Consider the following 57,671-nt stretch of genomic DNA (forward strand, 5'->3'; position numbering starts at 1 on the left):
GAAGCAATATGGGCTAAGCACTTATATACGTGTTACGATAGGCACGGAAGAGGAGAACAGGAAATTCGTCGGTATTTTAAATAAGGTTATGCGGGCAAAGGAGAATCAGCATGATAATCGTCTTAAGGCCGGACGCTACTAAAAGACAGACAGACCACATAGTTGAGCGGGTGAAGAAGCTGGGATTGACCCCTCATCTTTCCAAGGGCACAGAGCGCACCATTATCGGTGTCATAGGCCCGGAGGATATCCTGCGGGTTACGCCGCTTGAAGTATTCCCCGGAGTTGAGAGGGTGATGTCTGTGCTCGCTCCGTATAAGCTGGTTTCGCGCGAATTCAGGCAGCAGGATTCCGTGCTGGATCTGGGAAAGGGCGTTAAGGTGGGAGGCAAGGAAATAATAATTATGGCCGGGCCTTGCGCGATAGAGAGCTTGAAGTGCTTGAAAGATACAGCCAGGAAGGTAAAGGCGGCAGGCGCTAAAGTATTAAGAGGCGGCGCGTTCAAGCCGCGGACATCGCCTTACAGCTTCCAGGGATTGGGAGAGAAGGGGTTGAGATACCTTAAAGAGGTAGGCGATGAGTTCGGCCTTGTTACGGTAACCGAAGTGATGGACCCCAGGGACGTTGGGCTCGTGGCTGAGTTCTCTGATATGCTGCAGATAGGCGCCCGCAATATGCAGAATTTTAATCTCCTTAAAGAGGTCGGCGGCACACAAAAGCCGATACTGCTTAAAAGGGGTATGTCTTCTACCATAAAGGAATGGCTTATGTCTGCTGAGTATGTGCTTTCCGGGGGGAATTTTAACGTAGTCCTTTGCGAACGCGGCATACGCACCTTTGAGGATTTTACGCGCAACACCCTTGATATAAGCGCCATACCCGCGGTAAAACAGCTTTCGCATCTGCCGATAGTGGTTGACCCCAGTCATGCCGCTGGCAGATGGGGCATGGTCCCCAGTTTGTCAAAGGCAGCCATCGCGGCCGGCGCGGACGGCTTGATCATAGAGGTCCACCCTGATCCCGAAGAGGCCTTGTCAGACGGAGTGCAGTCCTTGCTTCCGGAAAGATTTAAGCAACTCATACAGGAATTAAAGGCGGTTGCCGCGGCAGTGGGAAGAAAGTTATGAGATTATTCAGGAAAGTAGCGATAGTAGGGGTTGGCTTGATCGGCGGCTCAATAGGCCTTGAAATAAAAAAGAGGTCTTTGGCAGGAGAGGTCATTGGCATGGCGCGCCATAGGCGCACCCTCAGCATCGCCAGGAAAAGAGGCGCTATTGACAGGGGCGTATCCGGCCTTGAAGAAATTAAGGACGCCGACCTTGTTATTCTCGCCGCGCCTGTCGGCACTATCATAAATATGGCCCCGCGATTATCCAAGGTCTTGAAGCGGGGTTGTATCGTAAGCGACGTGGGCAGCACCAAGGCATCCATCGTAGAGAAGATGGAACGGCTCCTGCCGCGGGGCATTGATTTTGTGGGAGCGCATCCTCTGGCGGGAATGGAGAAGCGGGGAATATCCAACGCGCGGCTGGGGCTTTTTAAGGGCTCTATATGCGTTTTATGCCGGGCAAAGAATACAAGACAAGGGTCGGTTTTGAAAATAGGCAGGTTATGGCGCCTTTTGGGAAGCAGGGTTTGGGTCACATCGCCGAAAAACCACGACAGGACTCTCGCGTTTGCCAGCCATCTGCCCCATATAGCGGCCTTTAGTCTGGTTAACGCGGTACCTGCCGCCTGCCTGAGATTTTCCTCCGGCGGATTCAAGGATACCACGCGCATAGCCTTATCTGACGAGGAGATCTGGAAAGACATCTTTATCAGCAATAAGAAATATGTTACGGAATCCATTGAGTCGTATCAGGAAAAGATCGCGCAATTCAAGTCGGCTCTGCGTTCCAGCGATAGATCGCGCTTATCGCGCCTCATAAAGCAGGCCAGGAGTAAGAGAAGTTTAATATAAACATTAATTACCAATTCACCAATGACCAAATCCCAATAAATGTCCAATTATCCAATTCCCAATTTTTCTCATTGGACATTGGTAATTGGTAATTTATTTGTCATTGGTAATTGGTCATTGGAAATTTAATTTACTAGGTATGATAATCGCCATAGACGGACCGGCGGGGGCAGGCAAGAGTACCGTCGCCAAAAAATTAGCCCAGAGATTGGGCTTTATTTATATTGATACCGGAGCGATGTACCGAGCAGTCACTCTGAAGCTGCTGGAGGGCCGCGTAGACATAAAAGACGAGAAGGCGGTTGTTGAGGCGGCAAGGAGCTGCAAGATCGGACTGAAGAATCCGCCCGGAGGCGGCCTCCAGGTATTTCTTGATTCAGCGGATGTTTCTCAGCAGATAAGGCAGCCGCGCATAACGGAATTCGTCTCCGATGTGGCCAGGATAAAAGAGGTAAGGTCTGTAATGCTGGGTTTGCAAAGGAAGGCGGGCGAGGGCAAAGACGCTGTTATTGACGGCAGGGATATCGGGACCGTGGTCTTTCCCGGCGCCGAGAAGAAATTTTATATTGACGCGGATTTTCAGGAGAGGGTAGAGCGGCGTTTCAAAGAGCTGGCGGCGGCAGGGCAGGATGTGAGCCGCGGCAGCGTGGAGAAAGATCTGCGTAACAGAGATAGTATAGATTCAAACCGCGAGGTAGCGCCGTTGAAAAAGGCCGATGACGCGGTTCGTATTGACACGACGAATATGACGATAGAGGAAGTCGTCAATACTCTATTTAACCAAGTTTTAGCGTAAAACGTAAAGCGAAAAGCGCAAAACTAAAGTGTAAAACTTAAAACTATATAACAAAAACTTTAAACTTTACGTTTTGGTTTTACGCTTTGCGCTTTACACTTTTCACTTTCATTATGGATAAATCACTTATTCGCAACTTCAGCATAATTGCCCACATTGACCACGGTAAATCAACGCTTGCCGACAGGATCCTTGAGTTTACCGGAGCCGTGGACATGGGGCATACCAACGACCAGCTGTTGGACGATATGGACCTGGAGCGTGAGCGCGGTATCACCATTAAGGCGTCTATGGTGAGGATAGATTACCATTCAAAGGGCGGCAGCGATTTTATATTGAATCTTATAGATACGCCCGGGCACGTTGATTTCAGCTATGAGGTCTCAAAGTCGCTTGCCGCCTGCGAGGGCACGCTGCTTGTGGTGGATGCCACCCAGGGCATAGAGGCGCAGACAGTGGCGAATTATCTCCTGGCGAAGGAGAACCGCCTTAAGATAATACCCGTGGTCAACAAGATAGACCTGGGCAGCGCGGATATAGAGCGCACCTGCCTTCAGTTGATGGAGATGTTCCATTTCAACGAGGAAGAAATAATCCTCGCCTCCGCGAAGACCGGTGAAGGGATAGAAGAGATACTGGAAAGGGTGATCGGTTATTTTCCCGCCCCAAAAGGGAATGAGAACGCGCCCCTCAAGGCGCTGGTGTTTGATTCGCGTTACGATACATTCAGGGGCGTCTACGTTTACGTCAAGGTGATAGACGGCAGGATCACGCCGGACCTTTCCCTGCGGTTGATGCAATCCAATAAGGTATATAAAGTTGAAGAGTTGGGGGTCTTCTATAATCTTAAGTTCGTAAAAGTAGATTCACTTGGCTGCGGCGAGGTCGGGTATATCCTGGCAAACATCCGCGACCCCGCCGAAATAGTCATAGGCGATACGCTTACCAACGAGGCCCAGCCGGCTGATTCCGTTCTACCCGGTTACAAGAAAATGAACCCGCTTGTTTTTTGCGGCATATATCCGGTGAATGCCGGCGACTTTAACGGGCTGCGCGATGCCATAGATAAACTGAAGCTTTCCGACGCTTCCTTTATTTTTGAACCCGAGTATTCGGCTTCTTTCGGCCACGGCTTCCGCTGCGGATTTCTGGGGCTGCTGCATATGGAGATAGTCCACGAGCGCCTGCAGAGGGAATATGACCTGAATTTAATACTCACCCTCCCCAATGTTGTCTACAAGGTGATAAACCGCAAAGGAGAGACAAAAGATGTTGACTGCCCGCAGGAGCTGCCTGCCCCTCCCGATATACAGGAGGTCAAGGAACCGTTCGTGTCAATGATGTTCATAGTCCCGGTTGAGTCAATAGACCCTGTATGCGAGATCGCCAAATCGCGAAGAGGTGTATATAAATCCACGGAGTTCATAGGGCAGGACAGGGTAAAGCTGATATTTGAAATGCCTTTATCCGAGATAATCGTTGACTTTTATGATAAAATAAAGTCCATGACCAAGGGGTATGGCTCCATAGATTATGAATTTACGGATTACCGCCCCACTGAGATCGTGCGGCTTGATATCCTGCTTAACGGCGTGATCTGCGACGCGTTTTCTTCTCTGACCCACAAAAGCAAGGCGCAGTCAAAGGGCAGGGGGATCGTTGAAAAACTTAAGGAGTTGATACCGCGCCAGCTCTTTGAGATCAGCGTCCAGGCGGCGGTGGGCTCTCAGGTGCTGGCGGCCGAGAAGATAAGGTCTGTGGGTAAACACGTGACCGCGAAGTGCTATGGCGGCGATATCACAAGAAAAAGGAAGCTTTGGGAAAAACAGAAAATGGGCAAGAAGAGGATGAAACAATTCGGCAAGGTAGAGATACCGCAGGAGGCCTTTTTGGAGGTATTAAAGATATGAAAAACAGGGCCTGGCCTGTAATAAAAGAGTGGCTTGAGGCGCTGGTGGTAGCGGCAGCGATCGCTTTTCTTATCAGCACATTCATAGTTCAATTGTTCAAGATACCCACCGGCTCTATGACTCCGACGCTGCAGGCGGGCGACAGGATAGTAGTGAATAAATTCATATACGGGGCGAAACTCCCTTTTGTTTTTAAGAATATCCCCGCGTTGAGGCCGCCCAAGAGAGGCGACATCATGGTGTTTATTTTCCCCGGGGCGGATAAGAAGGACTATATAAAGCGCGTTATTGCCCTGCCGGGAGAGTCCGTAGAAATAAAGGGCGGTATGGTATATATAAACGGCCGGCCGCTCAAGGATGAGCCGTTTAACAGAGTGTATTATTATAGCAAAGGAGATTTTTCCAGGGAAGGGCATAAACTTGTGGTGCCGGAGAATTCTTTTTTTGTATTGGGCGATAACAGCGCCATCTCTTTTGATTCCAGATGGTGGGGGTGCGTGGACAGGAAGTATGTATTAGGCAAGGCCATAGCAATATTCTGGCCGCCGTTCAGGATAAGGATACTCAAGTGAATATCGCCAATAAGATATCTTTATTCAGGGTATTGAGCGTACCTTTCTTTATCGCCTGCCTGATCTACTATGTCCCTGAAAAGGATTACCTCAGGTTCTTCGCGCTGGGCATATTTTTCCTCGCCGTTATTTCCGACGCCATTGACGGATACATAGCCAGGAAGGCAAAATTAAAGACAAAGGCCGGCGCTATACTTGACCCGCTTGCCGACAAATTGCTTCTTTTGAGCGCGTTTATCTGCCTGTATCTGATTAGGGGTTTCCCCGGGGGCATAAGCTTGCCGGTATGGGTCACGCTGATGGTCGTCAGCCGCGATTGCATCATACTTTTAGGGGCGGTGGTGATTTACGTTGTAAAACAGTCCATTGAGATCGTGCCTACAAAATGGGGGAAGATCACCACCATTTTTCAGATGCTTACCGTTATGGTCGTATTATTGCAATGGAGATACTCTTTTTCTGTATGGTATATCGCTTCCGTATTTACATTGATCTCCGGGTTTGACTACGTGAGAAGAGGTTTCAAGATATTGTATCCGCCTTCGCCCGTCAATGAGTAAAGTATTCCTCGCGGTAATTATCAGTTATCTTATCGGTTCCATCCCTACCGCTTATATATTCGGCCGTCTGGTCAAAGGCGTAGATATACGCGAATACGGCTCAGGCAATGTGGGCGCCACAAACGCCTTCCGGGTCCTGGGGAAGCTGCCGGGAGCCATAGTCCTGCTTCTAGATATCTTCAAGGGGTTGTTTGTCGTTGTTTTCCTGGCGGGATATCTTATGCCTTCCGCGGATATTTTAAGCGCGAATACGTTCAGGATCGTCACGGGCATCTGCGCTATCAGCGGGCATAACTGGACGATATTCTTGAATTTCAAGGGAGGCAAGGGTGTCGCGGCCAGCCTTGGTGTTTTGATCGGCATATGCGTAATGAACCCTTCTCTTTGGATAGTTATCGGCTTATCGTTACTAGTATGGCTGACAGTTTTTCTCCTATCGCGCATAATCTCACTTTCTTCAATAGCCGCCTCCGCGGCGCTTCCTGTATTTACCGCGCTTTTCAAATCGTCCCCGGAACTGCTTATTCTCTCTCTGTTGTTGTGCGCGCTTTCCCTTTGGCGCCACAAAGCCAATATCAAACGCCTGATTGAAGGCAGCGAGCCCCGCCTGAAAACGCTTTCATAATCCACCTGATATACCCTTGTTTTGCCTCTATATATAGGTATACTTTTAATAGAGATATCTATATATCCCCACCAGCCATAAAGGAGGTTTGACCCTTATGTCCGGGATCCGGCATAAGGGGATAGGGGATAACGGCCGGGTTACCGCAAATTGCGACTATGCGGTGAGCCCGGCCTTTTTTTTGAAAAAAATACTTGACAAAATCCCGCTGATAAATATAATAAGGACTTCAAGAGGAACAGAGGTTTCTCTTTTTTTAGGCCGTATAGTTAGCACTCGTAACTTTTGACTGCTAAAATATCCTAAACAAAATCAACATAATAGGAGGTGTACATGAACATACAACCATTGGGCGACAGGGTTGTAATCAAGCCACTTGAGGCAGAGGAAAAGACCAAGGGCGGCATAGTCCTTCCTGATACCGCGAAGGAAAAACCGCAAGAGGGCAAGGTAGTCGCGGTAGGAAAAGGCAAGGTGCTTGACAGCGGCTCAACTCAGGCGCCTGAAGTAAAAGTCGGCGATAAGGTGCTCTACGGGAAATATTCCGGCACAGAGGTGACTACGAAAGACGGCGACGAACTGCTTATAATGAAGGAAGAGGATATATTGGCGATTCTCAAATAGGTACAATTTAAGTTCAAGGAGGAGGAATGGCTAAACAACTTTTATTTAATGAAGAAGCAAGGCGCCAGATACTTTCCGGCGTTGAGCAGTTGGCGCGCGCCGTTAAGGTGACCCTGGGGCCGAAAGGGCGCAACGTCGTAATTGACAAGAAATTCGGTTCGCCCACTATCACCAAGGACGGCGTGACCGTAGCCAAAGAGATAGACCTGGAAGACCCTTATCAGAATATGGGCGCGCAGATGGTCAAGGAAGTCGCCGAAAAGACCTCGGATATAGCGGGTGACGGGACCACGACCGCGACAGTGCTGGCGGAGATAATCTATCGCGAAGGGCTCAAGAATGTTACTGCCGGGGCCAACCCGATGGCGGTAAAGAGAGGCATTGAGAAGGCGGTAGAAGAGGTGGTAAAGGACCTGAAAAGGTTAACTAAACCGATCAAAGATAAAAAAGAAGTGAGCCAGGTAGCTACCATAGCCGCGAACTACGATACGGTCATAGGCAACCTTATAGCCGATGCTATGGAGAAAGTGGGCAAAGACGGGGTGATCACGGTTGAGGAAGCAAAGACCATGGCCACTACTCTTGATGTAGTAGAAGGTATGCAGTTTGACCAGGGTTATCTTTCACCTTACTTCGTCACAGACGCGGAAAGGATGGAAGTGATCCTTGATGAGCCGTACATTTTGATCCATGAGAAGAAGATCTCCAGCCTCAAAGACATGCTGCCTTTGCTGGAAAAGGTGGCGCGCTCCGGTAAGCCGCTGTTGATAATCGCCGAAGAGGTTGAGGGAGAGGCATTGGCCACGTTAGTCGTCAACAAGATCAGGGGCACTATCGCTGTCTGCGCCGTTAAGGCGCCTGGTTACGGCGACAGGAGAAAGGCAATGCTGGAAGATATAGCCGTGCTTACAAACGGCAAGGCGATAACCGAGGACTTAGGCATCAAACTGGAAAACGTTGATCTTGATGACCTGGGCAGCGCCAAGAGGATAAAGGTGGATAAGGAAAATACCACTATCGTAGAGGGAAAAGGCAAGTCCCAGGTAATAAACGGCAGGATCGGCCAGATAAAGAAGCAGATAGAAGATTCGGATTCTGATTATGATAAAGAGAAACTGCAGGAGCGCCTGGCAAAGCTTTCAGGAGGCGTTGCGGTGATAAACGTAGGCGCCGCGACCGAAACAGAGATGAAGGAAAAGAAGGCGCGCGTTGAAGACGCCCTGCACGCGACTCGCGCGGCCGTTGAAGAGGGTATCATACCCGGAGGCGGCGTTGCTTTCTTGAGAAGCATCCATGCCCTTGATAAGCTTAAGCTCGAGATAGAAGACGAGAGGGTGGGTGTGGACATATTAAAACGGGCTCTGGAGGAGCCGATCAGGCAGCTGGCGAACAATGCCGGGCTTGAGGGCTCTGTAATCGTGCAGGAAGTCAAGACCAGGTCCGCAAACGAAGGTTATGATGTGGCGGAAGATAAGTATGTGGATATGATAAACGCCGGGATCATCGATCCGACCAAGGTTTCGCGTTCAGCGCTTCAGAACGCGGCCAGTATTGCCGCGTTACTGCTTACAACGGAATGTCTGATAGCAGATCTTCCCGAGAAGGATAAGGGCGCGGGAATGCCGCCAATGCCTCCGGGAGGTATGGGAGGAATGGGCGGAGGGATGTATTAATCCCTGATCAGTAAAATCGCAGATCAAAAAGGGCAGGATTAACCTCCTGCCCTTTTTATTTTTGATCACGAGGGGAGGGGTCCTGTATTATCAGGCAGCAGGGCCCTGCTGCCTCGCTACGAGATGCTACCCCACACTTACGTGTGGGGAATGGCAATCCTGAGCATCTTCGGATAGCCAGATGATTCTACACACGTAAGTGTGTAGAGGAAAAATCATTTACTTTTCGGTGGGTGGAGGATATAATTATAGAACCATGATCGATAAGAAGACAGTAGAATATGTTGCCAATTTGGCGCGGATGGAATTGGACGCGAAGGAGTTGGATATGCTCGCCAGGCAGCTTGAGGATATCCTGCGCTTTATAGACAAGTTAAAAAAAGTGGATGTAAGCGAAGTCAAACCCTCCAGCCATATTCTTCCTTTAGCCAACGTTTTTAGAGAGGATACAGTTAAGGAATCCCTCCCTCAGGAAGAGGCGCTCAAAAACACCGTGTTTAAGAAGGGCGGCCTGTTCGTAGTGCCCAGGATCATTGAGGAGTAATGGAACTAAATCGCCTGACGATTCACGAACTCCTGGATAACAAAGAGATTGCCGCGCCTGATATCTTTGATTCTCTGGCCAGGAGGATAAAGGATGTAGAAGGTAAGGTTAAGGCGTTTGTAAGGGTTGACAGAACAGAGTCCGGCCAGCCGCGGCAAAATCCGCAAGCCGAGACCCTGTTAAAAGGCATACCGATAGTCATAAAGGATAACATCTGTGTTAAGGGCTCTCTCACAGAATGCTGCTCAAAGATATTGCAAGGATTCTCTCCGCCTTACGATGCTACAGTCATAACCAAATTGCGCGCGGCAGGGGCCGCGATCTACGGCTTGAGGGCCAATATGGATGAGTTTGCTTTTGGGTCATCCACTGAGAATTCTTGTTTCGGCGCCTCGCGCAACCCGCATGACCCGTCCCGAGTTCCGGGCGGCTCATCAGGCGGTTCTGCCGCCTGCGTTGCCGCTGATGAAGCGATAGCCGCTTTGGGCTCTGACACAGGCGGCTCAATAAGACAGCCGGCTTCTTTTTGCGGGGTGGTGGGGCTTAAGCCGTCTTACGGCAGGGTATCCAGGTACGGATTGATCGCCTTTGCCTCAAGTTTAGACCAGATCGGCCCGATCACCAAGGATGTGCGCGACGCCGCCATACTGCTTAGCGTGATCGCCGGCTATGATGAAATGGATTCTACCAGCCAGAGGATCCCCGTGGCGGATTATACCAAGGCGTTGACAGGCGACATAAAGGGCCTTAAGATCGGCGTGCCTAAGGAGTATTTTGTTGAAGGTGTTGATAAAGAGGTCAAGGACGCGGCGCGGGAAGCGATAGAGGTCTTTAAAAAAAAGGGGGCTGTTGTCAGGGATATCTCGCTTAAATATACAGAGTACGCGGTGCCTACCTATTATATAATCGCCACTGCCGAGGCAAGCTCAAATCTGGCGAGATTTGACGCGGTGCAATACGGATACAGGCCAAAGCTTCCGGCTAAGGCGTCGCTTATAGAGATGTATAAGAAGGCGCGCGGTGAAGGTTTTGGCCAGGAGGCCAAGCGAAGGATAATACTCGGCACATACGTACTTTCTCATGGTTATTATGACGCGTATTATCTGCGGGCTCAGAAGGTGAGGACGTTGATAAAAGGCGATTTTGACCGGGCGCTTAATGAGGTTGACTGCGTTATCACGCCTACATCTCCTTCCTGCGCGTTCAGGATCGGCGAGAAACTTGAAGACCCTCTTTCTATGTACCTGTCGGACATCTATACGATCTCCGCTAATCTCGCGGGTATTCCGGCCATATCCATACCCGCGGGAATGAGTAAAAGCGGCCTGCCCATAGGTATCCAGATATTGGGAAAGGCCTTTGATGAAGCGACGGTTCTAAGGGCCGCGCATAGTTTTGAACAGAACACCGAGTGGCATAAGATAAAGCCCAATCTTTAAGATGGAATACGAAACAGTCATAGGATTAGAAGTCCACGCGCAGCTAAAGACAAACACCAAGGCGTTCTGCGGCTGCAGGAATGAATTTGGTTTAGAGCCGAATTCTTCCGTGTGCCCTGTGTGCCTGGGGTTTCCCGGTTCGCTGCCGGTATTGAATAAGCGGGCTTTTGAGCTGGCCATTAAGACCGCGCTTGCCCTGGGCTGCCGGATACAGCCGCTTACAAAATTTGACAGGAAGAATTATTTTTATCCGGACCTGCCCAAGAATTTCCAGATATCTCAATACGACATGCCGCTTTCGCTGAATGGCTTCCTGCAGATAGAGGAAGAAGGATATAAGAAGAGGATCGGGATAAAACGCATACACCTGGAAGAGGACGCGGGCAAGCTTATGCACGAGGAAAACAACAGTTTAGTTGATTTTAACCGCGCGGGCACTCCCCTGATGGAGATCGTGAGCGAGCCGGATATGAGCTCGCCGCAGGAGGCATACGACTATCTGACCGCGCTCAAGCTTATATTGCAATACCTGGAAGTGTCTGAGTGCAGCATGGAGAAAGGCACGTTGAGGTGCGACGCCAACATATCTTTACGCGAAAAAGGGGCTAAGGCGTTAGGGGTAAAAGCGGAATTAAAAAACCTCAACTCATTCAAGGCGGTCAAGGCCGCGCTGGAGTACGAAGAGATACGCCAGAGGGCTGCCCTTGAGGCAGGCGGGAAGATAATCCAGGAGACGCGCCTTTGGAATGACGCCTCTCTCAAGACGGTGCCGATGCGCAGCAAAGAGGAGGCGCAGGATTACAGGTATTTTCCCGAACCTGATCTGATCAGTTTTACGATCGGAGAAAAAGAGGTAGAGGGCATAAGGAAAACCATCCCGGAACTGCCGCTCAAGAGGAGGCAGAGATTCAGCGATGATTATGGCTTAAGCCGCTACGACGCGGGGGTGCTTATATCGGACAGGTTATTGGCGGATTATTTTGAGGGCTGCCTCAAGATAAGGAATGCCCCCAAGCCGATAGCGAACTGGCTCAACGGCCCGGTCATGTCCTTTATGAACGAGCGCGGCGCCTCTATCGCGGAACTGGGGATAAGGCAGGGCGATCTTATAGACCTGATCGCCCTGGTTGAAGACGGCACGATAAATAACCTGACCGCCAAGGATGTGCTCAGGGAAATGTTGCAGACAAAAAGCAGCCCCCGTGATATAATAAAACAGAAAGACCTGGCGCAGATCTCCGACAGCGGCGAATTGTCCGGCCTGATCGAAGAGGCGGTCAGAGAAAACGAGAAGACCGTAGCCGATTATAAGGCGGGGAAGGTATCGGCGCTTATGTTCCTTGTGGGACAGGTCATGCGCAAAAGCAAAGGCAAGGCCAACCCCAATCTATTGCAGGATATGATCAAAAGGAGATTGTCTTGAGGACCTCGAAGAAAATAATTATCGCCCTGTCACTAGGCATATTTCTGGCCGCGTTCATCGTGAACATATCTGAATCGGCAGCTAGGAAAAAAGACGAGCAGAAGGACGAGCTTTTTAAGCAGGTTGAGATGTTCGCCGAGTCGTTAGGAATAATAAAGAAGGAATACACGGAAGAGCCGGATACAAAGAAACTGATCTACGGCGCGCTTCAAGGCATGCTGTCTTCCCTTGATACCCATAGCCAATTCCTTACGCCCGAAGATTACGCCGAGCTTAAGGTAGACACAACGGGAAAATTCGGAGGGCTGGGCATAGAGATAACGATGAAGGACGGCCTGCTTACCGTGGTTACGCCCATAGACGACACCCCCGCCTGGAAGGCGGGGATAAAGGCGGGAGACCGCATAGTAAAGATCGACGGAGAGATCACCAAGGACATAACCTTGAGCGACGCGGTAAAGAAGTTAAGGGGCGAGCCGGGGAGCGAAGTAGCGCTTACGGTCTTAAGGGAAAATACCGCGAACCTGCTGGATTTTAAGATCGTAAGGAGCATTATAAAAGTAGAGGATATTAAAGACGCCTTGATCCTGGAGGATGGTGTTGCCTACATACGTCTGGCGGAATTCAGGGAAAATACGCCCGCGGAGCTTGATAAGACGCTGACAAATCTACATAAGGAAGGGATGAAGAGCGTCATACTTGACCTGCGCAATAATCCCGGAGGCCTGCTTGACGCGGCGGTAAAGGTCGCGGAGCGTTTTCTTCCGGAGGGAAAGACCATCGTCTCCACAAAGGGCAGGGATGAGGCGCAGAATTCAGAGATGGTTTCAGGTAGCAGGGACTCTTATGGCATTCCCATGATCGTTCTGGTAAACGAGGGGTCGGCTTCCGGCAGCGAGATCGTGGCAGGCGCGCTTAAGGACCATAAAAGGGCGCTGATCGTAGGCGCCAAGACATTCGGCAAGGGCTCTGTCCAGACAGTCGTCCCGCTTAGCGACGGCTCCGCGCTAAAGCTTACCACAAGCTTGTATTTTACCCCTTCGGGCGAATCCATCCATAATAAAGGGGTCAGCCCTGATGTGGCTGTGGAGCAAGCAGCGCGGGAGCAGCCGGCCGCGCTGGAAGAGGAAGGCGTTAAGCCGGGTAAGGCGGAAGATATTTTTGACCAGATAGAGAAAGGGAATAAAGAACAGCAGGATAAAAAGACAGTCATTGATTACAAGCTGGATAATCAGCTTATGCGCTCCGTTGATATACTTAAGGCGATCTCTATATATGAAGAAAAAAAATTATAAGCTTATAATATTGATCCTTGCCATTGTTACGGCCGGGCAAGGGGTTTTTATCTGGAAGAGGTCGATTCCCAGGACGCCAAGGATGCCGCGTGTCTCCAGGAAAGAGGCCGCGCCAAAGGCGCTGATCGCCATTGTCATAGATGATTGGGGGTATAATCTTAATAACACGGAATTCATAAAGGAGACAAAAGAGCCCTTCTCTGTTTCTATCTTGCCCAATCTCCCTTTCTCAAAGACAATTTCGGAGGCCGCGTACAATAACGATAAGGAGATCCTGCTGCATCTGCCGCTTGAACCGCATAACGAGGAGACGCTGGGCCTGGAGAAGAATACCATATTGACCACGATGAGCGAAAAGGAGGTCAGGGATATACTACGGGTAGCGCTTGAAGATATTTCTCACGCCAGGGGCGTATCCAATCATATGGGCTCCAAGGCCACTGAGGACGTGGACCTTATGAAGACGATATTTAACGAGATGAAAAGGAACGGCCTTTATTTTCTGGACAGCCTGGTCTCTCCCAATTCGGTTTGTTTTGACCTGGCCCATAAGATGGACGTGAAGTTTGCCAAGAGGAGCGTATTCCTGGACAATAAGGAAAACCCGGACTATATCATAGGCCAGATAGGCAAACTCGTTAATAAGGCGAAGGTTTTCGGTTACGCCATAGGCATAGGCCATGACAGGCATTCTACCCTGGCCGTGCTTAAGAAGTACCTGCCGAAACTTACGGAGAGCGGATACAAGCTGGTTACGGTCTCCGAGCTTATAGAATATGCTGACTCTGGGGATTGAGACCTCCTGTGACGAGACCTCCGTTGCCGTCGTAAGGAGCGGTAAGGACGTTCTTTCAAACATAGTTTCTTCCAGTTTACCTCTTCATAAGAGATACGGCGGCGTTGTCCCGGAGATAGCCAGCCGCCATCATCTTGAGGCGATCGCCCCGGTTTTCAAGGCGGCTTTGGATACGGCCGGTTGCGATCTGGGCCAAATAGGCGCTGTATGCGCTACTTTCGGCCCGGGGCTGGCAGGTTCGCTTTTGGTCGGAACTTCTTTCGCGCGCGCGCTGGCGTTTTGCCGCGGGGTTCCATTAGTAAAGGTAGATCACGTTCATTCGCATATATATGCCGCCTGTTTAGGCAGGAAATTACCTATGGTTTTTCCTTTTATTGGTTTCGTGGCTTCGGGAGGGCACACGGATATCTTTTTTGTGCGGGATTTCAATAGAATGGAATTGATGGGTTCCACGCTGGACGACGCCGTGGGAGAATCGTTTGATAAGGTTGGCAGGATCCTGGGGCTGGGTTATCCCGGCGGGCCGGAGATCGAAAAACTTGCCTCGCGAGGCGATCCCGGTAAAATAAGATTTTCCTGCGCGAATATGAAAGGGACGCTCAACTTCAGCTTCAGCGGCATAAAAACCGCGGTATTGTATTACACAAAGGGAAGGAAGATCAGCCGGGCGCTTAAAGCGGATATCTGCGCCTCTTTTCAGAAGGCGGTGGCAGGCGTGCTTATAGATAAGGTGTTATCGGCCTGCAGGGCGAAAAGCGCCGGCCGTTTGTTTGTGGGGGGCGGGGTGATGTCAAACAGTTATTTACGCCATAAACTAAGCGGGGCTTGCCATAGTAACGGCATAGAAATGTTCATGCCGGATAAGGAATATTGTCTTGATAACGCGGCAATGGCCGCGGGTCTGGGGTTTCAACTCTTAAAATCGCGAGGTGGTCATGTTAAGCCAGGGTGATATTATGTTGAGGTTGGTATTGGCCGTGCTGTTCAGCGGGGCCATAGGGTTTGAAAGGCAGATACGGCACAGGGGCGCCGGGCTTCGCACGCATATATTAGTGTGCCTGGGCTCAACCCTGATAATGTTGACATCAATATACGTTTTTGATATATATAGAGGTGAGGCGGCGATAGATCCCGCGAGGATCGCCGCGGGCGTAGTCACAGGCATAGGTTTTCTCTGCGCCGGAACCATCATAAGATCCGGAGAGGCGATACGGGGATTGACTACGGCGACGAGCCTGTGGCTGGTTGCCGCGGTCGGCCTGGCCATCGGCATAGGATTTTACAGCGCCGCGTTCATGGCCACTGTTTTGGCTTTAGCCGTCCTTATGATGCTTCGCCGTTTTGAAGACAGGGTTTTTAGCAGATAAACCATTGAAGGAGGTGGTAAAGATGCCCCTCAGAAGAAAAGCGTTGGAGGAAAAGGTTCTTGACGTAGATGCCAGTATGCAGGGCGCGCTGATCTTTAAGGATTCGGTTAACCTGCGCATCAACGGAAAATTTGAAGGCACGCTTGAAACCAGAGGCAGCCTTACGTTAGGGCAGACCTCATATGTTAACGCCGCCATAACGGGAGACGAGATCGTCGTTGCCGGCCGCGTTAACGGTAAGATCACCGCCAGGGTAAAGCTTACCCTGCTTTCCAGCGCGATAGTGCAGGGCGAGATCATGCCTTCCAAGTTGGTGATAAACGACGGGGCGCTGTTTGAGGGCACCTGCCGTATGCTGCAGGATTATTTTAACGCGGAGGAGCTTGCCCGTTACCTGGAGGTTGACATTAATTCCGTTATGGAATGGGCGGATTCCGGAAAGGTCCCGGGCAATAAGGAGTCCGAAGGGTGGAAGTTTGAGCGCAAGGCAGTTGATGAGTGGATAGCTTCAGGGAGGATCTAGATCAGATGTCGGAGAAATTGTTGACCATCAGGGAGGTGTCGCACCTTCTGGAGATCTCGGAAAAAGAAGTGGTGGACCTGGCTGAGCAGGGCAAGATACCGGCTTACAAAGTCGGCGGTTTGTACCTGCGTTTTAAGAAAGATCAGATAGATGAGATCAGGCACAGGTTCGTGCCTGACAGCGCGGCCGCGAGGATGAAGTATACGCCTTTTGAGCGCGCCCGCGACTTTCTGGTGTATAACGATTTCTATATTGTCTCAGCCACGGTCATATTGGCCATAGTTTATATTATTTTTAAAGGGATTTAATTTAAGTGAAGTCAGATAAGCCGGGCTTCCGCGATATAGGGTTTGCCAAGGTTGACATAGACAGGCACAGGCGAAGAGGTTTTCCGGAGGTGATTTTCTGCCAGGGCAAGACAGCCGGGCAGATAAAGGCGATAGCCGAAGAGATCCTGCGCGATAAACAGCCGCTGCTGCTTACCAGGATCGCCGAAGATACCTTTGTTTATCTTAAGAGGCAATTCCCCAAACTCAATTATAACAAAGAAGCAAGGGCCGCTTATTATATAGCTGTAAAAAAGAAGAAGCGCGGGCCTGCCGTAATAGTGACCGCGGGCACATCTGATATCCCTGTCGCCGAAGAGGCGCGCGTTACGCTTGAACTCAGCGGTGTCAAGGCCAAGAGGATTTATGACTGCGGAGTAGCAGGGCTGCACAGGATAAGACCCTATATAGGGTCTTTGCGCCGGGCAAAGGTCATAATAGTCGTCGCGGGCATGGAAGGGGCGTTGGCGAGCATAGTTTCAGGGATGGTTTCCTGTCCGGTCATCGCCGTGCCTACCAGCGTGGGTTATGGTTCAAGTTTTAAAGGGCTCTCCGCGTTGCTTACAATGCTTAACAGCTGCTCTCCCGGAGTCGCGGTGATGAATATTGATAACGGTTTCGGCGCCGGATACTTCGCCGGCCTTATAGCATGAATAAAGCCACGCTGAGAGAAGCGGTAAGATTCCACGGCCACCTTGGGCCGTGGCTTGTTTTGGGGCTTTTGATGGGGCCGTACGCCTTGAAGAAAATACGCGCCGGGAAATATTTCAAATTGCGCGTTAAGGTGTGGGGGGCCGGCGAAAGACCGAAATCCTGCTTAATTGACGGGCTTCAGCTTTCTACGGGCGCAACTTACGGCAAGGGGAACATAGAGAAGCTGAAAGGGCCCAGGGTCAGGGTCTTATTCCATAATCTGGAAAACAATAAAAAGGCCCTGATATATCTGAAGAAGGGCCTAGCCGGCGCGCTGGAAGATTTAAAAAGCCACAGGGATTCCGAAAGATTCGCGATGAAATTATGCGAGATCAAACCATCAATGATTTTTACAGATAATTAAGAAGGAGCGTAATGGCATTATCAGGTTTAGACATCTACAAATTATTGCCTAAGACGAACTGCAGGAAATGCGGCTTTGCTACCTGCCTTGCCTTTGCCATGCAGTTGGCGAAGAAGGCGGTTACCCTGGATAAATGCCCGGACCTTACGCGGGAGGCAAAGGATGCTCTTCAGGCCCAGGCAATGCCGCCTATCCGGCTTATCGCCATAGGAGGAGAGGGTAATAAGCTTGAAGTAGGCAATGAAACGGTGATGTTCCGCCATGAGGAGAAATTTCACCGCCCCGCAGGCATCGGTTTTATCATAGACGACGACCTTAGCGAGGCGGCTATTGAAGACAGGATCAGGGCAGCGGGAAATTTGCGCTTTGAGCGTATCGGAGAGGCGCTGAATTTGAACATTATCGCCGTAAGGCAGAAGAAAAACAGGAGCGCTTTTGTTAATGCCGTAAAAAAGGTGTGCTCTTCTTCGGATCTTCCTTTGGCGCTGATGAGCAATGATGAAGCGGCCCTGCGGGATGCCCTGTCTTTGCTTAAGGATAAGAGGCCGCTTATATTCAAGGCGGACAAAGAAAACATTGAGCAACTCTCATCGCTTGCCGCGGAATTCAAGGCGCCTCTGGTTGTGAGCGCGCAAAACCCTGAAGAGTTATCCCTGCTGGCTAAACAGGCCGCTTCCAAGGGCGTCAATGACATCGTGCTGTATCCCGACAGCCGGACAGTAAAGAAAAGATTGTGGGACCTGACCCAGATAAGGAGGCAGGCGCTGAAAAAGAACAACAGGGCCCTTGGCTATCCCACGCTGACTGTCGTTGATGAGGAGGACGCGTTCCTTGAAGCGATCACGGCGTCTGTTTTCATATTAAAGTATTCCAGCATAGTCCTGCTAGGTAATTTTCATTCATGGGAGATACTGGCTCTGCTTACCTTAAGACAGAATATCTTCACCGACCCCCAGAAGCCGCTGCAGGTGGCGCCCAAACTTTATGAGATCGGACAGGTTGACGCCGATTCTCCGCTCATCGTTACCACGAATTTTTCGCTGACCTATTATACCGTGCTTACTGAGGTAGAGGCCAGCAAGGTGCCTTCCTATATACTTAGCGTGGATACCGAAGGGATGTCCGTGCTCACTGCCTGGGCAGCGGAGAAATTTACTTCGGAAAGCATTGCCAAGGCGTTGAATGATGACTCCGTTAAAAGCAAGGCTTCCCGTAAGGAGGTCATACTTCCGGGTTACGTCGCGGTATTGAGCGGGAAACTGGAAGAGGACTCAGGATGGAAGGTGCGCGTAGGGCCTAAAGAGGCGTCAGGGCTTCCCGCATTTTTGAAGGCGTTAAGGAATCCATAATAATGAACAAAGATACTTATACGATCACATTTTTTCATCCCGGCGCCACGAAGATAGAGGTGCATAAAGGCAGGGATATTTTATCTGCCGCGCTGGCAGCGGGCATATACATTAACTCAAGCTGCGCCGGAGACGGCGTATGCGGCCGCTGCAAGGTGATCATTAAAAAAGGCGAAATAACCACGGAGCCGTCCGGACGCGTCTCCATGGAAGAGAGGCATAAAGGATATGTGCTTGCCTGTCAGACAACCGTGCATAGCGACGTAGAAGTAGAAGTGCCTGCCGGATCAATGCTGGACCTGGACAGCGTTTCTGAAGAAGACGAAAGATTCTTGCGCCTGAAAGGGCTGTACAGCCAGGCAGAGGATGTGGATAAGGCGGAAGGCGTGATCAAGGAGAAACTATTCGCGCATAGCCCGCTGGCAACCAAGGTTTATCTTAAGATGCCCGCGCCGACGTTTAATGACACGGCCAGCGATTTAGAGAGATTATACAGAGAACTCAGAAAAAAGAAAGACATACCTGTATTACAGAGCGGCCTGACCAACATTAAGCGCCTGGGTATGCTGTTAAGGGAGAGCGGCTTTAAGGTTACAGCGCTTTTAGGGGAGAGGAACGGGACCGTAGAGGTCATTTCTCTGGAGTCAGGCGATACGTCCAGGGATAATTACGGCGTTGCCTTTGATATCGGCACTACCACTATTACCGGCCAGCTGGTGGATCTTAATACCAGGAAAATATTGGGCACAAAGGGGACCTACAATAAACAGGCCGCTTTCGGCAGCGATGTCATTACGCGCATTATTTACGCGGCAGAGGAAGGCGGACTGGAAAAGCTGCATCACGCGGTGATCGATAATATCAATTCCATAATCCAGGAATTGGTAAAAGAAGGCGGCGTTGAGTTGAGCGATGTAAATGCCGTGATGTGCGCGGGCAATACCACTATGATACATCTGCTCCTGCGGGTCGATCCCGCGTTTATCAGGAAGGAGCCCTATGTCGCCACTGCCAATTTTATGCCGGTGATCAGGGCGGCAGAGGCAGGGATAAAGATAAATCCCAGGGGCCTGCTTGCCTCTATGCCCGGGGTAACTACGTATGTGGGCGGCGATATAACAGCCGGCGTGCTGGCAAGCGGGATCAACAGGTCCGACAAACTAAGTATGCTGATAGATATAGGCACAAACGGCGAGATAGCCCTGGGGAATAAGGACTGGCTGGTTTCTTGCGCCGCTTCCGCCGGCCCGGCCTTTGAGGGCAGCGGAGTCAAGTACGGCATGAGAGCGGCCAAAGGCGCGATCCAACGAGTGGATATATCGGCATCGGGAAAGGCCAGGGTTGAAACCATAGGGAATGCCAGGCCCAGAGGCATATGCGGTTCGGGTTATATTGACTGCCTGGCGGAATTGTTTAAGAAGGGCCTGATAGACAAAAACGGCAAATTCCGCGATGACAGTGAGGAATTTATCCTGGTTCCCCGGAAGGAAGCCGATACGGAATACGATATCACAATTACGGAAGCGGACATTGAGAATCTCAAGCGTTCCAAAGGGGCGATCTACGCCGCGGCAACGGTATTGCTGAAGAAAATGGACCTGGATTTCAACGATATTGAACGCTTTTATATCGCCGGAGGTTTCGGCACATATCTGGATATAGATAAGGCCGTGGCGATCGGCATGCTTCCCGATTTAAATAGAAAGAAATTTTCATTCATAGGCAATAGTTCTCTCGTAGGCGCGCGGGAGGGGCTGCTTTCTTACGAAGCTAAAACAGAGGCGGAAGAGATCGCGAGGAAAATGACCTATATTGAATTAAGCATAGAGCCGGCATATATGGATGAATATGTGGCGGCTTTGTTCTTTCCGCATACGGACTTGAACAGGTTCCCCAGCGTAAAGTAAGGATATGGGTTATATAATCGCAGTTGCGGGCAAGGGCGGAACAGGCAAGACCACGATAGCGTCGCTGCTGGTCCGGCTCCTTAAGGACGCGGGCAAAACTTCCATTATCGCTATTGACGCCGACCCGAATTCCAATTTAGGCGATGCCCTGGGCGTTGAAGTAAAGGAGAGTATCGGCAGCATCCTGGACGATGTGGCAAAAGACCCGCGCCAGATCCCGGCGGGCACTACAAAAGACAGGTTTTTAGAATACAGGATCCAGGATTCCGTTGTTGAGGCGGATGGCTTTGACCTGCTTAGCATGGGCAGGCCTGAAGGCCCCGGCTGTTACTGTTTCGTGAATAATCTGCTGCGCGCGATGATCGCGCGGCTGGCGTCGGCTTATAAGTACGTGATCATAGATAATGAGGCGGGGTTTGAGCATTTGTCGCGGCGCACAATGCGCAGCGCCGACGTGCTTCTCATAGTTTCCGACCCATCTTCTGCCGGATTACGCGCCGCAGCAAGGATAGATAAACTATCGCGGGAATTGGATATCGCCATAAAAAGAAGGGTGCTTGTGATAAACCGCGTTAGCGGCTCAACAGCGGATACCGGCATTATACAGAAGTCAGGCATTGAGATGCTTGGCAGCATAGCCGATGATAAGGCCGTAAACGACATATCCGTCAGCGGCGGCTCGGCCTTTTCGTTGAGCGGCGCGTCGCCGGCATACCGGCAATTGAAAAAGATCGGAGAGAAAATATGGGCTTAGAGCTGGTCAAGGAAAAATGGGCGTCCGCGATCAACGTGGTGCAGATAGGCGCCGCGAAAGAAGACGGCGGTACGCGTACGCATACTGTGAAGGCAGGCGGCGAGAGCACTCTTGCCTTCCTGGAGGAAGAGGGAGGAATTCCCCACAGGCCGCTGATCGCCTATGAGGTATGGGATATAGAACCAGGTGACTGGCCTGACGAACTGAAAAACGCCTATGGCAAGGTTTTAAAGAGCCCTCTTGATTGGGCGCTTAAATGCGTAAATGAATTCAAGGCAGGCCTGCTTTGCCTGCGCCTGCAGGGCGCGCATCCGGATTCAGGTGACAGGACTGCCGATGCCTCGGTAAAGTTAGTCAAGGAATTGCTGAAGGCGACAGGGGTCCCTCTTATAATACTGGGCTGCGGCGATGATGCTAAGGATAATCAAGTGCTTGTGTCCTGCTCTCAGGCAGCCGCCGGAGAAAGATGCCTCATAGGCGACGCTGTCCAGGAGAATTATAAGACGCTTGCCGCGGCGGTGATCGCTGACGGCCACTCCATTATCGCCGAGTCGCCCATTGATATCAATATCGCCAAACAGCTCAATATCCTCATATCGGACATGGGTGTCGCGCTTGATAAGATCGTGATAAATCCCACGATAGGGTCTTTGGGTTATGGCCTTGAATACGCCTATTCTATTATGGAAAGGGCGCGTTTGGCCGCTCTCTCGGGAGATAAAATGATGCAGATGCCCTTTATATGTTTTGTGGGTTATGAGGCCTGGCGGGCAAAAGAGGCAAAGTCAACCCTCAAGGAAACGCCTGAATGGGGCGATGAAAAAATGCGCGCTCCTTTATGGGAGGCGTTGACCGCCAGCGCGCTCCTGCAGGCAGGGGCGGATATCCTGGTGATGCGCCACCCTATGTCTATAAAATATATCGAGCAGCATATAGACGAATTAATGAAATGATAAACTCTAAACTCGAAACCCTAAACTCTCAACAAACCCAAAACCCAAAACTCCAAACCCAAAACCTCACTATGATGATTGATGTTTTGAGTTTGTGGTTTAGAGTTTGTGATTTGTTTAGTGTTTAGAGTTTAGTGTTTAGGGTTTGATTTGAGGATTAGAATATGTTTATCATTGGCGAACTAATTAACGGGATGTACAAGGATATCGGCGCCGCGATCAGGGCCAAGGATAAGTCCGTTATCCAGAAAAAGGCGCTGGCGCAGATAAACGCGGGGGCTGACGCGCTTGACGTTAATTGCGGCCCGGCTTCCAGCGATCCGGTAAATGATATCAAATGGCTGGTGAACGCCATACAAGAGGTAACCGACAGGGCATTGTGTATTGATTCAAGCAAGCCCGAAGTCGTAAAGTCCGGTTTAGAGGCAGCCAAAAACAGCGCTATCATTAACTCAACTACTGCCGATGAAGAAAAGCTTGGCGTCCTGGTCCCGTTGGCTAAACAATATAAGGCCAAACTGATCGGCCTGACCATCAGTAAAAAGGGCATACCGCAGAATAAAGACCAGCGGTTAGAGTTGGCCGCGGCCATACTCGCCGCGGCGCAGGAAGGCGGCCTGAATACGGAAGATGTGTTCCTCGATCCCATAGTAATACCGGTAAATGTGGCTCAAGCGCAAATGAAAGATATCCTTGAGGCGGTAAGGGAGTTTAAGATAATCTCCGACCCGCCGGCAAAGACAGTAGTCGGCTTAAGCAATGTTTCGCAGGGTACTTGTCAACGCAACATCATAAACAGGGTTTTCCTGGTTATGGCTGTTGCCTGCGGTTTGGACGCGGCAATACTTGACCCCCTGGATAAAGACCTGGTTGACGCCGCGATCACCTCAGATTTGATCCTGAATAAGCAGATATACTGCGATTCGTTCCTTGAAGCGTATAGAAAAAAATGAGGCGAGGTAGCTCAGTTGGTTAGAGCATGCGGCTCATACCCGCAGTGTCGGCGGTTCGAATCCGCCCCTCGCTACCATTATTTGAAAGTGTCCATCCAAAATAAATTCAAACACACAATAACCCAACACAATCTCATCTCTAACCACGACCGTATCCTCATCGGCGTATCAGGCGGGCCTGATTCTGTAGCGTTGTTATGCCTGCTTAATTCAATAAAGAAAGAATTCAAACTTGACCTCGTGATAGGCCATCTGGACCACGGGCTGCGCAGAGAATCGGTTAAAGATATGGACTTTGTTTTGGGGCTGGGCAGAAAGCTCAAAATTCCCGTGGTGTGTGAAAGGATCAAACTTAGCTCAGAAGGAAAGGGCTCTTTGGAGGAGACTGCCAGGTTCGCAAGGCTGGATTTTTTCCGTCGGGTTTGCAAAGAATTTAACCTGAACAAGGTTGCACTGGGCCACAATATGGACGACCAGGCAGAGACAGTGCTTATGCGCGTCTTAAGGGGGACCGGTTTGTTCGGGCTTGCCGCTATTAAACCCGGGAGGCGCATAGGGGCATTAGAAGTGATCAGGCCGCTTCTTGATATTGAAAGAAAGGGCATAGAAAAATACCTTAAAGAGAAACGCGTCACGCCTGTTATTGACAGGACGAATACCCGGGACATATTCTTTAGAAATAAGATACGCAACCGCCTGCTTCCCGAATTAACAAAATATAACCCCAACATAAAACAAATCCTTGCCAATACTGCCAGGCAGTCAGGAGACGACTATGATTTTTTGCTTAATGCCGCCAGGAAGGCGCTGAGGTCGGTCAAGGCCTCTGCCTCAAAGACAAGAGTAAGATTAGAATTAAGGCGTTTAACCAGATGCCATCCCGCGATGTTCAGGATGGTCTTACGCTTCGCTTATCAGCATATAAAAGGCGATTTGAGGCGCCTGACCTTCCGCCACCTTGAAGAATTGGAGGCGCTTGTATTCACGAGGCCGCTTCGTTCGGTAGTAAACCTGCCCCGGAACATCGCTGCCAGGAAAGAGAAAAGATTCCTATCCATTTATTCCTCAAAAGGATAGGAAAAAACCTTGCTAAAATAAACGGCGCGTTATATAATAGATACCTTATATAATGGTTCGCGGGCGATAACTCATAAAGGAGCGATAAATGCAGCAGAAACAGCAGAAAAACAGGAAGATCCAGCCGAAGAAGTTTAACCGGCCGGCTATGATATGGCTTATTCTTGTATTGGGTATATTTTATCTTTTCAGCATAGCCAATGTATCGCTTACCGGCATACCAAAAGAGCTTCAATACGGGCAATTCTACCATATCCTGAAAGATAATCCGCAGACCAGCACCATAAAGTCGGTTATCAAGACCGGCAGTATCCTGCAGGGCGAGTTCAGCGACGGAAATAAGTTTTTCGTTAACGTGCCTGATGAGGACGAGGACCTGCTTTCCCTTCTGAAGAATAACGTGGCCGAGTTTGATATCAAGCCGCCGAAGACCCTGCTTGCCAGTTTATTTTTCTCTTTCGGCCCGGTAATAGTGATCCTTATAATCTGGTGGCTTATGGCCGCGAAGGGAGAGCAGTTAGGCAACAGGGTAATGTCATTCGGCAAGATCCGGCCGAGGATCCACAGCGAAAAAGACGCGCAGGTAACTTTCAATGACGTTGCCGGAGTGGATGAAGCGAAGGAGGAGTTAAAAGAGGTCATAGAATTCCTTAAGGACCCCAAAAGATTTCAAAGATTGGGCGGCAAGATCCCGAAAGGCGTCCTGCTTGTCGGCCCTCCGGGCTGCGGCAAGACATTAGTCGCCAGGGCTGTTGCCGGTGAGGCGGGCGTCCCTTTCTTTTCCATCAGCGGATCTGATTTCGTGGAGATGTTTGTAGGCGTAGGCGCCTCAAGGGTGCGCGACTTGTTTGACCAGGGCAGGCGCGCGGCAAAAGTTTCGGGCAAAGGCGCCATCATATTCATTGATGAAATTGACGCTGTGGGCCGCTTAAGGTTTTCCGGCATAGGGGGAGGCCACGACGAAAGGGAACAGACATTGAACCAGCTTTTGGTTGAGATGGACGGGTTTGATACTACCTATGGCCTTATACTCATAGCCGCCACCAACAGGCCTGATACGCTTGATCCCGCTTTACTTCGTCCGGGAAGGTTTGACAGGCGTATAGTCATAAGCTTTCCCGATATCGGGGGCAGGGAGGCGATATTAAAAATTCACACTAGAAAGATAAAACTGGCTGACAAGGTTGATTTAAGATCCATAGCCAGCCAGACGCCGGGTTTTTCAGGGGCAGACCTGGCAAACCTGTGCAATGAGGCGGCGCTGCTCGCGGCGCGGCACGACAAAGAATCTGTGGGTATGTCAGAACTTGAACATTCAATTGAACGCGTGCTTATGGGGCCCGAGAAGAGAAGCCACGTTATGTCCAGGCGCGAAAAGGAGATCACGGCATACCACGAATCAGGCCACGCGCTGCTTTCTTTGTTAATGCCCGACGTAGACGTGGTGAAGAAGGTCTCGATCATACCCAGAGGCATGGCAGGCGGCTATACCTTTACGCCTCCGTTAGAAGATAAGCATTATCATACCAGAAAAGAATTGCTCGGCAGGATATCGGTGATGTTGGGAGGCAGGGCTTCGGAAGAGATCATACTGCAGGATTTTACCACAGGGGCCCAGAACGACCTGGAGGGCGCGACGCATATGGCAAGGCGTATGGTGACCGAATTCGGCATGTCGGAAAAGTTAGGCCACATTACGCTGGGAAAAAGAGAAGGGTTGATATTCCTCGGCAAGGATATAGTGGAAGAGAGGAACTACAGCGATGAGACGGCGCACCTTATAGATGAAGAAGTGAAAAAGATAGTGGACGGCTGCTATGCCGCTTCCAGGAAGATGCTTAAGGAGAACGAGGACAAACTGCGGATGCTTTCGGCGCGGCTGCTGGAAAAAGAGATCCTTGATGGAGAAGAGGTAAAGGCGCTTCTTGGCTTATCGGGGGCGAAGGATGGATCACAGGATAAAGTCCGGGACGCATAATATCAGGGTTATGCCGGAAACGGATGTATGCCTGGCAGAACGCCTGATGAAGGAAGCAGGCGTTGACGGCTACGGCATAGGCATCATGGCCCCCAAGGCCGTATCGCTTTTAATTAAGATAAAAGGCCTCTCCAACATATCGGCCAATATTTTAAAACAGGAATTGCTTTCGTTGGGAGCGGACGCGGCTATCTCCAGAGGCTCGCTTACCGGAAAGGTAAAGAAAACCGATTGTCTTGTTATGGGCAATCTTGCCCAGTACCAGCGCCTCCGCGGTAAACTGGAGCGCCAGCCCTTCGGATTGGGGTTATTGGCTGAAGAGGTCAACAGGGCGATAATCAATTTCCAGAAGGAAGATTTCATTCTCTCTGCCGGAAGTTTCAGGATAAAACTGGGCAGGAAAACCGGGATCGCCGCCATAATCAATATTACGCCCGACTCATTCAGCAACGACGGTATATATCGCGGCTCTATCGCGGATGTCAAGGCGCGCGCCTTAACGCTGGCAGAACGGGCCATACAGGACGGCGCTGATATAATTGATATAGGGGGCGAATCAAGCAGGCCCGGCGCCGCTAAAATTACGATAAGGGAAGAACTTAAAAGGGTGATACCGGTGATCAGATTCCTGGCGAAAAAGATAAACAAGCCGGTTTCCATAGATACTTATAAACCGGAAGTGGCGGACGCGGCCGTTGATTGCGGCGCTTCTATAATAAATGACATTACCGCCTTATCCAATATAAAGATGCGCCGGATCGCGGCGCGCGCGAAAGCGGCGGTTGTGCTCATGCATATGAAGGGCACGCCCCGCACTATGCAGAAGAACCCCGCGTACAGCTCGATCATTGATGAGATATTGGATTTTCTTAAGGCAGCGGCAGCGAAAGCGGAAGAAGCAGGCGTAAAAAGAGAAAGCATTGTCGTTGACCCGGGTATCGGTTTCGGAAAGACAGCGCGGCATAACCTTGAAATTATCAGGCATCTCAAGGAATTCAGAGGCCTGGGCTTGCCTATAATGGCAGGCATATCCAGAAAGTCATTTATAGGGCATGTCCTGGGCCTGCCCGTGAATGAAAGGTCGCTGGGCACGGCCTCTGCCGCGGCCGCCTGCATATTAAACGGCGCTTCAATAATCAGGGTCCATGACGCAGGCCAGGCCCGGCAGGTCAGGGACATGGTTGACGCGGTAAGAGGGGCGTGAGATATGAGTGAGATTTTATGGTTATGGAAGCCCCTTATCGAGATCGCGGTATTATGGTTCGTGATCTACCATATAATGCTTTTCTTTGAGGGCACAAGGGCGCTGCAGGTGCTTCGCGGCATTGTCATATTGATCGCCAGTTTTTTTATATCACAGCGCCTGGGCCTGACCACAATAGACTGGCTGCTCGCGAAGTTGTTCGGCATATCCATTATCGCTATCTTTATTATTTTTCAGCCGGAGATAAGGCACGGCCTGGCGCGGCTTGGCCAGAGGCACCTTTTTGACGTCGTAATGAAGGAGGAAGAGGAGGAGGAGGTGCTGGCTGAGGTTGCCGATGCCGCTACGCTCCTCGCGGAAAAGAAGATCGGGGCATTGATCGCCCTGGCCAAGGAAAGCCCTCTGAGGCCTTATATTGAAAGCGGCGTTATATTGGATTCGCGCGTATCATCAGAGTTGCTGCAGGCAATATTTTCTCCCACGGGCTTGCTTCACGACGGAGGAGTCATTATACAGCAGGGAAGGATAGTCGCAGCCGGCTGCCTTTTCCCCCTGACCGAAAAACCTGACCTGAGCAGGTCGCTGGGCACCCGCCACAGGGCGGCGCTTGGCCTGTCAGAGGATACCGACGCGGTGGTGATCGTGGTATCGGAAGAGTCGGGCAACATAACCATCGCCTATAAAGGCAGATTATTATACTGCAAGGACAGGGACTATCTCCTCTCTGAATTAAAATTCGGTCTTCAAAGGAAAGAGGCGCATGGCTGATAAGGCGGAATTTAAAGAAAGAATATACGGCTGGTTTACAAACCACCCCTGGCTTAAACTTATCGCTTTGGTCCTGGCAATAATATTGTGGTTTTACGTGCAGGGCGAGATAAACAAGTTCAATTATTGATGAAGAGACTGGGTGTAAACATTGACCATATCGCGACCATCAGGAATATAAGAGGCGGCGTGGAGCCCGAGCCGGCCCTGGCCGCGCTTATCGCGCAGCAGGCAGGCGCGGACAGCATTGTGGCCCACCTCAGGGAAGACAGGCGGCATATCAACGAAAGAGATGTGAATATTCTCAAGGATGTTGTTAAGGTAAAATTTAATCTGGAGATGTCTATCGCGCCTGAGATCGTTAAGATCGCCTGTAAATTGAAACCTGGCCAGGCGACACTTGTGCCGGAAAAAAGGCGGGAGATAACCACGGAAGGCGGGCTTGACGTTGTAAAACATAAACGGAGGATCTCAAAGGCGCTCAGCCGGCTTTCAAAGGCAGGCATAGAGGTATCGCTTTTTATAGACCCGGAAAAAATACAGATAAAAGAGGCGGCGGATATCGGAGCGGGCATAGTTGAGCTGCATACGGGAAGATATGCCGAGGCGAAAAAAGACAGCGCGCGCGAAAAAGAGCTTTTGAATCTTATCTTTGCCGCTGAGTCCGCGAAGAAATCAGGGCTTAGAGTATGCGCCGGACACGGGTTAAATTATTTTAATGTAGGGCCGGTTGCCGGGATCAAAGAGGTGGAAGAATTGAATATCGGTTATTCTATCGTATGCAGGGCAAGCATCGTCGGTTTTGAAGAGGCGGTTAAGAGCATGAAGAGATTGTGCAAGGGGATTTATGACGCATGATATACGGCAACGGCGTAGATATAATTGAGGTCAACAGGATAAGACAGGCGGTGGAGAAATGGGGAGAGAGCTTTCTGGGCAAGGTATTCACTCAACAGGAACTGGAGTGCGCGAAAAAGAGGGGCTCGCCCTATGAACATCTGGCAGGCAGGTTTGCCGCCAAAGAGGCGGTTGCCAAGGCATTTTCCGACAATTCCATTACCTGGCGGGACATTGAGATAATAAACGATGGCAACGGCAAGCCATCCTGCAACATACTTAACGGCAAGAAAAAATATTTCCAGATACACGTTTCAATTTCTCATATAAAAAAATATGCGGTTGCCAGCGCGGTTGTTACGAAGGAACCCCAATAGCCATAAAGGCGATTTCGGCCGCGTATTTATTCTCGCGGCATCAAAAGGCATGACCGGAGCCGGTATACTCTGCGCGAAGGCGGCAATGCGCGCGGGGGCAGGGCTGGTGACTCTCGGTATACCGAAGACGCAATACCCGATCGTGGCAAAGAGGCTGCTTGAGGCAATGACAGCGCCTCTGGAAGATACTGGCGATGGGTGTTTGGCGCTGAAGGCATTAAGCCGCGTAAGGGATTTTTTAAAAAGAACTGATGTGCTGGTAATAGGCCCCGGCCTTTCGCGGCATAAACAGACCCAGCAGCTGATACGTAAAGTCATCGCTGAATTTAACGGCAGCATGGTTGTGGATGCCGATGCTATAAATGCTTTGGCAGGGCATCTTGATCTATTGTCTGTCCTGAAGAGCCCGCGGTCAGTAATGCTGACGCCTCATCCCGGAGAGTTTTCCCGGCTCGCGCGTATGTCCGCGGCAAAACTGCGGAAAGACAGAAAAATATCCGCCCGGTCTTTCGCGAAGAAATATAAGATCGTTCTGGTGCTAAAAGGGCATAACAGCGTGGTCTGCGGCGAAGGCCGCTGCTACATAAATAGGACAGGCAACCCGGGGATGGCTACTGCCGGAAGCGGCGATGTGCTTAGCGGTATGGCGGCCGCGTTTCTCGCGCAGGGGCTGGATACGTTTGAGGCGGCAAAGACAGCCGTGTATCTGCACGGGCTGGCAGGGGATCTGGCAGCCAGGGAGAAAACGCAGATATCCTTGATAGCGTCCGATATTATAGAGAAGATCCCGGAAGCGGTTAAACAAAGCGTAAAACGTAAAGCGAAAAGCGCAAAAGTAAAGTGTAAAATTTAAAACTATATAACAAAAACTTTAAACTTTACGTTTTGGTTTTACGCTTTGCGCTTTACACTTTTCGCTATTTGACATTGAATATCTCTAAGGATTATAAGTCAGCAATTAACGCTGCGCTAAGGCTGATCAGGTTCAGGCCAAGGAGCGAGAATGAAATAATATCGCGCCTTGAGGATAAGGGCTATGGAACCGCCGTTATAAAAAAGGCGGTCAAGTACCTGAAAGGCGCCGATTATTTAAACGACGCCGAGTTCTGCAGGATATGGATCGGATCGCGAAAGGATAAGCCGTTAGGTTTCAAGAAGATCATTCAGGAGCTCAAAGAAAAGGGAGTAAAGCGGGATATTATTGAACACGCCGTTAAAGAATCCCAATGTGATTATAACGAGGGGGAAGTGATCGAGCGGCTGGTCAGCAAGAGGTTTGTCCAGGCGCACGGACCGGATAAAGGCAATATTAAAAGAAGGGTTTATTCGTTTCTCCTGCGCCGGGGATTCAGCCCGGACGCGGTCAATGAAGCGATATCTAAAATAGAATGAATGCCGACGCACTAAGAGAAAAATTTCTGGAATTCTTCAAATCTAAGGGGCACGAGATAGCGCGAAGCGATTCGCTTGTGCCTAAAGACGACCCTACGGTGTTGTTCACCTCAGCCGGAATGAACCAGTTCAAGAAGAATTTCTTAGGCATAGACAAGCACCTGAAGCGCGCGGTCAGCTCTCAGAGGTGTTTAAGGACAGGCGATCTGGATAAGGTAGGAAAGACCGCGGGCCACCATACGTTCTTTGAGATGCTGGGTAATTTCTCTTTCGGCGATTATTTCAAGAAAGAGGCGATAAACTGGGCCTGGGAGTTTCTTACCAGGGAATTGAACATCCCCGATGATAAACTATGGGTGTCGGTATATAACGATGACACGGAGGCATATGAGGCCTGGTCAAAGGACATAAAGCTGCCTAAGCCGAGGATGATCAAATTGGGCGATAAAGAGAATTTCTGGCCTTCAGAGGCAAAGCAGAAAGGCCCTAACGGCCCTTGCGGCCCCTGCTCGGAAATATTTTACGACCGGGGAAAAGGCGTTGGCTGCGGTGAGCCGGTATGCGACCCGAGCTGTGACTGTGGAAGGTTCGTAGAGATATGGAATCTCGTTTTTACTCAGTTCAACAGGAAAGAGGGTGGGGCGCTTGAGCCCCTGCCTCAAAAAAACATAGATACGGGTATGGGGCTGGAACGCTTGACCGCGGTAATGCAGGGTAAGGCCAACAATTTTGAGACCGAACTTTTTCAGCCGATCATAAAGGAAATTATAGCTAAAATAGGGGGCAGGCCTAAGAAGGAACTGCTCTATGCTATAGCCGATCATATAAGGGCAGCCGTATTCGCCATTGCCGACGGAGTTATCCCCTCAAATGAGGAGAGGGGTTATGTTGTCAGAAAACTTATCAGGAAGGCTGTTTATGATCTGCGGAAACTGGGAACTAATGATAAATTTCTTTATAAGCTTGTTTATCCAGTTATTGAGACAATGAAGATCGCTTATCCAGAATTGGGTAAGCGACACGAGAATATTACGCAGATTATTCTTGCTGAAGAGGAAAAATATTTACAGATTCTGGAGTCTGTGGCTGGAATATGTTTTGATAAGTTTGCCGGTATAGATAAAATGGATAACAAAAAAATCGGCAGGGTTAGTTTCGACCTTTATGACACTCACGGCATACCCATAGAACTTACAGAGGAGTGGCTTAAAGGACACGGTTATAGCTTCTCCAAGGATGAGTTCGAAAGGAATCTCTCGCGGCAGCGCGAGCAATCGCGCGGCAAAAGCACGATGAAAGGCGATGTATTCTCGGTTGCCGGGCTTAAAATAGATACAGCGGCAACTGTGTTTAAAGGTTATGATTCCCTTGAATCAGAGGCAAAGATATTAAAGATATTTAAAGGCGCGGATGAAATGAAGTCCGCCTCTGAAGGCGATGAGGTTGCTGTCGTATTGGACAAAACGCCGTTTTATCCTGAATCAGGAGGACAGGTTGCCGATAGGGGAAGCATCCTCAAGAAGGGCTGCCTGTTTGAGGTTAAGGATACGCAAAGGACGGGTTCTGTGATAGTCCATTACGGCGTAGTAGCAAAGGGCGCCTTCAAAGAAAAGGATAAGGTTTCGGCTAACGTAGATAAACAAAGGCGGCTTGCTATTGCCAGGAACCATACCGCGACTCATATGCTCCAGTCCGCTCTCAGGCAGGTGCTGGGAGAACATATCCAGCAGCAGGGCTCGTTAGTGGCAGAGGACAGGCTGAGGTTTGATTTTACCCATTTTAAGGCCGTAAGCCCCGAAGAGATCTCCAGGATAGAGGAGATCGTGAATAAAATGATCATTGATAACGAAGTATTGACGGCCAGGCAGATGCCGCTGTCCGAGGCAAAGAAGACAGGGGCGCTGGCATTTTTCGGCGAAAAATATTCAGATAAGGTGCGGGTCGTGGCGATAGGCGGTTTTTCCCGGGAACTCTGCGGCGGCACGCATCTTGGTTCAACCGGGCAGATCGGCTTATTTAAGATCGTTTCCGAGTCATCCATAGCGCAGGGCGTACGGCGCATAGAGGCGCAGACCGGGGCCGCCGCTTATAACAACATCCAACAGGGCGGCGCTGTCCTTAGGGAGCTTTCAGGCATTTTAAAAGTTCCTGCCGAGGAGATAGTAAGCCAGGTGGAAAAGCTGAACAACCGGCTCAGGGATTTAAACAGCAAGTTGGATTCCTGCCGGTTGGAGGCGTTCAGGTCGGCGATCGGCGATATGATCAAAACGGGCATTAAGATAGGCGGTATCTCGTTCATATGCCGGCGCGTAGAACAGGCAGATATGGAGTTATTAAGGCCTATGGCGGATATGTTGAGGCAGAAAGCCGATAAAACGGTATTGCTGCTTGCCTCTGTTCTGGAAGACAGGGCCGCGCTCGTTGTGGCGTTAAGCAATGATATGAAGGATACGCCGCTGGACGCCTCAAAGATAATAAAGGATATTGCCGCGGTATTGGGCGGCAGCGGCGGCGGCCGTAAGGACTTCGCGCAGGCAGGCTCACGCGATATCAAAGCGCTTGAGGAAGCGATCGCCAGAGCGCCGGAAATAATAAAGGGATATTTAAAATGAAGATAATACGCAGATACAACAGGGAACTTGAGAAGATCTACAGCCGTAATCTGATAAGGCAGAAGTCCATGCAGGAGCGCGTGCGCAAGATAATAGACGACGTCAGGCTGAACGGGGACGACGCGCTGGCAAAATATACGCGTAAATTTGACAAGGTAAAACTGCTGCCCAGGCAATTCAGGGTAGGGCCGCTGGAGATAAGCGGCGCTTATCAGAATATAAACCGGGATTTTGTTTCTAATCTCAAACTTATAATAGAGAACATAAACCGGTTCTACAAGAGGCAGATAAGAAAGAAGTGGAAGATCAAGGATTCCGACGGCGTAGAGTTGGGAGAAAAGATAGAGCCGATAGAACGCGTAGGTATTTACATACCGGCAGGCACAGCCCCGCTTGTCTCAACGGTCTATATGACAGCCGTGCCAGCGCGCATAGCAGGGGTAAAGGACATAGCGTTATTTACTCCTCCGGATGAGAACGGGAACGTTAATCCTCACATACTTGTAGTCGCGGACCTGCTTAAGGTCAATGAGATCTACAAGGTCGGGGGGGCGCAGGCGATCGCCGCCGCCAGTTTTGGCACAAGGACCATACCGAAGGTGGATAAGATCGTAGGCCCGGGCAATGCTTACGTAACAGAGGCAAAGAGGCAGTTGTTCGGCTATGTGAATATCGATATGCTGGCAGGGCCGACAGAACTGGTTGTGATCGCCAACAGGTTCAGTAATCCCAAGTTCGTTATTGCCGACCTTAAATCGCAGATAGAGCATTCCGGCGGCATGTCAATACTTATTACTACAAGCAGGGATCTGGCGAAGACGGCCGCGGCGCAGTTAGACGCGAAAGGGGCGATAATCCTGACAAAGAACCTGGCTGAGGCGGCAGAGATATCTAACCGCATAGCGCCGGAACACCTGGAGATCATGGTAAACAATCCCAAAAAGATCCTGAAGCTTATAAAGAACGCCGGGGCGGTATTCCTGGGGGCATATAGCCCTGTTTCGGTAGGGGATTATGTAGCCGGGCCCAGCCACGTATTGCCGACCGCCGGCTCTGCCCGGTTCTTTTCGGGGTTGTCTTTAAGCGACTTTACGAAGTCAATACACATAATTTCTTACTCCAGGAAAGCGCTTGAGGCGATAAGGCAGCCGCTTGAGGCGATCGCCGGAATTGAAAAATTGGAAAAACACATTGAGTCGGTAAAGGCGAGGTTCGAGTAGAAGAGACCCCACACTTACGTGTGGGGAATGACAATCTAAGCATAGCCAAAGGATTCTACACACGTAAGTGTGTAGAGGACACTGAAGGTGGAAAGATGAAAAAACGTAGCGCAGAAGTAAAAAGAAAAACAAAAGAAACTGATATTACTGTTAAATTAAATATCGACGGTTCTGGCAAATCTAAAATAAATACTGGCATAGGCATATTAGACCACATGCTGGAATTATTCGCTTTCCACGGATTATTTGATTTGGAAATCATGGCTAAAGGTGATTTGAACATAGATATACATCATACTAATGAAGACGTTGGCATCGTATTGGGAGATGCTTTTAAAAAGGCATTAGGAAATAAAGAAGGTATCAAAAGATCTGGTTCCAGTTCATGGCCGATGGAAGATGTAGTCGCCAATGTGGCGGTGGATATCAGCGGGAGAGGATTTTTTGAAAAGATAACCAGGGCGACGATCGGATATCCAGAACCCAAAGAAGAAGATGGATACTCTTATTCTTACGCTAATCATTTCTTTGAATCGTTTGCAAAAAGAATGGGAATGAATTTAAATATAAAATTGGATAGCCAGAATCCGGATTTGCATACTAATTTGGAACCTATTTTTAAGGCCTTCGGTGCGGCGCTGGACCAGGCTACTCAGATAGACCCGCGCCGGAAGGGAGTACCCTCAACGAAGGGAATTATAGATTGAGATGGTAGCGTTGATCGATTACGGTTCAGGCAACTTAAGAAGCGTGCAAAAGGCCTGCGAGCGCGTCGGTATGCGGGTAAAGGTAACGCAGAGCGGCGAGGATATAAAAAGCGCGGATAGGCTTATACTGCCAGGCGTCGGCTCCTTTGACGATTCCATGGTAACGCTGGAGAAGTTAAAACTCTTATCCTCTATCCGATCATTCATAAAGTCCGCGAGGCCGTATCTGGGCATATGTTTAGGCATGCAGATACTGTTTGAGCGCAGCGAAGAAGGCAGGCAGGTAAAAGGGCTGGGGGTCTTTGAGGGAGTAGTAAAGAAATTCATGCCGGCAGGAGGCATTAAAGTCCCCCATATGGGCTGGAACAGGGTCGCGCGCCCCTCTCGTCCGGTCGATACCTCAGAAAGATTGTTCAAAGGCATAGCAGACGGCTCGTTCTTTTACTTCTGCCACTCTTATTACCCTGAACCGAAGGATGATTCAATATCCGCGCTTACCTGCAGTTACGGCCTTGATTTCGCGGCGATGGTCTGCCGCGGGAACACCTTCGGCGTGCAATTCCACCCGGAGAAAAGCCAGGAGTTAGGATTGCAGGTTCTGCGCAATTTTGCTGAATTATGATAATAATCCCCGCGATTGACCTGAGAAGCGGTAAGGTAGTCCGCCTTAAGCAGGGCAGATTTGAGGACGAGACGGTATATTCCGACGACCCTCTTGGCACAGCCGGGAAATGGATCAAGGAGGGGGCTCAGATAATCCACGTTGTCGACCTGGATGCCGCCTTGACCGGAAAGCCGAAAAATATATCCATTATTGAAGAGATAGTCGGCAATGTGAAGGCAAAAATAGAATTAGGGGGAGGATTAAGAGAGATCCCCTTGATAGAACGGCTTATAAATCTCGGGGTCGAGAGAGTGGTGATCGGTACAAAGGCGGTCGTGGATGAGGCGTTCCTTGATGAGGCGCTGCGCAGGTTTTCGGATAAAATACTGGTAAGCATAGACGTAAGGAATAAATTTGTCGCCACTTCCGGCTGGAAGGGCGTTTCGGGCCTGCAGCCCGTAGAGTTCGCCTCTTTACTGGCGAAGAAAGGCGTAAAAAGGGTTATATATACGGATATATCCAGGGACGGGATGCTCGCGGGGCCCAACTTAGAAGGGCTTCTGGATATACTTAATAAGGTGGATATCTCCGTCATTGTATCAGGCGGAGTATCTTCACTGGATGATATAGAAAAAATAAGGCGGATGAATAAAAAGAACATAGAAGGCGTGATCATAGGCAAGGCGCTTTATGAAAATAAGTTCACTCTTAAAGAAGCCATGGAAACGGCGAAGAAAGGAGAGGTGTAGTATGCTCAGGACATTCGCGGTAGTTTTGATCGTGTCGGCATTGGCTCTGTCCGGCTGCCAGACCCTTGGCGCGGGGAAGGCAAAGGTTGATTCTCAGATCCAGGATCTGCAGAATCAGGTCTCTGTCATGGAGATACGCCTGAAAGAAAATGAGGAAGAATTGCTCAAGACAAGGAAGTCCGTGCAGCAGTTGGTATCGGAGAATGAAGACCTGAGGGCGGGCCTTTCGGACATGAAGAAGAAGGCGTCAAAATCCTCTGTCGCGGAATTCCGCAAACCGTTGTCAAAACAGGTGCAGATCGCCTTGAGGAACGCCGGCTTTAATCCGGGGCCGATCGACGGAAAGATGGGGGTCCAGACCAGAAATGCCATAAGGGCGTTTCAGAAGGCAAACCGCCTTCCCGTAAGCGGCGATGTGGATTATAATACCTGGCAGGCCTTAAAGGAATTCCTTTACAAAAAACAGAAATAATATGCTGGCTAAGCGTATAATACCCTGCCTGGACGTGAAGGACGGCAGGGTCGTAAAGGGCGTTAAATTCATCGGGCTTAAGGACGCGGGAGACCCTGTTGAGGCGGCGCTTGTTTATGACTCACAACAGGCAGATGAGCTCGTCTTTCTTGACATTACCGCCAGTTTTGAGAAACGCAAGATCATTCTTGATGTCGTCAAAAAGACCGCGGAATCGGTTTTTATGCCGCTGACAGTCGGCGGCGGCATAAAGGATATCTACGACATACGCAACCTTCTCAATGCCGGCGCCGATAAGGTCTCCATCAATACTTCGGCCGTAAAAGACCCCGTCCTCATAAGGGAAGCGGCGGATAAATTCGGCAGTCAATGTATCGTTATAGCCATAGACGCGAAAAGAACGCCGGATAAAAATGGCTGGAAGGTGTTTATTGACGGTGGAAGGACTGCCACAGACAAGGACGCGTTGAAATGGTCCGAAGAGGCCGCGGCGCTTGGAGCCGGAGAGATCCTGTTGACAAGCATGGATAGAGACGGCACCAAAGACGGCTATGACTTAGAATTGACGCGGCGCGTTGCCGAAACAGTGGCTATTCCCGTGATCGCCTCCGGCGGCGCGGGAAAACTTGAGCACTTCGCGGAAGTACTTACGGAAGGCAGGGCAGACGCGGCCCTTGCCGCCTCGTTGTTCCATTACGGCGAATTCAGCATAAAGCAGGTAAAGGAATACCTGAAAACCAAAGGGATAGAGGTAAGAATATGAAGTTTAAGTTAAGCGATTTGAAGTTTGATGTTTCGGGATTGATCCCGGTAATAATACAGGACTACAAAACTAAAGAAGTGCTGATGGTCGCCTATATGAACAGGGAATCACTAAGGCGGACTATCCGGCTGGGAAAGACATGTTTCTGGTCGCGTTCACGCAAGAAATACTGGGTAAAGGGAGAGACCTCGGGACATTTTCAATATGTGAAGTCAATCGCTTATGACTGTGATGCCGACGCGTTATTGATAAGGGTGAGACAGGTTGGCGTTGCCTGCCACACAGGAAATAGAAGTTGTTTTTATAGAAAGATGGGGAATATCAAACCACGATGATACTACACACGTAAGTGTGTAGAGGAAACTTATGATATATCCTGACAAGAAAACATTTTTAAGGTTGAGTAAGAAGGGTAACCTGATCCCGGTCTATAAGAACATAAACGCTGACCTGGATACGCCGGTTTCCGCGTATCTTAAGGTGGCGGATGAGCCGTATTCTTTTCTTCTGGAATCGGTTGAAGGCAGAGAGAAGATAGCCAGGTTCTCTTTTCTCGGTCACGGCCCCGCGCTGGTTATTAAGCTGAAAGACAAGAAATTATGGATTTTAGACAGGCGCGGAGGATACAAGCCGCAAAAAGCCGTCAAGCTTGAGAATTGCGATCCGCTTAAGGAGATCAAAAAGATAAGCAGCCGGTTTAAATTCGTAAATCTTCCCGGCCTCCCGCGGTATTGCGGCGGATTCGTGGGGTACCTAGGATACGATACCATAGGCCTGTTCGAGCCGCGCCTGTATGAAGGCATCAGGAAGAACAGGGACGACCTCAAGCTGCCGGATATGGCATTTATGCTCTGCGATACTGTTACGGTATTTGACCACGCCAACCACCAGATGAAAATAGTCGTCAACGCCGACCTTTCCGCGGCAGGCACTAGAAAGGCGAAATTGGAACGCTATGATGACGCCGTCAAAACGATAAACCGGATAGAGGCCCGCCTTAATAAGCCGCTTAAAGCGGAACGCAAAGCAACAATCAGCCATAAACGCCTTAAAGTAGCGTCTAATTTCTCCAGGAAAGATTTTAAAGAAATGGTTTTGAAGGGAAAAGAGCGCATAAAGGAAGGGGATATAATACAGGTTGTCCTGTCGCAGAGGCTTAATGCCCGTGTTTATGAGAAACCGTTACATATATACAGGAAGCTGCGCAGGGTTAATCCCTCTCCCTATATGTATTATCTTAATCTCAAGGATTCTATAATCATAGGCTCTTCTCCTGAACTACTCGTGCGCTGCGAGAACGGCCTGGTAGAAACGAGGCCTATCGCGGGGACAAGGCCGCGGGGCAGGGACGCTCAAGAGGACAGCCGGCTGGAAAAAGAGCTGCTTCAGGATAAAAAAGAGCTGGCAGAACATTTAATGCTTGTCGATCTTGGCCGCAATGACCTGGGCAGGGTATGCGGGTACGGCAAGGTAAAGGTTAAGGAATTTATGCGGGTGGAGAAATATTCTCACGTTATGCACATTGTCAGCAGCGTAGCAGGATTGCTTTCGCCAAATAAGGACATTTATGATACAATAAGCGCGACTTTCCCCGCGGGTACTGTGTCGGGCAGCCCTAAGATACGGGCGATGGAAATAATCAACGAATTGGAAAACCTCAGGCGCGGCCCGTACGCGGGGGCGGTGGCTTATTTCAGTTTTTCCGGCAACCTTGACAGCTGCATTATCATAAGGACGATAATAATAAAGAACAAAACGGCCTATATACAGGCAGGCGCGGGCATTGTCGCCGATTCCGTGCCGGAGCGTGAATATCGCGAGACGCTGAATAAGGCCAGGGCGCTTATTGAAGCGATTAACGCGTAAAGCGAAAAGCGCGAAACCAAAAAAAAGGAGAAAAGATGTCGCTAATGATAAGATTGAGAAGGATAGCCGATACTAAGGGCGCGCATTGTTTCAGGGTAGTTGCCATAGCAAAGGAGCGCTCCAGGGACGGCAGGAACATTGAGGAATTGGGATTTTACGACCCCAGAAGCAATCCTCCCGTTATAAAGATCAACAGGGAGAGGATAGAGCACTGGATAAAGAACGGAGCCCAGTTAAGCAACACAGTCAAGGACCTTATGAAAAAGACGAAAAAAGGGGGTAAATAATGCAGCCGGCAGCCCAGTCAGCAGGATTGATCAATTTCATACCTTTAATTTTGATATTTCTGGTTTTCTATTTTCTGCTTATCAAGCCGCAGAAACAAAAGGAAAAGGAACACCAGAAGATGATACACGGCCTGGAAAGGAATAACGAGGTGGTCACGACAGGCGGTGTTCACGGGACCATAGTCGGCGTCAAAGAGAAAACATTCATACTCAGGGTGGATGAAAACGTAAAGATCGAAATAGAAAAATCGGCTGTGGCATCCCTGTTGAAATAACATCAAAAGGCGCGGATATGAAAAATAAACTTTTATTCAGAAGCGTACTGATAATCGCGGTCCTGATCATCTCGCTGTATTATACATTCCCGCTTGGCAAAAGGATCAATCTCGGCCTTGACTTAAAGGGCGGGATGCACCTTGTCCTGCAGGTCGATACGTCAAAGTTAAGCGATAAGGAGAAATATGACGCGGTTGACCGCGCCATTGAGGTAGTCAGGAACAGGATAGACCAATTCGGCGTGAGCGAACCGGTTATCCAGCGGCAGGGAGAAAACGGCATCGTAGTCCAGCTTCCCGGCGTAACAGACAGGAAAAGAGCCATAGATCTGATCGGTAAGACGGCCCTGCTTGAGTTTAAGCTCGTATCGCAGGATCCCGAGGCGCTGAAGCAGGCGGTAGAAGGCAATGTAGCTCCGGAATATGAACTGAAATACATCAAGGAAGATTCGCGATCAGAACCGCTTTTACTGCATAAGGAGGCGGTCATTATGGGAGATGCCTTGACAACGGCATCGGCGGCATTTGATTCCAGCCGTTTTGGCGAGCCCATAGTCAGGATCGCCTTTAATCCCGAAGGGGCAAAGAAATTCGCCCAGATCACAAAGGACAACGTAGGCAGGCAGCTGGCAATAGTGCTTGACGGCAATGTCCAGTCGGCGCCGCGCATAAACGAACCTATCCCCTCCGGCGAGGCGGTCATAAGCGGCAGATTTAACGTTGAAAAGGCGCAGGACCTGGCAATAGTGCTTCGCGTCGGCGCCTTGCCCGCGCCGATGCGTATAGAGGAAGAGCGCACCATAGGGCCGCTTCTGGGGCAGGATTCCGTCAAGAGCGGAATAAAGGCGAGCGCGATAGGCGGATCCATTGTGCTCGCGTTTATGATAGTATATTATTTGCTCTCCGGCCTGGTTGCTTCCATTGCCTTGATCTTCAATCTTTTTATCATACTCGGCACGCTTGGCCTGCTTCCTGTCATCTTGAGCAATTTCTCAGCCACGCTTACGCTTCCCGGCATAGCCGGTATAGTACTCACCCTGGGTATGGCGGTAGATGCTAATGTGCTTATAAATGAAAGAATAAGAGAGGAATTGAGGTCGGGCAAATCCCTGAGGTCATCCATATCCTCCGGGTATGGCAAGGCATTCAGCGCTATTCTTGATTCCAATATAACCACGCTGATAGCGGCATTCTTTCTATTCCAGTTCGGCACAGGCCCTATAAGAGGATTCGCGGTAACGCTTACCATAGGCCTTATGGCAAGCATGTTTACCGCTATAGTGGTGACCAGGCACATCTTTGAACTGCTGCTTTTAAGCCCGAAATTCACATCCTTGCGCATGCTTAACTTCGCCAGAGACACAAAGATCGATTTTATCGCGAAGCGAAAGATTTGCTACGTTGTCTCCGCCATAGTAATAACCGCGGGACTGGTCAGCTTCGCGATAAAGGGCAAGGACGCCTACGGAATAGATTTTTCAGAGGGCCAGATCCAGGAATACGCCTTCAAAGAGCCGATAGCGATGGAGGACTTGAGGTCCGCCCTGATATCTTCGGGGCTGCAGGACGCGTCTATCCAGAAATTCAAAGATAACCCCAAAGTGGTTATGATACGCACAAAAACAGACACCTCCGAAGCCGTATCAGAAATATTCGGCAGGAAATTCCCCGCGAACACTTTTGAGATCATGCGCATTGAAAATGTCGGCCCTTCCGTGGGAAAACAGCTGAGAGGCAGGGCGATCTGGGCGATACTATGGGCTATGGCCGGCATACTGGTTTATGTAGGCATCAGGTTCAAGCATTTTGACTTTGCGATCGCGGGAGTCATCGCCTTGCTCCACGATGTCTTTGTCGCCATGGGCGTTCTCCTGCTTACCGGCAGGCAGATAGACCTTTTGATCGTCACGGCCCTGCTTACCATTGCCGGTTATTCCATAAATGATACGATAGTGATCTACGACAGGGTCAGGGAAAACGCGCGCATGTTGCGCAAATACACGCTTCGCGATCTGATAAACTTAAGCGTCAACCAGACGATGAGCCGTACCATACTTACTTCGCTGCTGACCTTATTCGTTGTCCTGGCGCTGTTTCTCTACGGCGGGGAGGTCCTGCACAGCTTTTCCTTTGTCTTGATCGTCGGCTTTATATCGGGGGTATATTCTACGGTTTTTATCGCGTCGGCGCTTGTGCTTGCCTGGAACAGAAGAAAGACCCTTTGATACCCACCCGTTATGTTCAAATCTCTCAAGTTCCACAAAGGCCAGGAGATTGAAACTCAGGCGATCTCAGGGCAGCTGGTTGATTTCGGGTATAAGCGCCGGCAGTCCGTAGATGAAGAAGGCGACTTCTCCATACGCGGCCACATCATAGACCTGTTCCCCATTACATTTGAACTGCCCGTAAGGATCGAGCTGGAGATAAATACGATCAGCAAGATCTATACTTACGCCGTATCAACCGGAGAGAATATATATGAACACGATATCATAGTAGTCCTTCCCCGTAAATCAGAACGCAAAGCCAACATAAACATATTCAGCGAAGATTTTCCTTCTTCTAATTTCGTAGATCTAAGCGTGGGGGATTACGCCGTCCACGTGAGGCACGGCATCGGTATATTCAAAGGCAAAGAAAAGATCAAGGCCGCGGAAGGGCGCGAGGAACACCTGGTGATAGAATATGAAAATAAAGAGCGCTTGTTTGTCCCCATGCAGGAAGCGCACCTTGTGCAGAAATACCTTGCCTTCGGTTCAAGAAGGCCCAGGTTAAACCGGCTCGGCTCAAAGGAATGGCTCAGGATCAAACAAAGGGCCGGCAAAGGCATACAGAAATACGCGCTGGACCTGCTTCATCTTGAGTCCATGAGGCAGCTGCTTAAGGGATTTAAGTTCTCGCGAGATACCGACTGGCAGGAACGGTTTGAGAAGACATTCCCTTTTGAAGATACGCCTGACCAGATAACCGCGGCTGCCGAGACAAAGAAAGATATGGAGTCGGAGAAGCCGATGGACCGGCTCATATGCGGAGAGGTCGGCTATGGCAAAACAGAAGTGGCGATGCGCGCCGCCTTCAAGGCGGTTATGGACAATAAGCAGGTGGCGATGCTTGTGCCTACGACCATACTTGCCGAACAGCACTATTATAACTTCTGCTCACGCCTCAAAGAATTCCCCATAAGAGTTGAGATGCTCAGCCGCTTTAAGACCGGCTCCCAGCAGCGCGGCATAACAGAGGGCCTGAAAGACGGCTCTGTTGATATAGTGGTAGGAACGCACCGGCTCCTGGGAGACGATATACATTTCAGGGATTTGGGGCTGGTCATAATTGATGAAGAACAGCGTTTTGGCGTAAAGGCAAAAGAAAAGCTTAAGACATTGCGCCTTTCGGTAGATGTGTTGACCCTTACGGCAACTCCCATACCGCGCACGCTTTATATGAGCCTTATGGGGGCCAAGGATATGTCACAGGTTAATACCCCGCCAAAAAACCGTATCCCTGTGGCGACATATGTGGTAGAATATGATGAAAATCTGATAAGACAGGCGGTATTGAGGGAGAAAAAACGCAAAGGCCAGGCCTATTTTGTGCATAATCAGGTCTATGACATAGAGCGCACCTTGGAGAGAATAAAGGCAATACTACCCGGCAGCATAAAGGCTGCTTATGCTCACGGCCAGATGCCCCCGAAAATACTTGAAAAGGTAATGCTTGATTTCATAAAAGGCGGTATAGACGTGCTCGTATGCACCTCTATTATTGAATCGGGCATTGATATCCCCAACGTAAACACTATAATTATAGACAATGCCGAGGCGTTCGGACTGGCAGACCTGCATCAGCTTCGCGGCAGGGTAGGCAGGTTTAACAGGCGCGCCTACGCTTACCTTCTGGTCTCCAGGGCGGCGTCTTTAAGCGGCGAGTCAAAAAAGCGCCTCGCGGCGATAGAACAATATTCTCATCTCGGTTCAGGGTTCAGCATCGCCATGGAAGACCTTGAGATCAGGGGCGCGGGCAATATCCTGGGCACCGAGCAGCATGGTTTTATAATGGCGGTCGGCTTTGACCTTTATTGCCGCCTGTTAAGGCAGGCAGTCGCGAATTATAAGCAGATAACGTAAAATTAAACACATTGTCATAATGTATAACAAAACTGTATTTCTAATCTTAAGTTTTATCTTACTGACCTCTCCCGTATTCGCTGAGAGGATAGTGGCTATCGTAAACGATGATATCGTGACCGAGTCGGAATTAGAGGGCTTCATTCAATTTACTGAGCTTGAATTGTCCTCGCGCTATGAGGGAAAAGGCCTGGAGGAACAAATGGCGCTTGTGCGCAAGGACGCGCTCAATACGATAATTGAGAACAAGCTCATACTCCAGCAGGCAAAGAAAGAAGGCGCCCAGGTTACAAAGCGCGCGCTTGACAAACGCGTGGAAGAGATAAAAAAGAGGTATCCGTCTGAAGAGCTCTTCAGGATGTATCTGATCCAGCGCGGGCTGACGCAGTCGGATATTGAAGAGAGGATAACGGCTCAGATGCTTATAAAGGGCTTTATGGAAATGAAATTTGAGTCAAACGTGCACGTTTCTCCCGCGGAGATAACGCGTTATTATAAAGAGCACGGCGATGAAATAAAGAAGCCGCAAATGAGAAAGGTCTCGGCGCTGGCCATCAAAGACAAAGACGCGCTTTACGGCGCCCTTAACAGGATAAGAACAGGCGGCGGCTTTAAAGAGGCTGCCGATGGCGAAACGGCAAGCTTTATAGATATGGGTATTGTGAGCGAAAAAACGTTAAGAAAAGAATTCGACGAGCTGGTTTTCAGGCCCGCCTCACCGGGTATTACCGATCATATTGAAGTCGACGGCGTATATTACGTATTCAAAATAGATGAGATCATGCCTGAAGAGCGGCTGGCCCTGGATGAGGCGCAGCCGCAGATAAAGGCGATCATTTCGTATAACAAGGTCACCAATAAGATCAAATCCTGGTTGAAAGAAGTCAAGGAAAGATCGTATATCGCGATCAAATGAGGAGGTGAGAGAATGAGCTGGAAATTATTCTGGCAGATAGTGTTGTTGATAGTGATAGCGGCGGTAGTCGCGTCTGCTGCCAAGGTCGGTATGCTGCGCTGCAAGTATATGGGCGGGTCTATGCAAATGAAGATGATGCAGGGCGGGCGCCATATGATGCCGCCTAAATAGACATGAGGATCAAAGTCGGTATCACGATCGGTGATCCTTCGGGTATAGGGCCCGAAGTAACGGTAAAGGCGTTGTCATCTTCTTCAATAGATAACTCCGCTGATTTTACGATCATAGGAGACAAACACGCCTTTACGCGCGCGGCAGGAAGGTCAACGCTCATAGAGCGCGGCAACGTTGATTTTATTGATTTAAGGAACCTGAACCGGAAAAATTTCGCTTTCGGCAAGGTGAGCGCGGAATACGGCCGCGCCTCAGTTGAGTATATCAATACCGCCGCGGATCTCATAAAAGCGGGCGCTATTGACTGCCTTGTAACCGCTCCTGTCAGCAAGGAAACTATTAACAAAGCAGGTTATAGATTCCAGGGCCACACAGAATACCTCGCGGGGCTTTTTGGGGTGAAAAAATTTCTTATGATGCTTACCGCGGGGCCTCTACGCATAGGCCTGGTAAGCCGTCATATCCCCCTAAAGCAGGTAGCGCATAAGATCAGCAGGCAAGATGTAATAGATACAATCCTGTTTACCCACCGGGCGCTTAAGCAACTGTTCGGTATTAAGAGTCCTGCAATCTTTGTCTGCGGCCTTAACCCGCACGCCTCTGACGCCGGCCTCATCGGCAAAGAAGAAATTACCGTTATAGAGCCGGCGGTAAAAGCCGCGTCAAAAATGGCAAAAGGCCTGAAAGGCCCGCTTCCGGCTGACAGCGCCGTGCTTCTGGCAAGCAGGACAAAGGGAAGCGGCCTGGTGGCGATGTATCACGACCAGGCATTGATACCGCTTAAGCTTATAGGCGAGAATAAAGGCGTTAATCTGACCGTGGGCCTGCCTTTTGTCAGGACGTCTCCGCTTCACGGCACCGGCTTTGATATCGCGGGAAAAAACAGGGCCGATGCCTCCTCAATGATCGAAGCCGTAAAAACCGCCATCAAATGCGCGCGTATCCTAAAAAGAGGTTAGGCCAGAATTTCCTGGTTGAGAAGAATATCAGGAAAAAGATACTGGATATCTGTTCTTTTAAGCAGGGCGATACCGTATTGGAGATCGGCGCGGGCAGGGGAGAGATGACCTGTCTGATCGCGCCGCTGGTAAAACGGCTGATCGCCGTAGAGTTTGACAGAGATCTATGCGAAGGCCTGAAACCACGGCTGAAAGAATTCGGCAATGTTGAATTGATATGCGGCGATATCTTAAAAGTAAATATCGCCGGCCTGGGTAAGGGTAAACGCATAAAAGTATTCGGCAACATACCCTATTATCTCACCACCCCCATCATAATCCACCTTGTCAAACACAAGAAGCATATCAGTAATGTCTATTTGACCGTGCAAAAGGAATTCGCGCGGCGCATAGTCGCAAAACCCGGCTCAAAAGATTACAGCTCATTCAGTATTTACTGCGGTTATTACCTGATGCCGCGTCTTGACTTTGTTATCTCCAGGGGGTGTTTCTACCCTGTCCCTAAAGTAGATTCGGCGTTTTTGAATATTGAAGTAAGGAGAAGGCCTCCTTGCATAGCCGGCAATGAGGAGTTTTTCTTTAAAATTGTCAGAGCCGCCTTTAACCAGCGCAGGAAAACCCTGAAAAACTCCCTCAAGAAGATCATCGATCCCGTGGAACTATCTTCAATTCTGGCAAAACGCGGCCTGAGGCCGGATATAAGAGCCGAGAAGTTAAGCATAGACGATTTCGCCTATATAAGCAGGAAATTTTTGACCCAGAAAAAAGATATACGAATATGTTGACAACCTGCCATAAATCGTATATAATTTCTCATCGGTAATTCCGGTATTTTTTCACATAAATATCTGCAAACAAAGGGGTTAACAAATGGGCGAGTGGATTGGCATTAACAAGCGGGCAAGGAAATGTTACGGGTTTGATGATGTGGCGCTGGTGCCGGGCATGGTTACGGTCAACCCGAATGAGGTAGACGCGTCTCTTAAGATCGCCGGAAAGACATATAAGATCCCGATCATGGCGGCGGCAATGGACGGCGTGGTTGATGTGAAATTCGCGGTTGAAATGTCGCGGCTGGGCGGCCTGGCCGTCCTTAATCTTGACGGCGTGCAGACCCGCTATGAGAAGCCCGATGAGATCTTAAATAAGATCGCCAAGGCCTCCGTTGAAGAGGCGACGCATCTTGTCCAGAGTTTATATCTTGAGCCGGTAAAAGAAAAACTCATAGGCGAGCGCGTTAAAGACATAAAAAAGCAGAAAGGCACGGCCCTGGTAAGCTGCATACCCGCTAACGCGGAGCGTTTCGCGAAGATCGCGCAGGAGGCGGGCGCGGATTTCTTTGTGGTCCAATCCACAGTTACGAGCACGCGGCATATGGCCAGGGAATACAAGGCGCTTGACCTGCATAAGTTCTGTAAAGAAACGAAGATCCCCGTCATTATCGGCAACTGCGTAACATACGAGGTAACATTAGAGCTGCTTGAGACCGGCGCTGCCGGCCTGCTTGTAGGCATAGGGCCGGGCGCTGCCTGCACCACAAGAGGCGTGTTAGGCATAGGCGTGCCTCAGGTAACTGCCACGTTAGATTGCGCCGCCGCGAGGGATTTCCATTATAAGAGGACAGGCAATTATATACCTGTTATTACTGACGGCGGAATGAGGATAGGCGGAGAGATCTGCAAGGCGTTTGCCGCCGGAGCCGACGCCGTGATGGTAGGGTCGGCGTTTGCCAAGGCAAAAGAGGCGCCGGGCAGGGGCTTCCACTGGGGCATGGCAACTTCAAACGTGAACCTGCCGCGCGGTACCCGCGTAAAAGTAGGGACCACCGGAACACTTGAAGAGATACTGTTCGGACCTGCCAAGGTTGATGACGGCTCACAAAACCTGATGGGAGCGCTTAAGACATCAATGGGTTCGTTAGGGGCCGCCAGCGTAAAACAGATGCACGACGTAGAGATCATAATCGCGCCTTCCATACAGACGGAAGGAAAGATATTTCAGGTAGGCCAGAGAGTGGGGATGGGCAAATGAAAAAGAAAATAAAATCCAACCGGCTGAAAATGATAAAACGTTATGCCAGAAGCAAGCCGTCCATTCCGGTAAAGCAGATGCGGCCGATACTTGTCCTGGATTTCGGCTCTCAATACACACAGTTGATCGCCCGGCGGATACGCGAGAACAGGGTATTCAGCAGGATAATCCCTTATAATACACCCGCGGAGGAAATCAAAAAGCTTAACCCATACGGCCTGATTCTTTCAGGAGGCCCCGCTTCGGTCTACGAAAAGGATGTCCCGCTTCCAGATAAAAAGATATTTCAGTTAGGCATACCTGTTCTGGGCATATGCTACGGCATGCAGGCGATCGCGCGCATCCTGGGCGGCAAGGTAAAAAGCGCGACCAACAGGGAATACGGCAAGGCGGAGTTGTTCATAGACAGCATGAAGGACCTGTTTTACGAAATGCCGGGCAATCTCAGCTGCTGGATGAGCCACGGCGACCTGCTCACGAAACTGCCTCCCGGTTTTGTCAGTATCGCGCATACGATGAATTCCCGGGTAGCCGCCATAGCCAACAGGCAGAGGAAGATCTACGGCGTGCAGTTTCACCCGGAAGTCATGCATACCCAGAAGGGCGCGGAGATCCTGGGGAATTTTGTTTATAAGATCTGCGGCGGCCGCACAAACTGGATCATCGGCTCGTTTATAAAGCGCGCGGTGGAAGACATAAAAGCGGCCGTGGGAAAGAAAAAGGCGGTGCTGGGCTTAAGCGGCGGCGTGGATTCTTCGGTTGCCGCGGTGCTTGTGCACCGCGCTATAGGAAAAAATTTGAAGTGTATCTTCATAGACAACGGCCTGCTGCGCAAGGATGAGCCGCAGCAGGTAAAAAAGACCTTCAAGGAAAACTTCAAGATGAACGTAAGCTTTATAGACGCGTCCAGGCGCTTCCTTGATAAATTAAAGGGAGTGGTTGACCCGGAAGAAAAACGCAAGATCATAGGCAATGAATTCATAAAGGTATTTGAACATGAGGCGGCAAGGGCCAAACATGTTGAGTTTTTCGCTCAAGGCACGATCTATCCTGACGTAATAGAATCACGGTCCGCCTTTGGCGGCCCGTCCGCGAGAATAAAGACGCACCACAACGTAGGCGGGCTTCCGGAACACATGAAGCTGAAACTCGTTGAGCCGCTGAAGGACCTGTTCAAGGATGAGGTGCGGCAATTAGGCAGGGAATTAGGCATACCCGACCCCATCCTTCAAAGACAGCCGTTCCCGGGGCCCGGGATGGCGGTAAGGGTCATCGGCGAGGTAACCGCGGACAGGATAAGGATCCTGCAGGAGGTAGACCGGCGCCTGCTTGAAGAAATAAGGGCGGCCGGGCTGTACGAACAAATATGGCAGTCCTTCGCGGTGCTTTTGCCGATAAAGAGCGTCGGCGTCATGGGCGATCAGCGTTCCTATGAGAACGTGGTCGCCATACGCTGCGTCACAAGCAACGACGGAATGACCGCGGACTGGGTGCCTTTGCCTTACGAGCTGCTCGGAAAGATATCCAACCGCATCATCAATGAAGTAAAGGGCGTGAACCGGGTAGTGTACGACATTTCCTCAAAGCCTCCGGCTACGATTGAGTGGGAATAAATAAGCGTAAAACGTAAAGCGAAAAGCGCAAAACTAAAGTGTAAAACTTAAAACTAACAAACAAAAACTTTAAACTTTACGTTTTGGTTTTACGCTTTGCGCTTTACACTTTTCGCTAATCAATAATGCCTCATTCCGATTTTGTCCATCTGCACGTCCACACTCAGTATTCTCTCCTTGACGGCGCCTGCCGTATACCCGAACTGATAAATACAGCCGTACACCACAAGATGCCTGCCCTGGCAATTACAGACCATGGCAACATGTTCGGGGCCATTGAATTTTATCTTGAATGCCAGAAACAGGGGATAAAACCCATTATCGGCTGCGAGGCATACATAGCTCCCGTAAGCCGCCTTAATAAAGAGCCGTCCGGAATACAAGAGGCCGCTAACCATTTTATACTGCTGGCAAAAGACGAAGAGGGCTACAGGAACCTCTGTAAACTTGTTTCCATCGGATACATTGAAGGCTTCTATTACCGCCCGCGGATAGACAAGGAAGTGCTGGCGCGATACTCAAAAGGCCTGATAGGGCTTTCCGCCTGCCTTAAAGGGGAAATACCCTGCCTCATACAGGAAAACCGGTATAATGACGCCTTAAAGGCGGCTGACGATTTCCTCAATATTATGGGTAAGGGCAACTTTTTCCTTGAGATCCAGGAGAACGGCATCCCCGAACAAAAAAAGGTCAATGAGCACCTGTTAAAGATAGCCAGGGAATTATCAATAGGCGTAGCCGCCACAAACGACCTGCATTACCTCAAAAGGGAGGACTCCGCGGCGCATGAGGCGCTGCTCTGTATCCAGACCCAGAACACGCTTGCCGACCCCGGCCATATGAAATTCCAGACAGACGAGTTTTATTTCAAGACCCCTGATGAGATGAAAAAGATGTTCGGGGATACGCCTGAGGCGATAAAAAATACTCTCCTGATCGCGGAGTTATGCAATCTGGAAATGGACTTTTCCAAGATACACCTTCCATCTTATCATCCTCCCGACGGCAAGAACTGCCAGGAATTTTTGAGGCGCCTGTGCGATGAAGGCCTGCGCAGAAGGTTCAAAGAAGTATCCGCGCGTATAAGCCAACGGCTGAAACAGGAACTCACCATAATAGAAAAGATGGGCTTTGACAGCTACTTTCTTATTGTCTGGGATTTCATAGACTATGCCAGGAAACAAGGCATACCGGTAGGGCCGGGCAGAGGTTCTGCCGCCGGAAGCCTGGTCAGTTACCTGCTAGGTATTACCGACATAGACCCGCTGCAATACAACCTGATCTTTGAAAGATTCCTTAATCCTGAAAGGATGGGCCTGCCTGACATAGACATTGATTTCTGTTACGAAAGAAGGCAGGAGGTCATTGATTATGTGGCGCAGAAATACGGCAAGGATAACGTCGCCCAGATCATAACCTTCGGGACCATGCAGGCGCGCGCCGTGGTCAGGGACGTAGGCAGGGTGATGAGCATACCTTATGCCGATGTTGACAGGATCGCCAAGCTGATACCTTATGACTCAGTCACTTCTTTAAGGGGCGCGGTGGAACAGGAGCCGGAACTGAATAAGATGTACAAGACCGACCAGCAGATCGAGCAGCTTATGAGCACCGCCTTTTCTCTGGAGGGCATGACGCGGCATGCCTCCATACATGCCGCCGGCGTAGTGATCACGGATAAACCCCTCACTGATTACCTGCCCTTGTTCAAGACCGGAGACGACCAGATCACCACGCAATACAGCATGGGCATATTGGAAAAGATAGGCCTGCTCAAAATGGACTTTCTGGGCCTGCGGACGCTGACGGTAATAGACCAGGCCGTCAAGATAATCAAGAGGACAAAGGGCGTGGATATAAATATTGAGGAGCTGCCGTTTGACGATAAAAATACCTTCCGGCTGCTGGCCTCCGCCCATACAGGCGGCATATTTCAAATAGAAAGTTCGGGCATGCGCGACCTCTTGAAGAAATTGATCCCCGAACGCTTTGAGGACCTGATCGCCCTGCTTGCTTTATACAGGCCCGGCCCCATCGGCTCAGGCATGCTTGATGACTTTATCCAGAGGAAGCACGGCAGAGTAGCCATAAGGTATGACCATAAGAGCATGGAGCCGATACTGGCTGAGACATACGGGATCATTGTCTATCAGGAACAGGTAATGCAGATAGCCTCTTCACTGGCGGGTTTCACGATGACGCAGGCGGATATGCTGCGCCGCGCCATAGCGAAGAAGATACCGGAAGTCATGGAAGAGCAGCGCAAGATATTTATCGACGGCTGCCTGAAAAAGAACATCAAGAGGGGGCTGGCGGAAAAGATATTTGATCTGATTGAGTACTTTTCGGGGTACGGCTTCAACAAATCACATTCAGCGGCGTACGCGATGATCTCCTATCGCACCGCCTACCTCAAGGCCAATTACCCCGTTGAGTTCATGTCCGCGCTTCTTACCTCAGAATGCGATAATACGGATAAGATAGTGGAATACGTGAACGAAGCTGAAAGGATGGGGATAAAGGTCCTGCCGCCGGACATAAACGAGAGTTTTATGAACTTCGCGGTAATAGACGATAATACCATAAGGTTCGGGCTCAAGGCGGTCAAGAATGTGGGCGCCGGCGCCATTGAATCCATCGTCAGATCGCGCGGCGAAAAGGGCGCGTTCAAATCTCTGGACGATTTCTGCCAGCGCGTTGACCTGCGCCTGGTGAACAAAAAGGTGACGGAAAGCTTGATCAAATGCGGGGCGTTTGATTCATTCAAGCTCTACCGCGCGCAGATGATGGCCGCGCTTTCTTACTGTCTTGATTCGGCCTCAAGACTGCAAAGAGAGCGTTCCAGCGGCCAGTTGTCCTTCTTTGGCGACGGCCCGGGAAATAATCCGGCATTCAACACAAAGGGCACGGACATCCCGGATATAAAGGAGTGGCCTGAGCCGCAGCTGCTCGCCTTTGAAAAAGAGATGCTGGGATTTTATATAAGCGGCCATCCGCTTGCCGGATACGCGAAGACCCTCAAGCGCTTCGTGTCCTGCCATACGGGAAACATTACATCGCAGTCAGACGGGCAGACGGTAAAACTGCTCGGCCTTATCGCCAAGATCAAACAGACGCTTACACGGGCCAAACAGGAAAAAATGGCTATATTGAAGTTAGAGGACCTGGAGGGTTCGGTTGAAGTGCTGGTATTTCCTCAGACCTTTCAACAGTACTGGCGCAACCTTCAGCCGAATAACGTCGTGCTGGTGAAAGGGCGGTTAGTCCTCAAAGAAGAAACGCCCAAGATAATCGCCAGCGAAATACAACCCATTGAACATATCTACAATTCAATAAGTTCCGTAAATATAGACCTGACCGGCTTAAAGGAGAATGTCCTTAAGAGCCTCAAAGAACGCCTGGCCTCTTCTCCCGGCAAGGTACCGGTCCTGCTTCATTTAAATAACGGAGGCAGGCAGAACGTCCAGATCATGGTAGGACAGGGTTTCTTCATTACTCCCACACCCGAACTTATCCGCGACTTTGAAGAGCTTATCGGAGAAAAAAAATTTTCCTTTATAGTCTAGCCCCCTGCATTTTTTCCTTGATTTCATAAGGTTTTGCTGGTATTATAGTTACAAAGTTATCCCTCGCGTAAGCGCTTGTAGATTTCTTCGAAATCTACTGCGCACGCTTCGGGATCAATTCGCGCAACAACTTACGTCACTTCGTTCCGTAAGTTGTGCGCTCATTGAGGAGGTGTAAGAGTATGACAAAGAAAGATATAGTGCTGAAGGTTGCCGATGAAACCGGCATCAAACAGACCGACGTAAAAAAGGTGGTGCAAAAGAGTTTTGACTGTATCATTGAAGGCCTGGCACGCGGCGAAAAGATAGAACTGCGCAATTTCGGTGTCTTCAAGATCAAGCAAAGACGGCCGCGCACAGGCAGAAACCCCAGGACGGGAGAGGCTGTTCCGGTGCCTTCCAGAAAAGTGGCGATTTTTAAGCCGGGTTTGGAGATGAAACAAAAGATCAAATAATGTATAAGACAATCAGGGGCACAAAAGATATTCTGCCTGAAGAGGCGCTATTGTGGCAGGAGGCCGAAAGCAGGGCGCGGCGTATCTTTGCTGTTTACGGATATAAAGAGATCCGCACGCCGCTATTGGAAGAGGCCGAGCTGTTCAACCGCTCTTTGGGTGAAACCACCGAGATAGTCCAGAAGCAGATGTTCTTGATCAAAAGGGACAGCGACACGATCGCCCTGAGGCCGGAAGGCACGGCCTCTGTAGTCAGAGCATGGCTGGAAAACCATCTGGACAAACAAGAGCATTTTTCCAAACTGTATTATCTGGGGCCGATGTTCCGCGCGGAACGCCCGCAAAAGGGGCGCTTGAGGCAGTTTCATCACATCGGATGCGAGGCGATCGGTTCCCTTAGCGCGGAATTGGACGTTGAGGTCATTTCTCTGTTAAACAGGATCCTCGGCGAAATAGGGGTAAAGGATTTTGAATTAAGGATAAACAGCCTTGGCTGCGCCGAAGATAAAAAAAGATTATCGGCCGCGCTCAAGAAGTCGCTGAAGGGGCAGTTAAAAGAGCTCTGCGAGGACTGCGTTGAGCGTTACCAGAGAAACGTACTGAGGATACTGGACTGTAAAAAAACCGAATGCAAAGAGGCGGTCGGCAAGCTGGACATCCTTGACAGTTACCTGTGTGAGGAATGCGGCAGCCACTTCAAAAGCGTATTAGAAGGCCTTTCTTCTTCGGGTATACCATATAAAATGTCAAACCAACTGGTCAGAGGGCTTGACTACTACACGAGGACGGTGTTTGAAGCGACATCGGATAAACTGGGTTCGCAGGACGCGCTTGCCGCCGGAGGAAGATATGACATGCTGATAAAAGAACTTGGCGGCGATACTGAAGGGGCGGTAGGTTTCGCGCTGGGCGTGGAAAGGGCGATGCTTTCAATGGATGGCGGGCTTAAAATACCGCAGCATCAACTTCAGGCATACATCATCCCTTTATCACGGAATGCGCGCCAGGCCTGCCTCAATACTCTCCAGGCGTTGAGAAATAATAATATAATATCGGATATGGATTATGAAAACAGGTCGCTAAAGGCGAATATGCGCAAGGCAAATGATATCGGCGCGAGGTTTGCCCTGCTTGTGGGCGACGATGAAATAAGCAATAAATCCGTAGCCATAAAAGACATGCTATCGGGAACGCAGGAATCGGTCGCCGTAGATAACTTGCAGCGTATTTTAAAGGATAAACTGGGATCATGAAGAGGACTCATACTTGCGGACAGCTTACCGAGAACAATGTGGGCAAAGAAGCGGTGCTCTGCGGCTGGGTGCACAGCAGGCGCGATCACGGTAAACTGATCTTTATAGACATAAGGGACAGGGACGGGCTTACACAGGTCGTGTTCATCCCTAAGGAAGCGCCTGAGGCCCATAAGATAGCACAGGACCTGAGGCCTGAATTCGTGATCTCCTTGAAAGGCATCGTAAATTTAAGGCCTGAAGGCACGCAAAACCCCCGTATTAAAACCGGGATGGTCGAGGTGCTGGCAAAGGAGCTTGAGATATTAAACCAGGCCAAGACGCCTGTTTTTGAAATAGGCGATGCTCAGGAAGTAAACGAAGAGTTAAAACTGAAATACCGCTACCTTGACCTGAGAAAGCCGGGGAGTTTCGGAAATATATTTATGCGCCACAGGCTGTTCTCCCGCGCCAGAAACCTGCTGGAGAAAGAGGGTTTTATTGAAGTGGAGACCCCAATATTGACAAAGTCAACTCCCGAAGGCGCCAGGGACTACCTTGTGCCTTCACGGCTTAATCCGGGGTCATTCTACGCGCTTCCGCAATCGCCTCAGTTATTCAAACAGATCCTGATGGTCTCCGGGTTTGATAAATATTTCCAGATAGCCAAGTGTTTCCGCGACGAAGATTTAAGGGCGGACAGGCAGCCGGAATTCACCCAGTTAGATATTGAAATGTCTTTCATTGACGAAGAAGATATATTCGCGCTTTCAGAGAAACTGGTAAAGGACATAGTGAAAGAGCTGCGCGGCATAGACATCAACATACCGTTTCCCCGCATGAGCCACGCCGAAGCGATAAGTGAGTTCAACAGCGATAAGCCGGATGTAAGAAAAGACAAGGATTCCAGGGAAGAACTCGCGTTCGTCTGGGTCACCGATTTCCCTTTGTTTAAATACAACGATGAAGAAAAGAGATGGGAGGGCGAGCACCATCCCTTTACCGCGCCTAAGGAGGAGGATATAGACGGCCTTGAAAAAAACAAGGAAAAGGCGAGGGCGCGTTCTTACGACCTGGTGCTCAACGGCAACGAGATAGGCTCCGGGTCCATAAGGATACATAATTCCCAATTACAGGAAAGGATCTTTAAGATCATAGGCATGCCTGCCGAGGAGATTGAAAAGCGCTTCGGATTCCTTATTGAGGCGTTTAAATACGGCGCCCCGCCCCATGGCGGCATAGCGTTCGGGTTAGACCGGTTCCTGGCCATACTGCTTGATCAACCGAGCATCCGCGATGTCATCGCCTTTCCCAAGACGCAGAAAGGCCTTTGCCTGCTTACCGACGCGCCCTCAGGCGTGGATGAGGCGCAATTAAAGGCGTTAAATATTTCTATAAGTAAGAAAATAGAGAAGGAGGAAAAATGAAAAGGGCGCTATCATTGCTTGCAGCGGGTCTGTTCCTGGCGGCGTTAAGCGGCTGCGTGGAAACCAGGTCATACACGATCATGAAGGAGAGGCAGGACCAGTCTCTCGCGGGCAACCGCGGATACATACAGGGCAACGTTCCTGCCGGCGTAAGCACCGAGAAAGAAAGAAGGGTATACCGGGAACACAAGGTTTTAGAAGTTGAGGTCTTTACGCCGTCAGAGATGAAAAAGGCGAAAGCAAAAAGAAACATCCCGGCCCCGGTAACCGCGCCGTCAGCAGTAGAGCCGATGCCTGAAGATAAATCTCCGGCTGAGGGTGTTTTTACCGAACGCGATATACCGCGGGAGTTGGAAGAGACCGAAGAGATAACTTACGACATCTATGTCGTAAAAAAGGGCGATACGCTGGAGAAGATATCAAAGGAAGTGTACGGAGACCTGAAACAATGGAAGAAGATATATGACGCGAATAAAGAGCAGCTAAAGACCCCCGACCGCATATACGCCGGACAGAAATTAAAAATACCGGGAAAATAAGCGTATGGAGAGAACGTTAAAATTAAATAATATCCGGGAAG

General features: G+C 50.0%; 59 protein-coding genes, 1 tRNA gene and 1 pseudogene (2 of these 61 cut by a window edge). All 61 read left to right on the top strand.

What is annotated here, in order from left to right:
- A protein-coding gene (gene hisC, locus PHR44_04930) for a histidinol-phosphate transaminase (protein MDD4910005.1) crosses the window boundary here: on the top strand, positions 1–142 show its end. The gene continues 986 nt to the left of window position 1, outside the view; 142 of the gene's 1,128 nt are visible here — the last part of the coding sequence; its start codon lies off the left edge, out of view; it ends in the stop codon at positions 140–142.
- Positions 111–1,127, top strand: a complete 1,017-nt coding sequence (gene aroF / locus PHR44_04935; GenBank protein MDD4910006.1) for a 3-deoxy-7-phosphoheptulonate synthase — start codon at positions 111–113, stop codon at positions 1,125–1,127. The genes hisC and aroF overlap by 32 nt, the downstream gene beginning before the upstream one ends.
- Positions 1,124–1,960 (top strand): prephenate dehydrogenase, encoded by an 837-nt coding sequence (locus PHR44_04940; protein MDD4910007.1) that lies wholly within the window; start codon positions 1,124–1,126, stop codon positions 1,958–1,960. The genes aroF and PHR44_04940 overlap by 4 nt, the downstream gene beginning before the upstream one ends.
- 139 nt (positions 1,961–2,099) lie before the next feature.
- Positions 2,100–2,756, top strand: coding sequence for a (d)CMP kinase (gene cmk / locus PHR44_04945; protein MDD4910008.1), 657 nt, complete (start codon positions 2,100–2,102; stop codon positions 2,754–2,756).
- 113 nt (positions 2,757–2,869) lie between these two features.
- Complete coding sequence (gene lepA, locus PHR44_04950; protein ID MDD4910009.1) at positions 2,870–4,666, top strand: translation elongation factor 4; 1,797 nt, start codon at positions 2,870–2,872, stop codon at positions 4,664–4,666.
- Entirely contained in the window at positions 4,663–5,238 is a 576-nt protein-coding gene (gene lepB, locus PHR44_04955) for a signal peptidase I (GenBank protein ID MDD4910010.1), read from the top strand. Before lepA ends, lepB begins: the two co-directional genes overlap by 4 nt.
- A complete protein-coding gene (locus tag PHR44_04960) occupies positions 5,235–5,798 on the top strand; it encodes a CDP-alcohol phosphatidyltransferase family protein (GenBank protein MDD4910011.1) in 564 nt (187 codons plus the stop codon). The genes lepB and PHR44_04960 overlap by 4 nt, the downstream gene beginning before the upstream one ends.
- On the top strand, positions 5,791–6,423 hold the full coding sequence (gene plsY, locus PHR44_04965) for a glycerol-3-phosphate 1-O-acyltransferase PlsY (protein MDD4910012.1): 633 nt from the start codon (positions 5,791–5,793) through the stop codon (positions 6,421–6,423). The genes PHR44_04960 and plsY overlap by 8 nt, the downstream gene beginning before the upstream one ends.
- 333 nt (positions 6,424–6,756) lie before the next feature.
- Positions 6,757–7,047 carry a co-chaperone GroES gene (groES, locus tag PHR44_04970; protein MDD4910013.1) on the top strand — a complete coding sequence of 97 codons (291 nt, stop codon included), beginning with the start codon at positions 6,757–6,759 and terminating at the stop codon, positions 7,045–7,047.
- 26 nt (positions 7,048–7,073) lie between these two features.
- The gene (gene groL, locus PHR44_04975) at positions 7,074–8,720 is read left to right on the top strand and encodes a chaperonin GroEL (GenBank protein ID MDD4910014.1); all 1,647 of its coding nucleotides are present in this window, start codon (positions 7,074–7,076) and stop codon (positions 8,718–8,720) included.
- Between the two features lie 256 nt (positions 8,721–8,976).
- Positions 8,977–9,264: an Asp-tRNA(Asn)/Glu-tRNA(Gln) amidotransferase subunit GatC gene (gatC, locus tag PHR44_04980; GenBank protein ID MDD4910015.1), complete on the top strand. Its 288-nt coding sequence runs from the start codon at positions 8,977–8,979 to the stop codon at positions 9,262–9,264.
- Positions 9,264–10,703 (top strand): Asp-tRNA(Asn)/Glu-tRNA(Gln) amidotransferase subunit GatA, encoded by a 1,440-nt coding sequence (gene gatA / locus PHR44_04985; protein ID MDD4910016.1) that lies wholly within the window; start codon positions 9,264–9,266, stop codon positions 10,701–10,703. Before gatC ends, gatA begins: the two co-directional genes overlap by 1 nt.
- Before the next feature lies 1 nt (position 10,704).
- Positions 10,705–12,126: an Asp-tRNA(Asn)/Glu-tRNA(Gln) amidotransferase subunit GatB gene (gatB, locus tag PHR44_04990; protein ID MDD4910017.1), complete on the top strand. Its 1,422-nt coding sequence runs from the start codon at positions 10,705–10,707 to the stop codon at positions 12,124–12,126.
- A complete protein-coding gene (locus tag PHR44_04995; GenBank protein ID MDD4910018.1) occupies positions 12,123–13,421 on the top strand; it encodes a S41 family peptidase in 1,299 nt (432 codons plus the stop codon). Before gatB ends, PHR44_04995 begins: the two co-directional genes overlap by 4 nt.
- Positions 13,402–14,217 (top strand): divergent polysaccharide deacetylase family protein, encoded by an 816-nt coding sequence (locus PHR44_05000; protein ID MDD4910019.1) that lies wholly within the window; start codon positions 13,402–13,404, stop codon positions 14,215–14,217. The genes PHR44_04995 and PHR44_05000 overlap by 20 nt, the downstream gene beginning before the upstream one ends.
- Positions 14,198–15,169 carry a tRNA (adenosine(37)-N6)-threonylcarbamoyltransferase complex transferase subunit TsaD gene (gene tsaD / locus PHR44_05005; GenBank protein MDD4910020.1) on the top strand — a complete coding sequence of 324 codons (972 nt, stop codon included), beginning with the start codon at positions 14,198–14,200 and terminating at the stop codon, positions 15,167–15,169. The genes PHR44_05000 and tsaD overlap by 20 nt, the downstream gene beginning before the upstream one ends.
- Before the next feature lie 4 nt (positions 15,170–15,173).
- Positions 15,174–15,584 carry an MgtC/SapB family protein gene (locus PHR44_05010; protein MDD4910021.1) on the top strand — a complete coding sequence of 137 codons (411 nt, stop codon included), beginning with the start codon at positions 15,174–15,176 and terminating at the stop codon, positions 15,582–15,584.
- Between the two features lie 22 nt (positions 15,585–15,606).
- Positions 15,607–16,107: a polymer-forming cytoskeletal protein gene (locus tag PHR44_05015; GenBank protein MDD4910022.1), complete on the top strand. Its 501-nt coding sequence runs from the start codon at positions 15,607–15,609 to the stop codon at positions 16,105–16,107.
- A 5-nt stretch (positions 16,108–16,112) separates the two neighbouring features.
- The gene (locus tag PHR44_05020) at positions 16,113–16,415 is read left to right on the top strand and encodes a helix-turn-helix domain-containing protein (GenBank protein MDD4910023.1); all 303 of its coding nucleotides are present in this window, start codon (positions 16,113–16,115) and stop codon (positions 16,413–16,415) included.
- A 5-nt stretch (positions 16,416–16,420) separates the two neighbouring features.
- Entirely contained in the window at positions 16,421–17,086 is a 666-nt protein-coding gene (larB, locus tag PHR44_05025; GenBank protein ID MDD4910024.1) for a nickel pincer cofactor biosynthesis protein LarB, read from the top strand.
- A complete protein-coding gene (locus PHR44_05030) occupies positions 17,083–17,490 on the top strand; it encodes a formylmethanofuran dehydrogenase subunit E family protein (GenBank protein ID MDD4910025.1) in 408 nt (135 codons plus the stop codon). The genes larB and PHR44_05030 overlap by 4 nt, the downstream gene beginning before the upstream one ends.
- Before the next feature lie 11 nt (positions 17,491–17,501).
- On the top strand, positions 17,502–18,839 hold the full coding sequence (gene acsC / locus PHR44_05035) for an acetyl-CoA decarbonylase/synthase complex subunit gamma (GenBank protein ID MDD4910026.1): 1,338 nt from the start codon (positions 17,502–17,504) through the stop codon (positions 18,837–18,839).
- Positions 18,840–18,841: 2 nt separating this feature from the next.
- Complete coding sequence (locus PHR44_05040; GenBank protein MDD4910027.1) at positions 18,842–20,746, top strand: ASKHA domain-containing protein; 1,905 nt, start codon at positions 18,842–18,844, stop codon at positions 20,744–20,746.
- A 4-nt stretch (positions 20,747–20,750) separates the two neighbouring features.
- On the top strand, positions 20,751–21,500 hold the full coding sequence (locus PHR44_05045; GenBank protein ID MDD4910028.1) for an AAA family ATPase: 750 nt from the start codon (positions 20,751–20,753) through the stop codon (positions 21,498–21,500).
- Entirely contained in the window at positions 21,491–22,453 is a 963-nt protein-coding gene (locus PHR44_05050) for an acetyl-CoA decarbonylase/synthase complex subunit delta (GenBank protein ID MDD4910029.1), read from the top strand. The genes PHR44_05045 and PHR44_05050 overlap by 10 nt, the downstream gene beginning before the upstream one ends.
- A 164-nt stretch (positions 22,454–22,617) precedes the next feature.
- Positions 22,618–23,406, top strand: coding sequence for a dihydropteroate synthase (locus PHR44_05055; protein ID MDD4910030.1), 789 nt, complete (start codon positions 22,618–22,620; stop codon positions 23,404–23,406).
- Positions 23,407–23,483 (top strand) — tRNA-Met (locus PHR44_05060).
- A 10-nt stretch (positions 23,484–23,493) separates the two neighbouring features.
- On the top strand, positions 23,494–24,483 hold the full coding sequence (gene tilS / locus PHR44_05065; protein ID MDD4910031.1) for a tRNA lysidine(34) synthetase TilS: 990 nt from the start codon (positions 23,494–23,496) through the stop codon (positions 24,481–24,483).
- Positions 24,484–24,571: 88 nt separating this feature from the next.
- Entirely contained in the window at positions 24,572–26,461 is a 1,890-nt protein-coding gene (gene ftsH / locus PHR44_05070; GenBank protein MDD4910032.1) for an ATP-dependent zinc metalloprotease FtsH, read from the top strand.
- Positions 26,430–27,665: a dihydropteroate synthase gene (folP, locus tag PHR44_05075; GenBank protein ID MDD4910033.1), complete on the top strand. Its 1,236-nt coding sequence runs from the start codon at positions 26,430–26,432 to the stop codon at positions 27,663–27,665. The genes ftsH and folP overlap by 32 nt, the downstream gene beginning before the upstream one ends.
- A 3-nt stretch (positions 27,666–27,668) precedes the next feature.
- Complete coding sequence (gene cdaA / locus PHR44_05080; GenBank protein MDD4910034.1) at positions 27,669–28,433, top strand: diadenylate cyclase CdaA; 765 nt, start codon at positions 27,669–27,671, stop codon at positions 28,431–28,433.
- Positions 28,426–28,563, top strand: coding sequence for a hypothetical protein (locus PHR44_05085; protein ID MDD4910035.1), 138 nt, complete (start codon positions 28,426–28,428; stop codon positions 28,561–28,563). Before cdaA ends, PHR44_05085 begins: the two co-directional genes overlap by 8 nt.
- Positions 28,563–29,291 carry a pyridoxine 5'-phosphate synthase gene (locus PHR44_05090; protein MDD4910036.1) on the top strand — a complete coding sequence of 243 codons (729 nt, stop codon included), beginning with the start codon at positions 28,563–28,565 and terminating at the stop codon, positions 29,289–29,291. The genes PHR44_05085 and PHR44_05090 overlap by 1 nt, the downstream gene beginning before the upstream one ends.
- Positions 29,288–29,647 carry a holo-ACP synthase gene (gene acpS / locus PHR44_05095; GenBank protein ID MDD4910037.1) on the top strand — a complete coding sequence of 120 codons (360 nt, stop codon included), beginning with the start codon at positions 29,288–29,290 and terminating at the stop codon, positions 29,645–29,647. The genes PHR44_05090 and acpS overlap by 4 nt, the downstream gene beginning before the upstream one ends.
- Entirely contained in the window at positions 29,613–30,500 is an 888-nt protein-coding gene (locus PHR44_05100) for an NAD(P)H-hydrate dehydratase (GenBank protein ID MDD4910038.1), read from the top strand. Before acpS ends, PHR44_05100 begins: the two co-directional genes overlap by 35 nt.
- 74 nt (positions 30,501–30,574) lie before the next feature.
- Entirely contained in the window at positions 30,575–31,039 is a 465-nt protein-coding gene (locus PHR44_05105; protein ID MDD4910039.1) for a regulatory protein RecX, read from the top strand.
- Positions 31,036–33,651, top strand: coding sequence for an alanine--tRNA ligase (alaS, locus tag PHR44_05110; protein ID MDD4910040.1), 2,616 nt, complete (start codon positions 31,036–31,038; stop codon positions 33,649–33,651). The genes PHR44_05105 and alaS overlap by 4 nt, the downstream gene beginning before the upstream one ends.
- Positions 33,648–34,871, top strand: a complete 1,224-nt coding sequence (hisD, locus tag PHR44_05115) for a histidinol dehydrogenase (GenBank protein MDD4910041.1) — start codon at positions 33,648–33,650, stop codon at positions 34,869–34,871. The genes alaS and hisD overlap by 4 nt, the downstream gene beginning before the upstream one ends.
- 95 nt (positions 34,872–34,966) lie before the next feature.
- A complete protein-coding gene (locus PHR44_05120) occupies positions 34,967–35,578 on the top strand; it encodes an imidazoleglycerol-phosphate dehydratase (GenBank protein MDD4910042.1) in 612 nt (203 codons plus the stop codon).
- 1 nt (position 35,579) lies between these two features.
- Positions 35,580–36,200 (top strand): imidazole glycerol phosphate synthase subunit HisH, encoded by a 621-nt coding sequence (gene hisH, locus PHR44_05125; protein MDD4910043.1) that lies wholly within the window; start codon positions 35,580–35,582, stop codon positions 36,198–36,200.
- Positions 36,197–36,931, top strand: coding sequence for a 1-(5-phosphoribosyl)-5-[(5-phosphoribosylamino)methylideneamino]imidazole-4-carboxamide isomerase (gene hisA / locus PHR44_05130; protein ID MDD4910044.1), 735 nt, complete (start codon positions 36,197–36,199; stop codon positions 36,929–36,931). Before hisH ends, hisA begins: the two co-directional genes overlap by 4 nt.
- Before the next feature lies 1 nt (position 36,932).
- Positions 36,933–37,403 (top strand): peptidoglycan-binding domain-containing protein, encoded by a 471-nt coding sequence (locus tag PHR44_05135; GenBank protein ID MDD4910045.1) that lies wholly within the window; start codon positions 36,933–36,935, stop codon positions 37,401–37,403.
- Between the two features lies 1 nt (position 37,404).
- The gene (gene hisF / locus PHR44_05140) at positions 37,405–38,166 is read left to right on the top strand and encodes an imidazole glycerol phosphate synthase subunit HisF (GenBank protein ID MDD4910046.1); all 762 of its coding nucleotides are present in this window, start codon (positions 37,405–37,407) and stop codon (positions 38,164–38,166) included.
- A complete protein-coding gene (gene hisI, locus PHR44_05145) occupies positions 38,163–38,501 on the top strand; it encodes a phosphoribosyl-AMP cyclohydrolase (GenBank protein MDD4910047.1) in 339 nt (112 codons plus the stop codon). The genes hisF and hisI overlap by 4 nt, the downstream gene beginning before the upstream one ends.
- Positions 38,502–38,532: 31 nt before the next feature.
- Positions 38,533–40,032, top strand: a complete 1,500-nt coding sequence (trpE, locus tag PHR44_05150; GenBank protein ID MDD4910048.1) for an anthranilate synthase component I — start codon at positions 38,533–38,535, stop codon at positions 40,030–40,032.
- Between the two features lie 35 nt (positions 40,033–40,067).
- Positions 40,068–40,319, top strand: coding sequence for a 30S ribosomal protein S16 (gene rpsP / locus PHR44_05155; protein ID MDD4910049.1), 252 nt, complete (start codon positions 40,068–40,070; stop codon positions 40,317–40,319).
- Positions 40,319–40,594: a preprotein translocase subunit YajC gene (gene yajC, locus PHR44_05160; GenBank protein MDD4910050.1), complete on the top strand. Its 276-nt coding sequence runs from the start codon at positions 40,319–40,321 to the stop codon at positions 40,592–40,594. Before rpsP ends, yajC begins: the two co-directional genes overlap by 1 nt.
- A 17-nt stretch (positions 40,595–40,611) precedes the next feature.
- Entirely contained in the window at positions 40,612–42,819 is a 2,208-nt protein-coding gene (gene secD, locus PHR44_05165) for a protein translocase subunit SecD (protein MDD4910051.1), read from the top strand.
- 12 nt (positions 42,820–42,831) lie between these two features.
- Positions 42,832–44,718, top strand: a complete 1,887-nt coding sequence (mfd, locus tag PHR44_05170; GenBank protein ID MDD4910052.1) for a transcription-repair coupling factor — start codon at positions 42,832–42,834, stop codon at positions 44,716–44,718.
- Positions 44,719–44,737: 19 nt separating this feature from the next.
- Positions 44,738–45,634: a peptidylprolyl isomerase gene (locus tag PHR44_05175; protein MDD4910053.1), complete on the top strand. Its 897-nt coding sequence runs from the start codon at positions 44,738–44,740 to the stop codon at positions 45,632–45,634.
- 12 nt (positions 45,635–45,646) lie between these two features.
- A complete protein-coding gene (locus PHR44_05180) occupies positions 45,647–45,805 on the top strand; it encodes a hypothetical protein (GenBank protein ID MDD4910054.1) in 159 nt (52 codons plus the stop codon).
- A 2-nt stretch (positions 45,806–45,807) separates the two neighbouring features.
- The gene (gene pdxA, locus PHR44_05185) at positions 45,808–46,767 is read left to right on the top strand and encodes a 4-hydroxythreonine-4-phosphate dehydrogenase PdxA (protein ID MDD4910055.1); all 960 of its coding nucleotides are present in this window, start codon (positions 45,808–45,810) and stop codon (positions 46,765–46,767) included.
- Positions 46,740–47,552: a 16S rRNA (adenine(1518)-N(6)/adenine(1519)-N(6))-dimethyltransferase RsmA gene (gene rsmA / locus PHR44_05190; protein MDD4910056.1), complete on the top strand. Its 813-nt coding sequence runs from the start codon at positions 46,740–46,742 to the stop codon at positions 47,550–47,552. Before pdxA ends, rsmA begins: the two co-directional genes overlap by 28 nt.
- A gap of 85 nt (positions 47,553–47,637) precedes the next feature.
- Positions 47,638–48,798 carry a GuaB3 family IMP dehydrogenase-related protein gene (locus PHR44_05195; protein ID MDD4910057.1) on the top strand — a complete coding sequence of 387 codons (1,161 nt, stop codon included), beginning with the start codon at positions 47,638–47,640 and terminating at the stop codon, positions 48,796–48,798.
- A gap of 77 nt (positions 48,799–48,875) precedes the next feature.
- Positions 48,876–50,411, top strand: coding sequence for a glutamine-hydrolyzing GMP synthase (gene guaA / locus PHR44_05200; GenBank protein ID MDD4910058.1), 1,536 nt, complete (start codon positions 48,876–48,878; stop codon positions 50,409–50,411).
- A 125-nt stretch (positions 50,412–50,536) separates the two neighbouring features.
- On the top strand, positions 50,537–53,977 hold the full coding sequence (locus PHR44_05205) for a DNA polymerase III subunit alpha (protein MDD4910059.1): 3,441 nt from the start codon (positions 50,537–50,539) through the stop codon (positions 53,975–53,977).
- Between the two features lie 182 nt (positions 53,978–54,159).
- On the top strand, positions 54,160–54,432 hold the full coding sequence (locus PHR44_05210) for an integration host factor subunit beta (protein MDD4910060.1): 273 nt from the start codon (positions 54,160–54,162) through the stop codon (positions 54,430–54,432).
- Positions 54,432–55,685 (top strand): histidine--tRNA ligase, encoded by a 1,254-nt coding sequence (hisS, locus tag PHR44_05215; protein ID MDD4910061.1) that lies wholly within the window; start codon positions 54,432–54,434, stop codon positions 55,683–55,685. The genes PHR44_05210 and hisS overlap by 1 nt, the downstream gene beginning before the upstream one ends.
- Positions 55,682–57,091 carry an aspartate--tRNA ligase gene (gene aspS / locus PHR44_05220; protein ID MDD4910062.1) on the top strand — a complete coding sequence of 470 codons (1,410 nt, stop codon included), beginning with the start codon at positions 55,682–55,684 and terminating at the stop codon, positions 57,089–57,091. The genes hisS and aspS overlap by 4 nt, the downstream gene beginning before the upstream one ends.
- Before the next feature lie 383 nt (positions 57,092–57,474).
- Positions 57,475–57,630: pseudogene (locus PHR44_05225) on the top strand (LysM peptidoglycan-binding domain-containing protein).
- Between the two features lie 4 nt (positions 57,631–57,634).
- On the top strand, positions 57,635–57,671 hold the 5' portion of the coding sequence (locus PHR44_05230) for a PhoH family protein (protein ID MDD4910063.1). 920 nt of this gene lie beyond the right edge of the window; 37 of the gene's 957 nt are visible here — the first part of the coding sequence; its start codon is at positions 57,635–57,637; its stop codon lies off the right edge, out of view.

This window comes from Candidatus Omnitrophota bacterium, assembly GCA_028707125.1.
In the GTDB taxonomy this organism is placed as follows: Bacteria; Omnitrophota; Gorgyraeia; order Gygaellales; family JAQTUX01; genus JAQTUX01.

Bases quoted from the DNA above. Each gene is read 5' to 3' on its own strand.
- aroF (MDD4910006.1), top strand. From the start codon at position 111: ATGATAATCGTCTTAAGGCCGGACGCTACTAAAAGACAGACAGACCAC.
- PHR44_04940 (MDD4910007.1), top strand. From the start codon at position 1,124: ATGAGATTATTCAGGAAAGTAGCGATAGTAGGGGTTGGCTTGATCGGC.
- cmk (MDD4910008.1), top strand. From the start codon at position 2,100: ATGATAATCGCCATAGACGGACCGGCGGGGGCAGGCAAGAGTACCGTC.
- lepA (MDD4910009.1), top strand. From the start codon at position 2,870: ATGGATAAATCACTTATTCGCAACTTCAGCATAATTGCCCACATTGAC.
- lepB (MDD4910010.1), top strand. From the start codon at position 4,663: ATGAAAAACAGGGCCTGGCCTGTAATAAAAGAGTGGCTTGAGGCGCTG.
- plsY (MDD4910012.1), top strand. From the start codon at position 5,791: ATGAGTAAAGTATTCCTCGCGGTAATTATCAGTTATCTTATCGGTTCC.
- groES (MDD4910013.1), top strand. From the start codon at position 6,757: ATGAACATACAACCATTGGGCGACAGGGTTGTAATCAAGCCACTTGAG.
- groL (MDD4910014.1), top strand. From the start codon at position 7,074: ATGGCTAAACAACTTTTATTTAATGAAGAAGCAAGGCGCCAGATACTT.
- gatC (MDD4910015.1), top strand. From the start codon at position 8,977: ATGATCGATAAGAAGACAGTAGAATATGTTGCCAATTTGGCGCGGATG.
- gatA (MDD4910016.1), top strand. From the start codon at position 9,264: ATGGAACTAAATCGCCTGACGATTCACGAACTCCTGGATAACAAAGAG.
- gatB (MDD4910017.1), top strand. From the start codon at position 10,705: ATGGAATACGAAACAGTCATAGGATTAGAAGTCCACGCGCAGCTAAAG.
- PHR44_05000 (MDD4910019.1), top strand. From the start codon at position 13,402: ATGAAGAAAAAAAATTATAAGCTTATAATATTGATCCTTGCCATTGTT.
- tsaD (MDD4910020.1), top strand. From the start codon at position 14,198: ATGCTGACTCTGGGGATTGAGACCTCCTGTGACGAGACCTCCGTTGCC.
- PHR44_05010 (MDD4910021.1), top strand. From the start codon at position 15,174: ATGTTGAGGTTGGTATTGGCCGTGCTGTTCAGCGGGGCCATAGGGTTT.
- PHR44_05015 (MDD4910022.1), top strand. From the start codon at position 15,607: ATGCCCCTCAGAAGAAAAGCGTTGGAGGAAAAGGTTCTTGACGTAGAT.
- PHR44_05020 (MDD4910023.1), top strand. From the start codon at position 16,113: ATGTCGGAGAAATTGTTGACCATCAGGGAGGTGTCGCACCTTCTGGAG.
- PHR44_05030 (MDD4910025.1), top strand. From the start codon at position 17,083: ATGAATAAAGCCACGCTGAGAGAAGCGGTAAGATTCCACGGCCACCTT.
- acsC (MDD4910026.1), top strand. From the start codon at position 17,502: ATGGCATTATCAGGTTTAGACATCTACAAATTATTGCCTAAGACGAAC.
- PHR44_05040 (MDD4910027.1), top strand. From the start codon at position 18,842: ATGAACAAAGATACTTATACGATCACATTTTTTCATCCCGGCGCCACG.
- PHR44_05045 (MDD4910028.1), top strand. From the start codon at position 20,751: ATGGGTTATATAATCGCAGTTGCGGGCAAGGGCGGAACAGGCAAGACC.
- PHR44_05050 (MDD4910029.1), top strand. From the start codon at position 21,491: ATGGGCTTAGAGCTGGTCAAGGAAAAATGGGCGTCCGCGATCAACGTG.
- PHR44_05055 (MDD4910030.1), top strand. From the start codon at position 22,618: ATGTTTATCATTGGCGAACTAATTAACGGGATGTACAAGGATATCGGC.
- ftsH (MDD4910032.1), top strand. From the start codon at position 24,572: ATGCAGCAGAAACAGCAGAAAAACAGGAAGATCCAGCCGAAGAAGTTT.
- folP (MDD4910033.1), top strand. From the start codon at position 26,430: ATGGATCACAGGATAAAGTCCGGGACGCATAATATCAGGGTTATGCCG.
- cdaA (MDD4910034.1), top strand. From the start codon at position 27,669: ATGAGTGAGATTTTATGGTTATGGAAGCCCCTTATCGAGATCGCGGTA.
- PHR44_05085 (MDD4910035.1), top strand. From the start codon at position 28,426: ATGGCTGATAAGGCGGAATTTAAAGAAAGAATATACGGCTGGTTTACA.
- PHR44_05090 (MDD4910036.1), top strand. From the start codon at position 28,563: ATGAAGAGACTGGGTGTAAACATTGACCATATCGCGACCATCAGGAAT.
- acpS (MDD4910037.1), top strand. From the start codon at position 29,288: ATGATATACGGCAACGGCGTAGATATAATTGAGGTCAACAGGATAAGA.
- alaS (MDD4910040.1), top strand. From the start codon at position 31,036: ATGAATGCCGACGCACTAAGAGAAAAATTTCTGGAATTCTTCAAATCT.
- hisD (MDD4910041.1), top strand. From the start codon at position 33,648: ATGAAGATAATACGCAGATACAACAGGGAACTTGAGAAGATCTACAGC.
- PHR44_05120 (MDD4910042.1), top strand. From the start codon at position 34,967: ATGAAAAAACGTAGCGCAGAAGTAAAAAGAAAAACAAAAGAAACTGAT.
- hisH (MDD4910043.1), top strand. From the start codon at position 35,580: ATGGTAGCGTTGATCGATTACGGTTCAGGCAACTTAAGAAGCGTGCAA.
- hisA (MDD4910044.1), top strand. From the start codon at position 36,197: ATGATAATAATCCCCGCGATTGACCTGAGAAGCGGTAAGGTAGTCCGC.
- PHR44_05135 (MDD4910045.1), top strand. From the start codon at position 36,933: ATGCTCAGGACATTCGCGGTAGTTTTGATCGTGTCGGCATTGGCTCTG.
- hisF (MDD4910046.1), top strand. From the start codon at position 37,405: ATGCTGGCTAAGCGTATAATACCCTGCCTGGACGTGAAGGACGGCAGG.
- hisI (MDD4910047.1), top strand. From the start codon at position 38,163: ATGAAGTTTAAGTTAAGCGATTTGAAGTTTGATGTTTCGGGATTGATC.
- trpE (MDD4910048.1), top strand. From the start codon at position 38,533: ATGATATATCCTGACAAGAAAACATTTTTAAGGTTGAGTAAGAAGGGT.
- rpsP (MDD4910049.1), top strand. From the start codon at position 40,068: ATGTCGCTAATGATAAGATTGAGAAGGATAGCCGATACTAAGGGCGCG.
- yajC (MDD4910050.1), top strand. From the start codon at position 40,319: ATGCAGCCGGCAGCCCAGTCAGCAGGATTGATCAATTTCATACCTTTA.
- secD (MDD4910051.1), top strand. From the start codon at position 40,612: ATGAAAAATAAACTTTTATTCAGAAGCGTACTGATAATCGCGGTCCTG.
- mfd (MDD4910052.1), top strand. From the start codon at position 42,832: ATGTTCAAATCTCTCAAGTTCCACAAAGGCCAGGAGATTGAAACTCAG.
- PHR44_05175 (MDD4910053.1), top strand. From the start codon at position 44,738: ATGTATAACAAAACTGTATTTCTAATCTTAAGTTTTATCTTACTGACC.
- PHR44_05180 (MDD4910054.1), top strand. From the start codon at position 45,647: ATGAGCTGGAAATTATTCTGGCAGATAGTGTTGTTGATAGTGATAGCG.
- pdxA (MDD4910055.1), top strand. From the start codon at position 45,808: ATGAGGATCAAAGTCGGTATCACGATCGGTGATCCTTCGGGTATAGGG.
- rsmA (MDD4910056.1), top strand. From the start codon at position 46,740: ATGCGCGCGTATCCTAAAAAGAGGTTAGGCCAGAATTTCCTGGTTGAG.
- PHR44_05195 (MDD4910057.1), top strand. From the start codon at position 47,638: ATGGGCGAGTGGATTGGCATTAACAAGCGGGCAAGGAAATGTTACGGG.
- guaA (MDD4910058.1), top strand. From the start codon at position 48,876: ATGCGGCCGATACTTGTCCTGGATTTCGGCTCTCAATACACACAGTTG.
- PHR44_05205 (MDD4910059.1), top strand. From the start codon at position 50,537: ATGCCTCATTCCGATTTTGTCCATCTGCACGTCCACACTCAGTATTCT.
- PHR44_05210 (MDD4910060.1), top strand. From the start codon at position 54,160: ATGACAAAGAAAGATATAGTGCTGAAGGTTGCCGATGAAACCGGCATC.
- hisS (MDD4910061.1), top strand. From the start codon at position 54,432: ATGTATAAGACAATCAGGGGCACAAAAGATATTCTGCCTGAAGAGGCG.
- aspS (MDD4910062.1), top strand. From the start codon at position 55,682: ATGAAGAGGACTCATACTTGCGGACAGCTTACCGAGAACAATGTGGGC.